53 protein-coding genes are annotated in these 55,997 nt (G+C 70.3%); 16 read left to right on the top strand and 37 right to left on the bottom strand.

Annotated elements, in window-relative coordinates:
- Positions 1–61: 61 nt before the first annotated feature.
- The 12 genes from QFW96_RS17970 to QFW96_RS17915 all read right to left on the bottom strand — a co-directional run bounded on the left by QFW96_RS17970 (position 62) and on the right by QFW96_RS17915 (position 12,154).
- Positions 62–688, bottom strand: a complete 627-nt coding sequence (locus tag QFW96_RS17970) for a TetR/AcrR family transcriptional regulator (protein WP_281456839.1) — start codon at positions 686–688, stop codon at positions 62–64.
- A gap of 46 nt (positions 689–734) precedes the next feature.
- Positions 735–2,033 carry an FAD-dependent oxidoreductase gene (locus tag QFW96_RS17965; protein WP_281456838.1) on the bottom strand — a complete coding sequence of 433 codons (1,299 nt, stop codon included), beginning with the start codon at positions 2,031–2,033 and terminating at the stop codon, positions 735–737.
- A complete protein-coding gene (locus tag QFW96_RS17960) occupies positions 2,026–3,348 on the bottom strand; it encodes an MFS transporter (protein WP_281456837.1) in 1,323 nt (440 codons plus the stop codon). The genes QFW96_RS17965 and QFW96_RS17960 overlap by 8 nt, the downstream gene beginning before the upstream one ends.
- A gap of 69 nt (positions 3,349–3,417) precedes the next feature.
- Entirely contained in the window at positions 3,418–4,560 is a 1,143-nt protein-coding gene (locus tag QFW96_RS17955; protein WP_281456836.1) for an acyl-CoA dehydrogenase family protein, read from the bottom strand.
- Positions 4,557–5,876, bottom strand: a complete 1,320-nt coding sequence (locus QFW96_RS17950) for an acyl-CoA dehydrogenase family protein (RefSeq protein ID WP_281456835.1) — start codon at positions 5,874–5,876, stop codon at positions 4,557–4,559. Before QFW96_RS17950 ends, QFW96_RS17955 begins: the two co-directional genes overlap by 4 nt.
- Positions 5,877–5,889: 13 nt before the next feature.
- The gene (locus QFW96_RS17945; protein WP_281456834.1) at positions 5,890–7,038 is read right to left on the bottom strand and encodes a thiolase family protein; all 1,149 of its coding nucleotides are present in this window, start codon (positions 7,036–7,038) and stop codon (positions 5,890–5,892) included.
- Positions 7,035–7,454, bottom strand: coding sequence for a Zn-ribbon domain-containing OB-fold protein (locus QFW96_RS17940; RefSeq protein WP_281456833.1), 420 nt, complete (start codon positions 7,452–7,454; stop codon positions 7,035–7,037). Before QFW96_RS17940 ends, QFW96_RS17945 begins: the two co-directional genes overlap by 4 nt.
- An 11-nt stretch (positions 7,455–7,465) precedes the next feature.
- Entirely contained in the window at positions 7,466–8,284 is an 819-nt protein-coding gene (locus QFW96_RS17935; protein WP_281456832.1) for an SDR family NAD(P)-dependent oxidoreductase, read from the bottom strand.
- 38 nt (positions 8,285–8,322) lie between these two features.
- The gene (locus tag QFW96_RS17930) at positions 8,323–9,543 is read right to left on the bottom strand and encodes an acyl-CoA dehydrogenase family protein (RefSeq protein ID WP_281456831.1); all 1,221 of its coding nucleotides are present in this window, start codon (positions 9,541–9,543) and stop codon (positions 8,323–8,325) included.
- A complete protein-coding gene (locus tag QFW96_RS17925; RefSeq protein ID WP_281456830.1) occupies positions 9,540–10,307 on the bottom strand; it encodes an SDR family NAD(P)-dependent oxidoreductase in 768 nt (255 codons plus the stop codon). Before QFW96_RS17925 ends, QFW96_RS17930 begins: the two co-directional genes overlap by 4 nt.
- Complete coding sequence (locus QFW96_RS17920; protein WP_281456829.1) at positions 10,304–11,311, bottom strand: phosphotransferase family protein; 1,008 nt, start codon at positions 11,309–11,311, stop codon at positions 10,304–10,306. The genes QFW96_RS17925 and QFW96_RS17920 overlap by 4 nt, the downstream gene beginning before the upstream one ends.
- A gap of 54 nt (positions 11,312–11,365) precedes the next feature.
- Entirely contained in the window at positions 11,366–12,154 is a 789-nt protein-coding gene (locus QFW96_RS17915; RefSeq protein ID WP_281456828.1) for an enoyl-CoA hydratase/isomerase family protein, read from the bottom strand.
- Positions 12,155–12,378: 224 nt separating this feature from the next.
- Between QFW96_RS17915 and QFW96_RS17910 the strand changes: the two genes are divergently transcribed.
- The 3 genes from QFW96_RS17910 (at position 12,379) to QFW96_RS17900 (ending at position 15,962) form a co-directional block, all read left to right on the top strand.
- Positions 12,379–13,419 (top strand): alcohol dehydrogenase catalytic domain-containing protein, encoded by a 1,041-nt coding sequence (locus QFW96_RS17910; protein ID WP_281456827.1) that lies wholly within the window; start codon positions 12,379–12,381, stop codon positions 13,417–13,419.
- A 24-nt stretch (positions 13,420–13,443) separates the two neighbouring features.
- On the top strand, positions 13,444–14,466 hold the full coding sequence (locus tag QFW96_RS17905; RefSeq protein ID WP_281456826.1) for an NADP-dependent oxidoreductase: 1,023 nt from the start codon (positions 13,444–13,446) through the stop codon (positions 14,464–14,466).
- A 155-nt stretch (positions 14,467–14,621) separates the two neighbouring features.
- Positions 14,622–15,962 carry an MFS transporter gene (locus tag QFW96_RS17900; RefSeq protein WP_281456825.1) on the top strand — a complete coding sequence of 447 codons (1,341 nt, stop codon included), beginning with the start codon at positions 14,622–14,624 and terminating at the stop codon, positions 15,960–15,962.
- Here QFW96_RS17900 and QFW96_RS17895 read toward each other — a convergent pair.
- Positions 15,957–17,309 carry a DUF1254 domain-containing protein gene (locus QFW96_RS17895; RefSeq protein WP_281456824.1) on the bottom strand — a complete coding sequence of 451 codons (1,353 nt, stop codon included), beginning with the start codon at positions 17,307–17,309 and terminating at the stop codon, positions 15,957–15,959. The genes QFW96_RS17900 and QFW96_RS17895 overlap by 6 nt on opposite strands.
- A 118-nt stretch (positions 17,310–17,427) precedes the next feature.
- On the opposite strand from QFW96_RS17895, the gene QFW96_RS17890 reads away from it, so the two are divergent.
- On the top strand, positions 17,428–18,729 hold the full coding sequence (locus QFW96_RS17890) for a DUF1214 domain-containing protein (RefSeq protein ID WP_281456823.1): 1,302 nt from the start codon (positions 17,428–17,430) through the stop codon (positions 18,727–18,729).
- 487 nt (positions 18,730–19,216) lie between these two features.
- The gene (locus tag QFW96_RS17885; protein WP_281456822.1) at positions 19,217–19,657 is read left to right on the top strand and encodes a GreA/GreB family elongation factor; all 441 of its coding nucleotides are present in this window, start codon (positions 19,217–19,219) and stop codon (positions 19,655–19,657) included.
- A gap of 27 nt (positions 19,658–19,684) precedes the next feature.
- On the opposite strand, the gene QFW96_RS17880 is transcribed toward QFW96_RS17885, so the two are convergent.
- A complete protein-coding gene (locus QFW96_RS17880) occupies positions 19,685–20,311 on the bottom strand; it encodes a hydrolase (protein ID WP_281456821.1) in 627 nt (208 codons plus the stop codon).
- Between the two features lie 196 nt (positions 20,312–20,507).
- Between QFW96_RS17880 and QFW96_RS17875 the strand changes: the two genes are divergently transcribed.
- Positions 20,508–20,870, top strand: coding sequence for a hypothetical protein (locus tag QFW96_RS17875; protein WP_281456820.1), 363 nt, complete (start codon positions 20,508–20,510; stop codon positions 20,868–20,870).
- Between the two features lie 33 nt (positions 20,871–20,903).
- Here QFW96_RS17875 and QFW96_RS17870 read toward each other — a convergent pair whose 3' ends face one another.
- Positions 20,904–21,692 (bottom strand): IclR family transcriptional regulator, encoded by a 789-nt coding sequence (locus QFW96_RS17870; RefSeq protein ID WP_281456819.1) that lies wholly within the window; start codon positions 21,690–21,692, stop codon positions 20,904–20,906.
- 142 nt (positions 21,693–21,834) lie between these two features.
- Here QFW96_RS17870 and QFW96_RS17865 point away from each other — a divergent pair, with 142 nt between their 5' ends.
- The 4 genes from QFW96_RS17865 to QFW96_RS17850 all read left to right on the top strand — a co-directional run bounded on the left by QFW96_RS17865 (position 21,835) and on the right by QFW96_RS17850 (position 26,577).
- A complete protein-coding gene (locus QFW96_RS17865) occupies positions 21,835–22,368 on the top strand; it encodes a thioesterase family protein (protein ID WP_281456818.1) in 534 nt (177 codons plus the stop codon).
- Between the two features lie 70 nt (positions 22,369–22,438).
- Entirely contained in the window at positions 22,439–23,599 is a 1,161-nt protein-coding gene (locus tag QFW96_RS17860) for an acyl-CoA dehydrogenase family protein (RefSeq protein WP_281456817.1), read from the top strand.
- A gap of 129 nt (positions 23,600–23,728) precedes the next feature.
- A complete protein-coding gene (locus tag QFW96_RS17855; RefSeq protein ID WP_281456816.1) occupies positions 23,729–25,795 on the top strand; it encodes an acetate--CoA ligase family protein in 2,067 nt (688 codons plus the stop codon).
- Positions 25,792–26,577 (top strand): enoyl-CoA hydratase-related protein, encoded by a 786-nt coding sequence (locus QFW96_RS17850; RefSeq protein WP_281456815.1) that lies wholly within the window; start codon positions 25,792–25,794, stop codon positions 26,575–26,577. Before QFW96_RS17855 ends, QFW96_RS17850 begins: the two co-directional genes overlap by 4 nt.
- Before the next feature lie 78 nt (positions 26,578–26,655).
- Here the strand turns inward: QFW96_RS17850 and QFW96_RS17845 are convergent, their stop codons facing one another.
- From QFW96_RS17845 to QFW96_RS17775, 15 genes are all read right to left on the bottom strand, one after another.
- The gene (locus QFW96_RS17845) at positions 26,656–27,408 is read right to left on the bottom strand and encodes an SDR family NAD(P)-dependent oxidoreductase (RefSeq protein WP_281456814.1); all 753 of its coding nucleotides are present in this window, start codon (positions 27,406–27,408) and stop codon (positions 26,656–26,658) included.
- Positions 27,409–27,524: 116 nt separating this feature from the next.
- On the bottom strand, positions 27,525–29,411 hold the full coding sequence (locus QFW96_RS17840; RefSeq protein ID WP_281456813.1) for a GAF domain-containing protein: 1,887 nt from the start codon (positions 29,409–29,411) through the stop codon (positions 27,525–27,527).
- 40 nt (positions 29,412–29,451) lie between these two features.
- Positions 29,452–30,723 carry a bifunctional 3,4-dihydroxy-2-butanone-4-phosphate synthase/GTP cyclohydrolase II gene (locus tag QFW96_RS17835; protein WP_281456812.1) on the bottom strand — a complete coding sequence of 424 codons (1,272 nt, stop codon included), beginning with the start codon at positions 30,721–30,723 and terminating at the stop codon, positions 29,452–29,454.
- Positions 30,720–31,226, bottom strand: coding sequence for a flavin reductase family protein (locus QFW96_RS17830; protein WP_281456811.1), 507 nt, complete (start codon positions 31,224–31,226; stop codon positions 30,720–30,722). The genes QFW96_RS17835 and QFW96_RS17830 overlap by 4 nt, the downstream gene beginning before the upstream one ends.
- 88 nt (positions 31,227–31,314) lie before the next feature.
- Positions 31,315–32,403 carry an LLM class flavin-dependent oxidoreductase gene (locus QFW96_RS17825; protein ID WP_281456810.1) on the bottom strand — a complete coding sequence of 363 codons (1,089 nt, stop codon included), beginning with the start codon at positions 32,401–32,403 and terminating at the stop codon, positions 31,315–31,317.
- A gap of 29 nt (positions 32,404–32,432) precedes the next feature.
- Positions 32,433–32,858, bottom strand: a complete 426-nt coding sequence (locus QFW96_RS17820) for a nuclear transport factor 2 family protein (RefSeq protein WP_281456809.1) — start codon at positions 32,856–32,858, stop codon at positions 32,433–32,435.
- A 107-nt stretch (positions 32,859–32,965) separates the two neighbouring features.
- Complete coding sequence (locus QFW96_RS17815) at positions 32,966–33,685, bottom strand: SDR family NAD(P)-dependent oxidoreductase (RefSeq protein ID WP_281456808.1); 720 nt, start codon at positions 33,683–33,685, stop codon at positions 32,966–32,968.
- Entirely contained in the window at positions 33,682–34,482 is an 801-nt protein-coding gene (locus QFW96_RS17810) for an alpha/beta fold hydrolase (RefSeq protein ID WP_281456807.1), read from the bottom strand. The genes QFW96_RS17815 and QFW96_RS17810 overlap by 4 nt, the downstream gene beginning before the upstream one ends.
- On the bottom strand, positions 34,479–36,077 hold the full coding sequence (locus QFW96_RS17805; RefSeq protein ID WP_281456806.1) for a long-chain fatty acid--CoA ligase: 1,599 nt from the start codon (positions 36,075–36,077) through the stop codon (positions 34,479–34,481). The genes QFW96_RS17810 and QFW96_RS17805 overlap by 4 nt, the downstream gene beginning before the upstream one ends.
- Positions 36,074–37,099, bottom strand: coding sequence for an LLM class flavin-dependent oxidoreductase (locus QFW96_RS17800; protein ID WP_281456805.1), 1,026 nt, complete (start codon positions 37,097–37,099; stop codon positions 36,074–36,076). Before QFW96_RS17800 ends, QFW96_RS17805 begins: the two co-directional genes overlap by 4 nt.
- A gap of 121 nt (positions 37,100–37,220) precedes the next feature.
- Positions 37,221–38,252 carry a phosphotransferase family protein gene (locus tag QFW96_RS17795; RefSeq protein ID WP_281456804.1) on the bottom strand — a complete coding sequence of 344 codons (1,032 nt, stop codon included), beginning with the start codon at positions 38,250–38,252 and terminating at the stop codon, positions 37,221–37,223.
- Positions 38,249–39,577 (bottom strand): acyl-CoA dehydrogenase family protein, encoded by a 1,329-nt coding sequence (locus QFW96_RS17790; protein WP_281456935.1) that lies wholly within the window; start codon positions 39,575–39,577, stop codon positions 38,249–38,251. The genes QFW96_RS17795 and QFW96_RS17790 overlap by 4 nt, the downstream gene beginning before the upstream one ends.
- Positions 39,578–39,718: 141 nt before the next feature.
- A complete protein-coding gene (locus QFW96_RS17785) occupies positions 39,719–40,447 on the bottom strand; it encodes a TSUP family transporter (protein WP_281456803.1) in 729 nt (242 codons plus the stop codon).
- A complete protein-coding gene (locus tag QFW96_RS17780) occupies positions 40,444–41,883 on the bottom strand; it encodes an NAD-dependent succinate-semialdehyde dehydrogenase (protein WP_281456802.1) in 1,440 nt (479 codons plus the stop codon). Before QFW96_RS17780 ends, QFW96_RS17785 begins: the two co-directional genes overlap by 4 nt.
- A gap of 137 nt (positions 41,884–42,020) precedes the next feature.
- A complete protein-coding gene (locus QFW96_RS17775; RefSeq protein WP_281456801.1) occupies positions 42,021–43,478 on the bottom strand; it encodes an MFS transporter in 1,458 nt (485 codons plus the stop codon).
- A gap of 97 nt (positions 43,479–43,575) precedes the next feature.
- Between QFW96_RS17775 and QFW96_RS17770 the strand changes: the two genes are divergently transcribed.
- From QFW96_RS17770 to QFW96_RS17750, 5 genes are read left to right on the top strand one after another with little or no spacing between them, the layout of a single operon-like run.
- Positions 43,576–45,918 (top strand): glycoside hydrolase family 31 protein, encoded by a 2,343-nt coding sequence (locus QFW96_RS17770; RefSeq protein ID WP_281456800.1) that lies wholly within the window; start codon positions 43,576–43,578, stop codon positions 45,916–45,918.
- Positions 45,915–47,648 carry an IlvD/Edd family dehydratase gene (locus QFW96_RS17765; protein ID WP_281456799.1) on the top strand — a complete coding sequence of 578 codons (1,734 nt, stop codon included), beginning with the start codon at positions 45,915–45,917 and terminating at the stop codon, positions 47,646–47,648. Before QFW96_RS17770 ends, QFW96_RS17765 begins: the two co-directional genes overlap by 4 nt.
- A gap of 29 nt (positions 47,649–47,677) precedes the next feature.
- Positions 47,678–48,487, top strand: coding sequence for an SDR family NAD(P)-dependent oxidoreductase (locus tag QFW96_RS17760; protein ID WP_281456798.1), 810 nt, complete (start codon positions 47,678–47,680; stop codon positions 48,485–48,487).
- The gene (locus tag QFW96_RS17755) at positions 48,484–49,107 is read left to right on the top strand and encodes a bifunctional 4-hydroxy-2-oxoglutarate aldolase/2-dehydro-3-deoxy-phosphogluconate aldolase (RefSeq protein ID WP_281456797.1); all 624 of its coding nucleotides are present in this window, start codon (positions 48,484–48,486) and stop codon (positions 49,105–49,107) included. The genes QFW96_RS17760 and QFW96_RS17755 overlap by 4 nt, the downstream gene beginning before the upstream one ends.
- Positions 49,104–49,973 (top strand): SMP-30/gluconolactonase/LRE family protein, encoded by an 870-nt coding sequence (locus tag QFW96_RS17750; RefSeq protein WP_281456796.1) that lies wholly within the window; start codon positions 49,104–49,106, stop codon positions 49,971–49,973. The genes QFW96_RS17755 and QFW96_RS17750 overlap by 4 nt, the downstream gene beginning before the upstream one ends.
- Here QFW96_RS17750 and QFW96_RS17745 read toward each other — a convergent pair.
- The 7 genes from QFW96_RS17745 to QFW96_RS17715 all read right to left on the bottom strand — a co-directional run bounded on the left by QFW96_RS17745 (position 49,944) and on the right by QFW96_RS17715 (position 55,714).
- Complete coding sequence (locus tag QFW96_RS17745) at positions 49,944–50,708, bottom strand: FadR/GntR family transcriptional regulator (protein WP_281456795.1); 765 nt, start codon at positions 50,706–50,708, stop codon at positions 49,944–49,946. The genes QFW96_RS17750 and QFW96_RS17745 overlap by 30 nt on opposite strands.
- Positions 50,709–50,810: 102 nt before the next feature.
- A complete protein-coding gene (locus tag QFW96_RS17740; protein WP_281456794.1) occupies positions 50,811–51,803 on the bottom strand; it encodes a magnesium transporter in 993 nt (330 codons plus the stop codon).
- A gap of 105 nt (positions 51,804–51,908) precedes the next feature.
- Positions 51,909–52,766 (bottom strand): universal stress protein, encoded by an 858-nt coding sequence (locus QFW96_RS17735; protein ID WP_281456793.1) that lies wholly within the window; start codon positions 52,764–52,766, stop codon positions 51,909–51,911.
- Positions 52,767–52,906: 140 nt separating this feature from the next.
- The gene (locus QFW96_RS17730; protein ID WP_281456792.1) at positions 52,907–53,410 is read right to left on the bottom strand and encodes a flavodoxin domain-containing protein; all 504 of its coding nucleotides are present in this window, start codon (positions 53,408–53,410) and stop codon (positions 52,907–52,909) included.
- 159 nt (positions 53,411–53,569) lie between these two features.
- Positions 53,570–53,833 (bottom strand): SHOCT domain-containing protein, encoded by a 264-nt coding sequence (locus QFW96_RS17725; RefSeq protein ID WP_281456791.1) that lies wholly within the window; start codon positions 53,831–53,833, stop codon positions 53,570–53,572.
- 176 nt (positions 53,834–54,009) lie between these two features.
- Positions 54,010–55,011 carry an Acg family FMN-binding oxidoreductase gene (locus tag QFW96_RS17720; RefSeq protein ID WP_281456790.1) on the bottom strand — a complete coding sequence of 334 codons (1,002 nt, stop codon included), beginning with the start codon at positions 55,009–55,011 and terminating at the stop codon, positions 54,010–54,012.
- Positions 55,012–55,105: 94 nt separating this feature from the next.
- On the bottom strand, positions 55,106–55,714 hold the full coding sequence (locus tag QFW96_RS17715; RefSeq protein WP_281456789.1) for an Rv1733c family protein: 609 nt from the start codon (positions 55,712–55,714) through the stop codon (positions 55,106–55,108).
- Positions 55,715–55,754: 40 nt separating this feature from the next.
- Here QFW96_RS17715 and QFW96_RS17710 point away from each other — a divergent pair.
- Positions 55,755–55,997, top strand: a 243-nt coding sequence (locus QFW96_RS17710) for a hypothetical protein (RefSeq protein ID WP_281456788.1), incomplete at its 3' end; no start/stop codon positions are given.

Genomic DNA, 55,997 nt, shown 5'->3' with positions numbered 1-55,997 from the left:
GGCCCGCTGCGTGCGAGAGGAAGACGACCGCGCCGCGCACGCAGCGCGGTCGCGGTCGCGGTCACGGTGTCACGATGCGCACGCAGCAATGGGTCACCAGCTCGCAGATCTCGTCGAGGCTGGACTCACCACCCGGTCGGTACCAGCGCCACACGCCGACGATCGTGCCCAGCAGCGTGCGCGCCAGCAGCTGCGGATCGCGGCGCGCGAACTCGCCGGAGTCCATCCCCTGGCGGAGCAGCTCCGTCCAGTTCCGCTCGATCTTGGTGACCAATTGCCGGCAGGCCAGCCGTTCGGCCTCCTCCCGCTCCGAGCTGCGCTCGCTGACCAGCAACGCGATGTTGGCCTGCAGGATGCGGTTCTGCCGCACTTCCAGATCCGAGATGTCGTACGCACTGCGCACAGCCCGGCGCAGCGCCTCGTGCGCGCTCGGAGCGTCGGCGGTCGCCGTGCGGAACGCCTCGTCCGAGTTGTGCAGACCGATGCGCATCACCGTCAGCAGGCAATGCGCTTTCGACTCGAAGTAGTGGTACAGCGCGGTCTGGCCGATGCCGACGTGCTTGGCGATCTCCGACCACTTGGTGGCCTCGAAACCGACCTCACCGAAATGCTCCACGGCAGCGCCCAGAATTGCCGCCCGCTTCGACCGGGGGCCGTCGTCGGCCTCCCGCAACGTCTCGACGCCCACACCTTTCCCTCCGTCGGTGGGGACCCAGCATAGATGCCAACCGATGTCAGTTCACGAGGGCTCCGGCTGCGGCGCGCCGCGCGAACACGATCGCCGGCGCCAGCCCTCCGGCGTAGGCGCGCTCGTACAGGCCCCCGATGTCGGATCCCGCCGCGAGCAGGCCCGGGATCGGCGTGCCGTCCGCGGCGAGGACGCGCGCCCGCGGGTCAATGCGAACACCGGTGAACGGGAACGTCACCGCGGGCCGCGCCTCCACGACGTAGTACGGCGGTTCGTCCAACGGCCGCGGGTCGAACTCGCGCGCGGGCCGAGCGGACTCGCCCTTGGCGAGCCGACCCAGCTCCTCGGCGATCCCGGGGCCGTCGTAGCCCCACTCGGCGGGCATCTCGGCGAAATCGGACACGCTGTCGGCAACCACGCACCGCGCACCCCGGGACCGGGCGAGCGCGAACTTGTCGAGGCTGTCGCCTCCCTCGACGTAGGCACCGGTGATCCGCTCCCGGTAGCCGCGGGAATCGGTGACCAGCAAGCCCCGCGCCTCCGGTTGTTCCAGCAGCGCCATCGCCGTGAGGTGATCGGCAGCCGTCTCATCCACGAACCGCTCACCCGCCAGGTTGAACAGGGCTGCGTGCTCGCTGTAGTAGAGCGTGATGTCCACGAACAACTCCGGTTCCAGCGAGACACCGGACGGGATCAGGTGCCCGTAGAACCCGGCGCCCTCCGACCCGATCACCGCACCCGCCTCGGCGGCCAACCGCAGTCCGTCCCCACTGCTGAACGGGTTCGACCGCAGCTCGACGTCCCGCGCCTGCTCGTGCAGATACCGGGCGCGCAGCTCGGGGTCGGCCTGGAAGCCGCCTGTGGCCAGCAGCGTCGCCTTCGCCTCCACCGTTCGCACCACGCCGTCGGCCAGCTCTACCTCCGCTCCGCGCACCGTGCCGTCGTCGAGGAGCAGCCGCCGGGCCGAACCCTCGGTGATGATCTCGCCGTTCGCCGCCACCACCTGCCGGCAGCGGTCGACGTACTGCGCCGTGTCGAACCGGTGCCCGCGCCCGTAGCCGATCACCGGCACGCGCTTGCCGCAACTCACGCCCAGCGAACCGATCCACTCCACGGCGTCGTCGAAATCGTCCACCACCGCCCGTTTCAGCCCGGGATCGCCACCGGGGTTCACCCGGTCCATCACGTCGTGGTCGGGCGCGGTCCAGATGTATCCCGCGTACTGGCCCGATCCGCCGAGCGAGGGCCCCTTCTCCACCACCATCGCCGAGCCGCCACCGCGGACCGTCGCGGCCGCCGCCGTCATGCCGGCGATACCGCCGCCGAGCACCAACAGATCAAACATCGCTCACCACACCTTCACTCAGATCGTCATGCGAGGTCTCCCGGATGAACCACACGATCACCAAGCCCACCGCGGCACTGCCGACCATGTAGAACGCCGGGCTCATCGTCATGTGGGTGGCAACCACCAGCCACGTCGCGACGAACGACACCGGGCCCGAACCGATCACTCCCGCGATGTTGAACCCGAGCGAGACACCGCTGTGACGGACGCGGGTGGGGAACCACTCGGAGAACTGCGTGTACACCACGCCCTGCACGGCCGCGAAAGGGACGTTGAGGACCAAACCCGCCGCGAGGGCGAGCGGATAGCTGCCCAGCTCCATCAGCGCGAAGCAAGGCACCGCGAGGACGACGAACCCGCCGAAACCGGACAGGAGCACCGCGCGCCTGCCGTACCGGTCGCTGAGACGTCCGGCCAACGGGATGAGCAGCAGCGGCATCAGCGACACGATCGCGGTCACCCACATCGAACCGGAGAGCTGGTAACCGAGCACCTTCGTCAGGTGCACCACGATGTAGATCGAGGCGAGGCTGCCGGCCGTCAGCTGGGCGAAGCCGATGCCGATCGTCAGCAGCAGAGCACGGCGGTGGTTCCTCATGACCTCCACGACCGGGGACTTCACCGGTTCGGAGGTCGCCAGCATCTCCTTGAACAGCGGGGAATCCTCCACCCGGATCCGGTAGAGCAAGCAGCCGATCAGCAACGGCCCGGCGAGCAGGAACGGGATCCGCCAACCCCACGCCGACATCTGGGCATCGGTCAGCAACACGCTCAGGACTCCGACGACGATCGACGCGGACGACATGCCGACCGCACAGCCGATCGAGGTCGCCGACCCGAAGAGCCCACGCCACTTCGGTGGTGCCGATTCGTTGGCCAGCGCGGTCGCCCCGCCCACCTCCCCGCCGGCCGAGATTCCCTGCGCCACGCGCAGCACGGCCAGCAACAGCGGTGCGGCGACACCGATGCTCGCGAACGGCGGGAGCAGTCCCGCGCCGAACGTCGCCACGCCCATGATGGTCACGGTGATGAGGAGGACGCGTCGTCGGCCCAGCCGGTCACCGAGGCGGCTGAAGACGAAGCCACCGATCGGACGGGCGAAGAACCCGCCTCCGATCAGCGCCAACGTGGACAGCAGACTCGCCGCACCGCTGCTCGACGGGAAGAACGCCGGTGCGATGACCACCGCGAGGTAGCCGTAGATCGCGAAGTCGTAGTACTCCACCGCCGTGCCGGCAGCGGCTGCGATGCTGGCTCGCTTGCCGACGAGCAGCTGCTCCCGAGACGTGGTCTCGCTGGTGGTCGAGGTCATCGTTGATCCTCCCTATCGGCGGCAGACGCGCGGTCCTCCCGCGTTCCATCGGCCGCCGGGTTTCACCGGTCACTCGGTGTCGACGCGCAGACCGGTCAACAGACTCTCCCGGTGGGTACGACGATCACCGAAGAGCACCGCGCTGGTGGCCGCCCGGCGGAAGTGCAGGTGGGCGGGGTGCTCCCAGGTGAAGCCGATGCCTCCGTGCACCTGGATGGCTTCGGCGGCGACGTATTCATAGGCCCGGCTGCAGGCCAGCGCGGCAGTCGCGGCGGCGATCCCGGTCTCCGGTGAGCCCTCCGCCACCGCCGCGGTCGCCCACAGCGATGCCGACCGCGCGGCCTCCAGCTCCACGGCCATGTCGGCGCAGCGATGCTTGATCGCCTGCAGCATCCCGATCGGACGTCCGAACTGGATGCGGTTCTTGGCGTGCTCGACCGCCAGGTCGAGGGACGCCGCCGCACCGCCGGTCTGCTCGCAGGCCAGCGCCGTCACCGCGCGGTCGCGCACGCGCGCGAGCACCCGCTCGCCCGTACCCGGATCGCTGACCAGGTGTGCCGGTGCTCCGTCGAAGGTGACGGTGGCGAGTTGGCGGTTCGGATCCATCGCGCGGTCAGCGGTGCGGCCCACACCCGGTGCGTCCCCTTCGACGACGAACAGGGCCAGCCCGTCGTTCGCGCGGGCCGCGACGAACAGCAGGTCCGTCATGGCGCCTTCGACGACGAGGATCTTGCGGCCGGTGACGCGCCAGGTGCCGCCATCGTGCTCGGCCGAGGCCTCGATGCTCGGTGCGTCCAGGCGGTCAGCGGCTTCCGCCCAGGCCAGCGTGGCGGTGCGCTCACCACCGGCCAACGCGGTCAGCAGTTGCGTCCTGCGGTCCTCGGTCTCCGCGCCCTCGGCGTGGAGCAGCACGCCGACGCCGAGCACGGCGCTCGCGAACCACGGCAGTCGGACCAGGGATCGGCCCAGCTCCTCGGCCACGACCGCAACCGGGCGAAATCCGGCGCCCGCGCCACCGCAGGTCTCCGGCACGTCCAGCCCGACCACGCCGAGCTCGCCGACGAGCCGGCTCCACACCGCCGTATCCCAGGCACGTTCTTCGCGCATCGCGCCGAACACCGCCGTGGTGTCCGCGTGCTCGCGCAGGAAGCCCCGGACGGCACAGCGGAACTCCTCGACCTCCGCGTCGTGCGTCAGCCTTCGACCGGTCACGCCGCACCACCCGCCACCGGTTCGGCCTCGTCCGCTTCTGCGAGCAACTCCGCGTACCGTTCGAGCGCCTGCCGATTGAGTTCGGGTCCGGTGTAGGGAGGGAAGAGCCCGTCGTCCGGTGTGGTGCTGCGGACGAGTGCCTTGGCGAGGTTGGTCTTGTGGACCTCGGTGGCACCGTCGGCGAGTCCCATGTGGAACGACTCCATCACCCACTTGCCGAACGGCAGCTCTTTGGAGATGCCCAGCGAGCCGTGGATCTGGATAGCTCGGGACGAGACCTCCATCAACACCTTCGGCATCGCCGCCTTCACGGCAGCGATGTCGGCCCGCACCGCGCGGTAATCGTTGAACTTGTCGATCTTCCACGCCGTCCGCAGCACCAGGAGCCGGAACTGCTCGATCTGGATCCAGGAATCGGCGATCATCTCCTGCACCAGCTGCTTGTCCGCCAACCGAGCGCCCTTCGTGGTGCGCGACACCGCGCGGCGTTTCATCAGCTCGAACGCGCGCTGGACCAGGCCGACCGTGCGCATCGCATGGTGGATGCGGCCGCCCCCGAGCCGGGTCTGCGCGACGGCGAACCCCTCACCGCGCTGCCCCAGCAGGTTCTCCGCAGGCACGCGGACATCGGTGTACCGCAGGTACTGGTGGGTCCCGACGGCCTCCTCGTGCCCCCACACCGACACGTCCCGCACCCGTTCGATACCCGGCGCGTCCGCGGGCACGACGAACATCGACATCCGCTCGTGCGGCGGGGCGTCCGGCTCGGTCACCGCCATCACGATGAGGAACTCGGCGAACACCGCGTGCGAGGAGAACCACTTCTCCCCGTTGATCACCCAGCTGTCACCGTCGAGCACCGCAGTGGTCCGGAAGCCCGTCGGGTCGGATCCACCGTGCGGCTCGGTCATCGAGAACGAGGACACGATGGAGCCCTCGATCAAGGGCTCCAAGTATGTCCTCTTCAGGAAGTCGCTGCCGTAGTGGGCGAGGATCTCCGCGTTCCCCGAGTCCGGTGCCTGGCAGCCGAACACGACCGGTCCGGAATGCGTGCGCCCGAGCTTCTCGTTCAGCAGCGCCAATCGCAGCTGCCCGTACCCCTTGCCACCCAGCTCGGGACCGAGGTGGCAGGCCCACAGCTCGCGCTCCCGCACCCGCTCCTGCAGCGGTCTGATCAGCGCGTTGCGGCGCGGGTCGCGGGTGTTCCAGGCGTGCTCGACCACCTGGTCCACCGGTTCGACCTCGTCGCGGACGAACTCCTCGACCCAGTCCAGCTCCCGCTGCACATCTGGGTCGGTTTCGAAATCCCAAGCCATGCCCATCGTCCTCTCAACGGGTCAGAACCGTGCACGCGCTGATCCCCGGCGCACCGTAGACGTGCGTGAAACCCACTCGCGGCGGAGACGGCACCTGATGGGCGCCGGCATCACCGCGCAGTTGGAGCGCGTTCTCGTAGATCTGCCGCAGCCCGGAGGCGCCGACCGGCTCACCGTTGGCGATGCACCCGCCATCGGTGTTGATCGGCAGCCGCCCGTCGATCGCCGTACCCCCGGACTTGATCAGGTCCTCTTGCTCACCGTGCTCGCACAGGCCGGTCTCGGCCATGTGCATCAGCTCCGCCCCGGACTCGGTGTCCTGGATCTGGGCAATGTCCACTTCGGACGGTGAGATCCCCGCGGCGTCGAACGCCGCCTGCGATGCCTCCACCGTCGGCGACTCCGCGCGCTCGATGGCGATCCAGGGCGCGTAGACCTCGAACGATCCGTAGCGACGGCTGCGGAACGCCGCACCGCGCAGGAAGATGGGTTTCTCGGTGTACCGGTTCGCCTTGTCGGCGCGGCACAGCACCAAGGCGACCGCGCCCTCCCCTGGCGAGCAGTACATGTACTGGGTCAGCGGGTGCGAGATCATCGGTGCTGCGGCGATTTCAGCCGCGGTGAGCTGGTCGCGCCGCCACGCGTGGGGGTTCAGCGCTCCGTTCCGGAAGGACTTCTCCGCGATCAACGCGAGGACGTCGGGGCTGATGTCGTGGTCGTGCAGGTACCGCTGGATCTTCATGCCGAAGAACTGGGTGGTGACCATCATCCCCGTCTCGCCGTACCACGAGCCGAGGCCGTGCTCGGCCGGATCCACGTTGAACGCGCCCCGGGGGTGCTTGTCGAACCCGATCACGATGCCGAGATCGTGCTGCCCGGAGCGAATCGCGGCGTCGGCCGAGATCAGCGCCGAACCACCGGTCGCACAACCGTTGGCCACGTTGATGAAAGGCAATCCGGTCAGCCCCAGCTCCGAGACCAGCGTGTCGGCGTCTCCGGCCGAGTGCGAACCGCCGAACCCGAACTGCATGTCCGAGAAGGACAGGCCCGCGTCGCGCAACGCATCCCGCGCGGCGTGCACGGCCTGAGCGCGGCCGGAGACTCCCTCGGTCCGCCCGAACCGGTGGATCCCGATCCCCACGATCGCCACACCGTCGGTCATCTCCGCACCTCCTGATCCGGGGCGAACGCGAAGGTGTGCACCGGAACGCCGTCGTCCGCTGTCCGAAATGGCACCAGCTCCAGGTGCATCGGCATCCCGATCTCCAGCGCCTCCGGATCCGACTCCGTCAAGCGGGCTTCCACCACGAGCTGTCCGGGAAGCTCGACGTAACCCAACCCGAACGGTTCGAACTCCTCGGGTCCCGCGTACGGTTCCTTCGGGCGGAAGCCCTGGATCGTGAACGTCCACAGCGTGCCGTTGCGCGCCAGCGGCGTGTCCGCCATGCGATCTCCGGTGCAGCGCGGGCACCCCGTCTGCCGCGGGAACGTCCACGCAGCGCAGTCGGCGCACCGGCTGCCCAGCAGCGCCGGACCGTCGGGCGTGTCGGTGACGAGTCCGTCGTCCACCAGTCTCATCGCGACTCGTGTCATGGCGCGGCCAGCCTCCCCCCGTCGACGGCCAGCAGCGAACCGGTCGTGTAGCTGGACGTCGGTCCGCACAGGTACAGCGCCGCACCGACGATCTCCGAGGGATCGCCCCCGCGCTTCGACGGCCATGTCTCGGCCATCTGCTCGAACGCGTCCATGTCCCACGCCGAACTGATGTCGGTGAAGAACGGCCCGGCGAGGATCGTGTTCACCCGCACCAGCGGGCCGTACTCCTGCGCGAAGCCCGCGGTGAGCGTGTTCAACGCCGCCTTCGCCGCCGCGTACGGCAAGTCGCTCCGAGTCGGCCGGCCCGAGGCCATCGAGGAGATGTTGAGAATCGCTCCGCCGTCACGGGACGCCATCCGCTCACCGGCCAAGGCCATCAGGCGGAACGGTCCCTTGAGGTTCACGCCGACGACCTTGTCGAACAGCTGCTCCGAGACCTCGGTCAGGCTCGGGTAGACCGGGGCGATACCCGCGTTGTTCACCACGATGTCCACCGGGCCGAGGGACTCCTCGACCTCGTCGAGCAAGGCGGGCAGTCGTTCCCACTCGCCGACATGGGCTCCGTGCGCGGTCACCCTGCGCCCCGTGGCGTCGGCGAGTTCACCCGCGAGCTGGTCGCAGGCGTCCTTCTTCCGGGACACCACGGCGACGTCCGCGCCTGCCGCGGCGAAGGCGATCGAGATCTCCCGGCCGAGCCCGCGCGAACCACCGGTCACCAGCGCGGTCCGCCCTCGGAGCGGGCTACGCTGCGGCCGCGCCGCAGCGACCGCCTCCGCCACGGTGCGCGCCGAGCCTGAGCTATCAGCCTGCATGGCCACTCCCGTCTCATGTCTGTCTTCCCGTCCAGCGGCTACCGCGGGATGTCCCGCCACGGCACGTCCTTGTCACCGCGCGGTTCGGTGGGCAGGCCCAGAACGCGTTCGGCGATGATGTTGCGCTGGATCTCATCCGACCCGCCCGCGATCCGGTACCCGGGCGCTCCCAGCACGTGTTCGGTCCACTGGTACACGTCGTCACCGGTGTCGACGACCAGCCGGTTCCCCAGCACGGTGACCGCGACTTCGCTGACCTGCTTGAGCTTCTGCGCCCATGCGAGCTTGCGCAGCGAGCCGATGGAGGTCGGCTCGGCACCGTCCAGCCGCGCCTCGCGGTCCCGGGTCGCCGCCAGTTCGCCGACCTTCTCCCGCACCCACACCTCGGCCAGCCCGCGCCGCACGTCGGGATCGTCGAGCCTGCCGAGCCTGCGCGCGGTCGCCACCAGATGCCGGTAACCGCCGCCGAGTTCGGTGTTCGCACCGGAGTGGCTGCGCTCGAAGCCCAACGTGGCGAGGGTGACCTTCCAGCCCGCACCGACCTCACCGAGGCGCCAGGTGTCCGGGATGCGAACGTCGTCGAGGAACACCTCGCAGAACGACGCCCCTCCCGACATCTGCCGCAGCGGACGCACCTCGACGCCGGGGGTGTCCATCGGCAGCAGGAACGCCGTGAGACCGCGGTGCTTCGGGGCGTCCGGGTCGGTTCGCGCGATGAGCTCGCCCCACCCCGCGAACTGGGCGCCCGAGCTCCACACCTTCTGCCCGTTGACCACCCATTCCGTTCCTCGCTGCTCGGCGCGGGTGGCGAGCCCGGCGAGGTCGGATCCCGCGGACGGCTCGGAGAACAGCTGGCAGGCGAGTTCGTCGCCCCGCAGCAGCGGCCGAACTAGGCGCCGACGCTGTTCCGGGGTGCCGAACAAGTCGATCGTCGGCGCGATCAGATGAGCGCTGACCGACGCCAACTCGTGCTGGCCGGGAGTGTCGAACTCTCGCTCCAGCTCGACGAACGCCTCCTCGTGCGCTGGTGTCAGCCCGGCACCCCCGTCGGATTCGGGCCAGGTCAGTGCGCCGTAGCCGGCGTCGAACCGCAGGCGTTGCCAGGCGCAGACGCGGTCGAGCAGCGCTCGTTCCTCGTCGGCCGGCAGGTTGTGGAACACCGACACCGATGCGCGGGACGCATCGGCGTCCTGGCGTGGTGTCGCGTTCTGCTCCAGCCACGTGCGCGCCTCGGCGACGAATTCATCGATGCTCGTCATCGGGCCGTCCACCCTCCATCGACCGCCAGCACCTGACCGGTGCAGTAGTTCGACGCCGCTGATGCGAGGAAGAGCAGTGCCCCGTCCAGCTCGGAGCCTTCTCCGGCCCGGCGGAGCATGGTGTTGCGCTCGATCCAGCGCACCGACCGGTCGTCGGCGAACAGTTCGTCGTTCATCTCCGTTCGGAACCACCCCGGTGCCAGCGCGTTGACGCGCACACCGCGACCGCCCCAATGCCCGGCGAGCTCCCGGGTGAGACCGATCAGGCCGGCCTTGGCCGAGGCGTAGCTCGCGCCGCCCAGCGGAGCCGCGGAGACCAGTCCGAGGATCGAACTGACGTTGATCACCGACAACGACTTCCCGTCCGCCGCGCGCGCCGCGAGTTGCGCCAGGTGGAACGGGGCGACCAGGTTTGTGCCGAGCACCCCCGCGAACCCGGTCGGAGTCTCGTCCAACGGCTTCGCACCGCTGTCCGTGCCTGCGTTGTTCACCAGCACATCGACGGCCCCGGCATCAGCGGCGATCGCGGCGATCAACTTCTCCCTGGACCGTTCATCGGCGAGGTCGCCGGGCAGGACGCGAAGAGCCGGATTCGTCGCTGCCAGCGCGTTGAGCTTCTCCTCGCGACGGGCCGTGATCCACACGGTCGCGCCGGCCGCGGCCAGCACCATCGCGAACCGCGCGCCCAGCCCCGACGACGCACCGGTGACCAGTGCCGTCTTGCCCCGCAGCCCGAACAGCTCCCCAGGAGTCGGCACTGTCATCGCGCCACCTCTTCGAGGATCGAACGCCCCGAGGCGATCAGCGCACCGATGGTGGCCGGGAGTTGCTCCTGGACCGGGTCGTGGTGCACGCCCTCGCGGTGCCGCTTCAGGTTGTGCCCCATGATCGCGGCCATCTTCATCCGCCCGAGCGCGCGGAACCACGCGTAGTCCGGCGGTTCCGGGTTCCCGTAGGCCGCCAGCAGCTCCGCTTCGGACGGCAGCTCCGCCACGACGCGGCCGACCCCGGGGAACAACGCGCCGTCGGTGAAAACCCCGAACCAACCGAGGTCGACCCGCGGATCACCGATGCTCCAGATCTCCCAGTCGACCAACGCCGTCGGCTCGGCACCCGCGCACAGCAGGTTCCCGAGCCGGAAGTCGCCGTGCACCAGCACCGGGCCCACCGCGTCGGGCACTGCGATCTCCAGCGCGGACAACAACGCCGCCGAACCGGATCGGAGCTCTTCGGGAACGGCCTGCATCGTCCTGGTCCAGCGCACGAGCTCGTCCGCGGGGCGCAGTGGTTCCGGGACCTCGCCACCGGCCGAGCGCAGACCGGCTTCGATCTCCGCGAGCGGCACCGCGTGCAGCTCGCGGAGGATGCGCGCCGCCGCGAACATCCGATCCCGGGCGATCCCCGGAGACAGCGAATGCTCTTCGAGCACCGGTTCCCCGGCCGTCCCGGCAGCGCGTTCCATGGCGAACCAGGCCGGCTCCGCCTCGCTTCGAGCGGTGACTGCGGGAAGCGGCACCCCGGGTCCGGCGCCGGCGTCGGCCAGCGCCGAGAGCACGTGCGACTGCCGCAGGACGTCGTTGCGACCCACCGCACGCCGCCCCGGCGGTACCGCCTTGATGACGTGGTCCTTCCCAGCGGAGTCGGTAACCGCGTAGGTCAATCCGCTGCGGCCACCTTCCAGCGTCCGCAACGGACCTGACCCGCCGAGCTCGGCGCGAACCCGCGCACCGAGCTCGGGATCGGCGTCCACGACGGTCGGCTTCGTCATCTCAAGCTCCTCTGCCAGCACCACTGCTCGATCACCACGCGACGGAGCACCCGTTCAGCGACCGGTCCACTTCGGGTCGCGCTTCTCCAGGAACGCCGAGACACCTTCGGCCGCGTCCTGAGAGTTGAGCGTGACCCCCACGGCGAGGTGCTCCAGCACCATCAGCGAGGCGATGTCGGCGTCCAGGCCCCGGTCCACCGCCATCTTGGTGAGCTTCATCTGGAACGGGCTCTTGTCGGTGAGGTGGCTGATGAACTTCTCGACGGTCTCGTCCAGCTCAGCGGCCGGAGCGCTGGCGTTGACGAGGTCGAAGTCGTCGGCCTCCTTGCCGCTGAGCAGCTTTCCGGTGAGCATGAGCTCCTTGGTCTTGCGGATGCCCAGCATGCGCGGCAGGCGGTAGATCGGACCGGCACCGCCGAACAGGGCGCGGCGGATGTGGAAGTCACCGATCTTCGCGTCGTCCTCGGCGATCGCGAAGTCGCAGGAGATCATGACCTCGAACCCGCCCGCGGTGGCGTAGCCCTCGATGACGGCCACCGACGGCGTCGACATGTTGTAGAGCCGGTCGCAGACCTTGGCCGACACCACGGCGACGTCCATCGCGGTGCTCGAGCCGATGAAGTCGGATTGCAGGCTGTCCAGGTCGAAGCCGGACGAGAAGGTGTTCTCACGGCCGCGGACGACCAGGACGCGCAGCTCGGGGTCGTTGTCGATCTCGGTGATGATCTCGTCGAGCCGGTTGAGCATCGGCACCGTGATGCAGTTGCGCTTGTGCGGTCGGTTCAACCAAACGCGCGCGACGTTGCCGTCCTTCTCGAACTGGATGTCGTCCTCAACTGCCATGTTTCCTCCTTGAACTGACTTCAATTCAATACTGGGCCGTCAGCTCGCGCGTGTCAAGCGCCGTCGAACGCCGGAGCCCCAGCCGCCGACCGAGTTGATCGACGGTTAGCGCGTCGACCAGCCGTCGGAAGTAGCGCATTCACATCGTTGTGGCAGAGGCCTGGAGTCGCTCATACTGAACTAAGTTCATTTTAGGAACCAGTCCCCAGCCGAGGAGGGGCAGCGTGCGCGCGTACCGGATGTTCACCGACGGCAGCAGCGGACTGACCGAGGTCCCCTCCCCAGTGCCGACGGCCGGTCAGGTTCGACTGGAGGTTCTGGCCGCTGGCCTCTGCCAGTCTGATCTGCACGTCATCGACACGACTGGCGTCGGCCCTGCCACGACCTGGCCGACGCCGTACACGCTCGGCCACGAAACCTGCGGTCGAGTAGCCGAACTCGGGCCGGGCACGACCGGCGTCCACGTCGGCGACCAGGTGATCGTCCACAGCCCGTGGGGGTGCGGTCAGTGCGCGCGGTGCACGGCGGGAAGGCCGAACTACTGCGACCGCCCCGATCCGGGCGCAGCGGGTATCGGCCTGGGCGTCAACGGCGGGCTCGCCGATGAGATGGTCGTCGAAGCCGGGCGCCTCGTCCCCGCCGACGGTCTCGATCCGGCTCTCGCGGCTACGCTGGCCGACGCGGGACTCACGTCGTACCACGCGATCAGCGGGTGCCGGGACGCGCTCGCGGAACCGGACGCGATCGCGCTCGTGATCGGTGTCGGCGGCCTGGGCCACCTCGCGATCAGCGTTCTCACCGCCACCTCGCACGCCCGCGTCATCGCCGTGGACGTCCGCGGCGACGCCCGCGACCTCGCACTCGCCTGCGGCGCCGCGATCGCCTGCGCCCCGGACGAGGTGCACGGCGCGCTGCACCCGCGGCACGCGGACGTCGTGCTGGACTTCGTCGGCAGCGACGCGACGATGGCGTTGGCCGCGCGATCGCTGCGCCGGAGCGGCGAGATCGTCGTCATCGGCAGCGCAGGCGGCACTCTGCCCGTCGCGAAAGGCGCCGCACTGCCACCGGGAGCGCGGGTGCGCCTCCCGTTCTGGGGCTCCCGGGACGAACTCACCGAGGTCGTCGCGCTCGCGCGCGAGCACGACCTCCGCGCCGAGACCACGACCTATCCGCTCGACGACGCGGACGAGGCGCTCGACGACCTCCGGCACGGCCGGGTCCTCGGCCGCGCAGTGGTCCTCCCCCAGCACAGCCCGAAGCCCTGAAACCCACGACCTCCAGGAGACCTCATGGAAAGCGTCCAAGTGCAGGTGCGCGAACTGCCGGCCGGCGAGGTCGGCCGACGCCACTTCGAGCTCACGACCGTCGAATTGCCCGACCCCGGGCCGGGGCAGGTGCTGGTGCGCAACACCTGGACATCGGTGGATCCCGGGCTGCGGCTGCGCCTGCGCGCCGATGCGCCGCAGGGCTACTTCCCCGCCTTCCCGCCCGGGTCGGCGATGGACGGCGTCTTCGCCGTCGGGGTCGTCGAGGAGTCGCAGGCCGACGGCTTCCCCGTCGGCAGCACGGTGTGGCACTCCTACGGCTGGCGCAGCCATGCGGTGGTCGATTCCGGGGAGGTCGCGATGAACGGCATCGCGAGCCTGCGCCGTCTCGACGTCGACGCCGTTCCGGCCCATGCGTACTTGGGCCCGCTCGGGGCGATGGGCCTGACCGCCTACGCCGGCCTGCACGTGATCGACGCGTTGGACGACACCGGCACGATCTGGGTGTCGGCCGGCGCCGGCGCCGTCGGCAACCTGGTGTGCCAGATCGCGAAGCTCAGCGGACTGCGGGTCGTGGCCAGCGCCGGAAGCGACGAGAAGGTGGCCTGGCTGCTCGACGAGGTCGGCGTGGATGCGGCCTTCAACTGGCGTTCGCGTCCGTTGTCGGAGTCACTGCAGCAGGCCGCACCCGAGGGGCTGGGGCTCTGCTTCGACTCCGTCGGCGGCACTCACCTCGAAGCCGCGCTCCACGCGTTGAACGACAACGGCCGGATCGCGCTGTGCGGGTCGATCTCCGAGTACGAGGGAGCGGCGGCGGGACCGCGCAACCTGTTCCTCGCCACTTCGAAGAACCTCACCCTGCGCGGATTCCGCGGCAGCGCGCACGTTCCGCTGCTCGATGAGATGCAGCAACGGCTCGGATGCTGGCTGGCCGAGGGGCGCCTCGTCCACCGGGAGAGCATCTACGAAGGTCTCGAGTCCGCACCCACCGCATTGGCCGACATGCTGGCCGGTCGCACAACAGGCAAGACCCTCGTCCGGCTCTGAGAACACGCGGGCGTTCACATCCGAACGCTCCCTTCGGCTTTCAGCGTCGCCCTTCTCAGCGCGAAGCTGTTGAACTGATGTCAATTCATGTCTACGGTGTCGGCACTGCCGGCCGAACGACTGCGACGGTCGTTGCCGAGCGCAAAGGAGCGCCGATGTCGACACAAGCAATGCGTGATCGCGAACGCCTGGCCCGCCGCGCCAGCGTGGCAGCATCAGCCGGAACCGCCATCGAGTACTACGACTTCGCCATCTACGGCTACCTCGCCGTCGTCCTGGCACCGCTGTTCTTTCCTGCGGGCGACAGCCTCGTCGGACTGCTTGGGACGTTGGGGGTGGTCGCCACCGGCTCCCTGGCCAGACCCCTCGGCGGGTTGATCTTCGGCCGCATCGGTGACCGGCGCGGCCGGAAAGCCGTGCTCATGGCCACCGTCGCGGTGATGGGAGCCGCCACGATCCTGACCGGAATCCTCCCGACCTACGCCTCGATCGGCATCGGGGCACCCATCCTCCTGACCCTCCTCCGCATCGTTCAGGGACTCGCCGCGGGGGGCGAAATCGGCGGGGCCGCTTCGCTGTCCACCGAGTCGGCACCCTCACGGAGGCGCGGCCTGTTCGGTTCCGCGACCTCGATCGGAATCTCACTCGGCATCGCCAGCGCCGCGGGGACCGTCGCGATCCTGAGCGCACTCACGTCCGCGCAACAGATGAGCAGCTGGGGCTGGCGGGTCCCGTTCCTCATCGCCGCTCCCCTGCTGGTCGGGGCGGTCGTCTACCGCATGCGAGTCGAAGACTCCCCGCTGTTCGTGCAGATGGCGAAGAACTCGACGCCGCCCAAAGCGCCTGTCACGGAGGTGCTTCGGACTCACAAGGCCTCAGTCCTCCGAGTCATCGGCATCGCCTACTCGACCATGACCACCGGCGGGCTCGCTTCGGTCTACCTGCTCGTCCACCTCTCGGCGGTGCTGCGCTACCCGCTGACGGGGTCGCTCTGGCTGATCGTGCTGATCGTGCTCATGCCACTGGCCGTCATCCCCTGGGCCGGTGCCCTGAGCGACCGTCTCGGTCGCCGCCGCGTCCTCGCCAGCGCGATGCTGGGGTTCGTCCTGCTCGCGGTCCCGTGCTTCTGGGTGATGCAGCAAGGTTCGCTCGTCCTGGCCATCGTCGCCGCGCTGGTCCTCAACATCCCGTTCAGCATCCAGCAGGGCGTGGTTTACACGCAGTACAGCGAGCTGTTCCCGACCAGGGTGCGCTACACCGGGATCTCGCTCGGCTTCAACGTGGGCGGCGTCATCGGGACCGGACTCGTGTCACTGATCGCGACCGGACTGGTCAAGGTCACCGGGCTCACGCTCTCTCCGGCGTTCTACGCGGTGTTCGCCGCGCTGGTGGGCCTGGTCGTCGTCGCGACGATGCACGAAACCTCGCGCGACGACATGGCCCGGGAGGGGAGCCCGGCTGCCGACGAGCCGGACTCCCCGCCGGTTCGGTCATAGTCCGTCGTCGCCCGCGCCCGCCTCTCGACGCACCGGAGCGGGCAGCCAGGATCCCGCGATGACCTCCCGGCCGGGCGAGTAGATGCGCAGGATCAGGTAGAACTCGCTCTCCGGGCACGGAAGCCAGTTCGCGGCACCCGGATCGGCGTGGCTGAGAACCAGTCGCGCCGATCCCCCATTACCGGCGAGCGCTGCGCTGCCCAGGGAGTGGCGGTGCGCGGGGTTGGCGTAGAGCCGACCCGTCTCGGCGTGGTAGAGGGTCACGCTCCAGAACGCCGTTTGCGGTGGCTGCACGGCGAATTCGAGAAAGTACGGACCATCGCGCCCGGCCAGCCTCCGCCCGGCGGAGTCCACGTGCGTGTTGAACGACGTGTTCTCCTCCGCGACGTTGGCGCCGAGGCCTACGTGATTCATCACCGCCCGAGCAAGGAAGTTGTGCCCGTGCGCCCCCTTGTCGAGCACGCGCGTCCACCCGGTTCCGGTCGCAACGCCCAGCTGAGGGCGCGAGGAGCGCAGCAGTGCCTGCGCGGTGGCGAAGGAGCGCTCCAACGCGCCCGCCGTTGCCGCGTCGAGCGCGGCCGGATCCCAGGGACTCGGCCCGAGCAACCCCAGGCCCCGGAACTGCCGCACGTGGGCCCACTCGTCACAGGGGAACGCGTTGAGGCGCAGCACCGCGTCGAACGCGCGGTAGAAGGCGCGCCAGTCGTCCTCCACCTCTGCGGCGCCCATCACGGGGCCGAGGTCGCCACCGGGCGCGCCACCAGCCACGGTGACGTGGTCCTGCAGCTCGTGGACCACGCCGAGGTCGCCGTCCAGCACCTGGATTCGGAGCAACAACCAGATGATGGCGGTCGCGACCCGCACGACAGTGACGTCATCGGGCACTTCTCCCGACCAGTCGGGCGGGACCAACCAGTAGCGGGCCGCAGCCGCGCCGAAGGTCCGGGCGCTGATGTTGATGGAGTTGCTGTAGGCGTCGACGACCTGGACGGTGAAGTAGCGTTCCCCGAAATCCGGGAGCCGGAGCTCGACCGGCTCCTCGCCCACGCGCACCCACGCGTTGGAGTAGAGGGTGTCCACATTGGGCGCTCGAAACGCGTGGAAATCCGGGCCGGCCGGGACCCGCTCGTGCATGAACGAGGCCATCCGACCCGGCGCACCGGGCCGCAGCACCTGCTCCGACATCTGCGCGTACTGCAGCACTGCGGGCGTGGCGTAGATCGCGGCTTGCACGCCCAGCGACTCAACCCAGGACGAGCGGCTCCACTCCTCGGCCGGGAGGATGTCGTCACTCGCCGATCTCCCGAACTGGGGCAGATCGTTGGTGTCATAGCCGAGCGGTCCCATGTCCCCACCCATCCTCGCGTGCGCGTCATGTTCTCGGTATCGCTCCCGCACCCAGTGGGATCGAGGACGCGATTCGACTATCGTAATTGAACCGAGTTCAGATCAGTAGGGAGGCGATGTGTCCGACGATCGAACGACCGGCCTCGACGAGGACGCGCGGGCGGTCCAGGTGTGGGCCTACCCGCTCGTCTTCGCCCAGCGGGTACGTCTCAACTTCACCCAGCCGCTGGACCCGACCGCGGCACGACCGCTCAACTCCGCGGGTGCCCCGCTGAACACCCTCGGACATCAGCGTCGGCTCTCCGATCCGACGCTGACCGTCGGTGTCGCCCCCAACGTCGACACCCTCTACTCCGTCGCCTGGCTGGACGTCCAGCACAACAGCTTCACCTTGCGGTTCCCGGACTTCGGCACCCGATACGCGAGCTTCCAGGTCGCCCTACCTGACACCAGCACCCCGATCACGATCAGCGCACCGGCACAGGGCCAACGGCTGCCCGCGGTCTCGATCACGCGCGGACCGGCCCGGTGCGAGGTCACCGACGACGAAGTTCGACTGCACACCCCGTGGCGCTATGCCATGGTCGTCGGGCGGATCTTGGTCGAGCCGGAGGAATCGGGCGACGATCTCGCCACCGTTCATCGGCTGCAGGACTCCATCGAGCTGCAACGTCTGCCCGTCGACGACGTTCACCCGAATGCCGCCGACGACCTGGAACTCGCCCGCCTGTCCCGCGAGGACGAGACCACCGATCCCGACGCCTTCACGCGGGCGCTCCAGCAGGTCCTGGTCGACGCCGCACCTGCAGTAGTCGACGTCCCCCTCCGACGGGCGCTGACCCGAGTGCTGGACAACTCCTCTCCGCTGGAGGTCGCCGACGGTCTGCGACGCGGGCTCCAGGACATCGCCGACCACGTGCGCCGACTCGGCCGACCAGCCAACGGCTGGGCGATCAACGACACCGGAACCGACTTCGGCACCGACCACCTGCTGCGGGCCGCCGTAGCCCACTCGCAGATCTTCATCAACCCCGCCTCCGAAGCGCTGTACCCGGTCTGCGAAGTCGACTCCAACGGAGATCTCCTCGACGGCGGCGCATCGGACTACCGGCTGACGTTCGAAACCGGATCGCTGCCCCCGGTCGACGCGTTCTGGTCCCTGACCGCCTACCACGCGAAGGGCCTGCTGGTGGACAACGAGATCGGCCGATATGCCATCGGCGACCGCACTCCCGGGCTGGCCTACGGCAGGGACGGGTCGCTGACAATCAAGATCAGCACCGCGCGACCGGAGGCGACAGCGAACTGGCTCCCGGTGCCGGCAGGCCCGTTCCGGCTGATGCTCAGGCTCTACCGACCGACGACCACGAAATGGGACCCACCACCGGTGGTCCCGACACCCCTGCGATCAATGCCGTGATCACGTGTCTCGGTCGTCCGTCACGGTCAAGCAGCAACGTTGCGGCAGCGGGTGGTGGAGGATTCGCACACGTGTGAGGTGTTGAATTGTTCGTTTTCCACAGCGCCGTCCGCGTCGGGTTCTGCCACGATCGGCGTTGAACGGTGAGGTCACTTCACGGGAGGGCTGGTCATGGGCGTTGGCATCGCAGACACCGGCCGTGCTCCGACGGTGCTCGCCCCGCCCCCGGACCACCGCGGAACCTGGCTCAGACCGGTGCGTCCCCGGCGGCGAGAGCGCGCGAGCTGAACTTCACCTCCAGCGGTGCCCCGCCCAGCGAACGGGCCGGACGTCCAGGTGCCGCTTCGCGAGAGTCCGCGCTTTCCAGCCCGACCCGAACCTCGGACGAGAAATCCGGGCACCGTCGTGCCGAACGCGGACAACGCACTGCACCCGCCCCACCCGCTGCCCCGGTGACCGAGCCCGATCTATCGACAAGAGGAAGCCCATGACCACCACTCAAGGCCGTTGGATGACGCAGCAGGTCCACGACCGGCTGCGGGCGGAGCTCGCCGAGCTGCTCAACCGCCGTTCTGCTGCCGAGATCGACACCGAGTCCGACCCGCTGGTGGACGAGGGGCACCGACGTGCCCGCATCCGCGAGATCAGGGACCTGCTCAGCAACGCCGTGGTCGGCGAGCCGCCACCGGACGACGGGGTCGCCGAACCCGGGATGCTGCTGACCGTCCGGTTCGACGACGGCGAGACCGAGACCTTCTTGCTCGGCACGCGCGACGGAGCCGACGCCGACGGGCTCGCCGTCTACTCCCCCGAGTCTCCCCTAGGAGCCGCGCTGACCGGGGCCCGGCAGGGCGAGGAGCGGACCTACGACGTGCCCGGCGGAACCGTGCGGGTCACGCTCCTGAGGGCGGTGCCGCACCGCCCGTGAACCCGGCCCGGCAGGGCGGGCCGGTCGTCAGCCCTTCGCGCTGAGGTCGTCGAGCTTCGGGAAGTACCAGCGCATGATGCCCCGGAGCTCGTCGGCGTCCGGCCTGCCCCAGTCGCGCTGCAGCTCGGCGACCAGGGAGATGGCGGTGACCGGCTGGGCTCCCGCGCTGGTCATGCGGACCATGGCCTGCTCGTGCGCGGTGCTGCTGATGCCGCCGATCGCGTCGGCCACCGGGTACACCTCGTAGCCCTCGCGGAGCAGGTCCAGCGTCGGGAACGCCACGCACACCTCGGTCCACAGACCGGTCATGATGATCTTCTTCCGGCCGGTCGCCTCCACAGCGGCGCGGAAGTCCTCGTCCTCCCAGGAGTTCAGCGTCGTTCGGTCGATCTCCTTCGTCGCGGGCAGCGCATCGCGCAACTCGGCGATGGTGCCCGTGTTGACGCCGAGCTCGACACCGACGGTGCTCAGGACCACCGGCAGGTCGTAGGCCTGCGCGGCCCGCGCCACGGCGGTGATGTTGAGCATCAGCTCGTCATGCCCGATCGAACGGACGGTGCCGACCTGCTCGGGCTGGTAGTCGATGAGCACCAGCACCGCGTTGTCGGGTGTCAGCAAGTGGTCGTCAGCTCGCTTGGTGGTTTCGCCTGCCATGTCGATGACCTCCTGAAATCGATGCGATCTGCCCGCCGAGCCGCTCTGCTCCAGGATCGGCGTCGCGCGCCAGGTCTGCAGGAGACGCCGGATCCGGCCGATCCGCACGTCCCGCGCGCGAGTGGGCCGCGGGAGTTTGAGTTAGCCGCCCACCGGGTAGCAACGAGCTCGACCAGATCGGCGAAGGCAGGAAGTCATGGCTGACCACCCCCTCGAAGACATGTACGCGGCCAGGGAATCGCTCGACAGCGCCATGCGGAACTGCGCCGCGGCCGACCTGGTCTCCTTGGACTGGCCGCCGTTCGGCGCAGCACTGCTCGGGGTGTTGGGGTCCTTGCACAACCTGGCCCAGGAGCTGACCAACAAGCTCGATCAGGTCGATCGCGACCGCCTCTACCGCGAAGCGCTCCGGGACCACCCGCACGAAGCCCTGGACCGCGCGATCAGAGACCTCGAACGCATGAACGGCGTCCTCGCCTCCGCCATGCGCCACGCCGAGGAGTACTGGGAGGAGGCCCAGCACATCCACGAGGACACCCAGCCCCGCAGGCGGGAGTGAACCTCCCACCGACCACCACGAGGCGTCCGCGTTTCACGCCATCGCGGCAGCGATCTCCGAAGCGGCGTCGCGGGCCAGGGCACCGAGTTCGGCGAAGCGGGACTCCGGCACGCGGTCACGCGGACCCCAGATGCTGACGATGGCGAAGGGGCGGCGGCTGGTGTCCAACACCGGCGCCGCGACGCCGTACACCTGGGATTCCAGCTCGCCGACGCTGACGCTGTAACCCTGCTCCCGGATTTCGGCGAGTTCGGAGCGCAGCGCGTCCTGGTCGGTGCGGGTGGTGGCCGTGTACTCCGGCAGCGGGGAGGCGAGCATCGCTTCGACCTCGTCCTCCGGCAGCCAGGCCAGGAACGCCTTGCCGGCCGACGTCGCGTGGATCGGGACCTGCCGGCCGAGCCAGCGAGCGCTGAGCACCACGGGCGGCACCACTTCGTCCACGTAGGTCAGCCCGAGCCGCTGCACGACGGCGAGGTTCGCCGTCTCGCCGGTCTTCCGGCTCAGGCGCTCCAGAACGTCGTGGGCGCGCCGCACCAGCACGTCCACACCCGCAGTGGCCGCCATCCGGCTGATCGCGAAGCCGATCGCGTAGCGGTTGGTGACCGGGTCGCGCTCGATCAGCCCGTGGTGTTCCAGCGTGGCGAGCAGCCGCCACGCGGTCGCGCGGTTGAGCCCGCAGTCCGCAGCGAGTTCGGCGGCAGGCCTCCCCTCCGGGGAGCTCGCCGCCACCGCGTTGAGCAGCGCCACCGCGCGGTCGACCGACTGCACGCGGCCGGCCGAGGACTTGTGTTCGTCCTGGTCATGGGCTGCCTCCACACTCATGCCCCCACCCTAGGGGATCGATTTCGCGGCGCTGCGCGTGGCGCCGTCCGCTCAGCCGGCTCGGTCCAAGCGTCTTGACGCCTCTGCAACCCGTCTCGTAGCGTCGCACATTACGAACTAGCGCCGCACATTGCGAGACATTATGGATCGAGTGGTTACTCCTTACGAAGGCAGCGGACGTCGCCCGTGGGACGACGCTGCGGAAGTACCGGCACCGCTACGGCTGCACCGCACGCCCGTCAGCTCGCGATGGGTTGACTACAACGGCCACATGAGCGAGTCCTGCTACCTGCTGGTGTTCGGCGACAACTCGGACGCGTTCTTCCGCTACCTCGGCATCGACGAGCAGTACCGGGAAGGCGGGCACTCGCTCTACACAGTGGAGACCCACATCCACAACCGCCGCGAAGCCGTCGAAGGCGAGCCGTTGACGCTCAGCCTGCAGGTGCTCGATCACGACACCAGGCGAGTGCACCTCTTCCACGAGATGCGCCACGGGCAGACCGACGTGCTGCTCGCCACGGCCGAGCATCTGCTGGTGCACGTCGACATCGACCGCGGCAGGTCCAGCGATCTGCCGCACCACCTGCAACACCGGCTGGCCGCCATCCACCGGTCGCACGCCGCCCTTCCGGTCCCGGACGTCGTCGGCCGCCCCATGGGCATCCGGCGCTGACCGGCGTGCTCCGACCTCCGGGAAAACACCCGCTCGCTGCACACGAGCAACAGCATTCGAGGAGCGCACCGTGGATTTCGCCCTGACCGACGAACAGCGGATCATCGTCGACACCGTGCGGAAGTTCGTGGCCACCGAACTGGAACCGCACGAAGAGGCAGTCGAGCGCCTGGACGAAGTCCCGCCCGACATCGCCGAACGCATCCGGCGCAAAGCCCTCGAAGCCGGCCTCTACGCCGCCAACATGCCCGCCGAACTGGGTGGTGGCGGCTTGGACGCCACCGCGATCACGCTGGTGGAACGGGAACTCGGTCGCACCAGCTTCGCGCTGCAGATGCTCGTCGCCCGCCCGAGCAACATCCTGCAGGCCTGCGAAGGCGAACAGCGCGACCGCTACCTCATGCCCGCGATCCGCGGCGAGCGCCACGACTGCCTGGCCATGACCGAACCCGGCGCGGGCTCGGACGTGCGGTCCATGACCACCCGTGCCGTGCGCGACGGCAGCGACTACGTGCTCAACGGGACCAAGCACTTCATCAGCCACGCCGACACCTCCGACTTCGTCGTGCTGTTCGCCGCCACCGGCACCGAGCAGACACCGCGCGGCCCGAAGAACCTCATCACCGCGTTCCTGGTGGACCTCGACGCACCCGGGCTGACCGTTCGCCAGGGGTCGGCGTGCGTCTCGCACCGCGGCTACCACCAGTGCGAGCTCATCTTCGACGACTGCCGGATCCCGGCCGGGCAGCGGCTCGGCGAGGAAGGCAGGGGATTCGATCTGATGGGCCAGTGGTTGGGAGCCAGCCGGCTGAGCGTCGCGGCCACCAGCGTCGGCCGCGGGCGGCGAGTGCTGGAGATGGCCACCCGGTGGGCGGCGGAACGACAGCAGTTCGGCCAGCCCATCGGCAAGTTCCAGGGCGTCGGGTTCCAGTTGGCCGACATGGCAACCGAACTCGACGCAGCCGAACTCCTGACCCTGCGCGCCGCCGCCAAGTTGGACAGCGGCGACATGTCCGACCAGGACGCGGCGATGGCCAAGCTGTTCGCATCCGAGGCGCTGGGACGAATCACCGACCGCGCGCTGCAGATCTTCGGCGGCATGGGCCTGATGGCGGAACTGCCCGTCGAACGGTTCTGGCGCGACGCTCGCGTGGAGCGGATCTGGGACGGCACCAGCGAAATCCAGCGCCACATCATCTCGCGCTCGCTGCTCCGCCCGCTGGGCGCCTGAGCCTCACGAGTTCGGGAGCGACCGTTCCGGCTCTCACCCGGACAACCCATCATCCGCGAGCCCCGAGGGTGCGTCATGAGCGTTGATCCACTTCCCCCTTCCACATCACGACAAGACAACCTCCGCCGGATGCTGGCGCCCCGGCACATCGCTGTGTTCGGGGGCGACACCGCGGCCGAAGCGATCAGGCAATGCCGCCGGGTCGGCTTCGGCGGACCCATCTGGCCGGTGCACCCGACCCGGAGCACCATCGAGGGCTTGCCGTGCTACCGCACCACCGCTGATCTCCCCGACGCACCTGACGCCGCGTTCGTCGCGGTACCGAGAGAGGCGACCGTCGACGTGGTCGCCGATCTCGCAGCACGTGGCACCGGCGGAGTGGTCTGCCACGCCTCCGGTTTCGCCGAGCACGGCACCGACGGCGCGGCCCTGCAGCAGTCCCTTGTGGACGCTGCGGCCGACATGGCGCTGGTCGGCCCGAACTGCATCGGCACCCTCAACTACCTCGACGGCGCCGCGCTGTGGCCGGACCAGCACGGCGGCCGGCAGGTCGAGCGCGGAGTCGCGGTCATCACCCAGAGCGGCAACATCGGCCAGAACCTCACCATGCAACGCCGCTCGCTCCCCCTCGCGCAACTGATCACCCTCGGCAACGGCGCTGTGACCGGCGTCGCCGACCTCGTCGAGGCGATGCTGGCCGACTCCCGCATCACCGCGATCGGCCTGCACTTGGAGGGCATCGACGACGTCGCAGGTCTGTCCAGGGTCGGGCTCCGAGCGCTGCGCGCAGGAGTACCGGTGGTGGTGCTGAAATCGGGCACCTCCGAACTCGGAGCGCGCGCCAACCTCAGCCACACCAGCTCGCTCGCGGGCTCCGACGTCCTCTGCGACGCGCTGTTCCGGCGACTGGGCATGGCCCGCGCGCACAACGTCGAAACCTTCGTGGAGACCCTGAAGTTCCTGCACGTGCACGGCGCACTGCCCGGCAACCGCATCACCTCCGCCAGCTGCTCCGGCGGCGAAGCGGCGCTGGTGGCGGATCTGGCAGAACGGCACGGACTCGAACTGCCTCCGCTCCCGGCCCGCACCGAGACGAGTCTGCGGCAACTGCTCGGCGACCGGGTCGCCGTGGCCAATCCGCTCGACTACCACACCTACATCTGGGGCGATCTCCCCGCGCAGACCGCGTGCTTCACCGAAGTGCTCGACACCGGTCTCGACTGCCACCTGCTGGTGGTCGACTTCCCCCGCGACGACCGCTGCGTCGACGGCCCCTGGACGACGACCGCGGACGCGCTGCTGGCCGCCCACCGCGCCGTGTCCGGAACGGCGTGCGTGGTCAGCTCGCTCCCCGAGGGACTCCCGGAGCCGGTGGGCGAACGACTGCTCGACGCGGGCATCGCACCGATGCAGGGCATCCGCGACTGCCTCGCGGCCATCGCCGCCGCCGTGCACATCGGTGAGGCGCAGCGGAGAGCAGAAGCACTGTCCCCGTTGCCGACCCCGACGACGGCCACCGAAGCGCACCACCAGCTCGACGAGCGGACCGGCAAGACCGAGCTAGCGGTCGCCGGACTCACCGTCCCCGAGGGCGTGCTGACCGCCGCCCACGCCGCACCGGATGCCGCCGCCGGACTCGGATTCCCGGTGGTGGTCAAGGCCGTATCAACCGATCTGGCGCACAAGAGCGAAGTCGGCGGCGTGCGCGTGGGCCTGACCAGCCGCGAACAAGTGCGCGACGCCGTGGCGGAGATGGCCGCGCTGACCGATGAGTTCCTGGTCGAGCACATGGTCCAGGGAGCGGTCGCCGAGCTCCTGGTGGGAGTGCGCCGCGACCCCCGGTTCGGCCTCGCTCTGACGCTCGGTGCGGGCGGCGTCCTCGTGGAACTGGTGCGGGACACCGCGACCCTGCTGCTGCCCGCGACGCGCGGGCAGATCGAAGAAGCTCTGCGCGGACTCCGGATCTGGCCGCTGCTGGCGGGTTTCCGGGGACCCGGCGCCGACGTGCCCGCCGTGCTGGACGCGATCACCGCCGTCGCCGAGCACGCGCGCAGCGACGACCGGCTCGTGGAACTGGACGTGAACCCGCTGCTGGCGCTTCCGAACGCGGCCGTGGCGGTGGACGTCCTGGTCCGGAAGACGGCCGCGAGCGACGAAGCTTCCACACGACGACGAACGGGGACTCGAATCCGATGACTGAACGAGTGCGCACCGACATCCACGGCGGTGTCCTGACGGTGACGTTGGACCGCCCCAAGGCCAACGCGATCGACGTGGCCACCAGCCAGGCGCTGCACGCGGCGTTCGACCTCCTGCGGCGCGAGGACTCGCTGCGCGTCGCAGTGCTGACCGGGGCCGGCGACCGGTTCTTCTCCGCAGGCTGGGACCTCAAGGCCGCGGCCCAGGGCGAGGACATCGACGCCGACCACGGCCCCACCGGCTTCGCCGGGCTCACCGAGTTCTTCACCCTCGACAAGCCGGTGATCGCCGCGGTCAACGGGCTGGCGCTCGGCGGCGGGTTCGAGCTCGCCCTCGCGGCCGACCTCGTCGTGGCAGCCGAGCACGCGGAGTTCGCGCTCCCCGAGGTCAACCTGGGGATGGTCGCGGACTCCGGCGGCGTGCTCCGGTTGCCGAAGCGCCTGCCAGCAGCGATCGCATCCGACCTGCTGCTCACCGGCCGCCGCATGACGGCATCCGAAGCACAGCGCTGGGGCCTGATCAACCGGGTGGTCCCGGCCGCGGACCTGGTGGACCGGGCGACCGAGATGGCCGATCGGATCTGCGCGGCCGCACCGCTGGCGACCGCCGCGGTCAAGGAGATCATCCGCCGAACCGAGTCGCTGGACGTCGAATCCGGCTACCACCTGCTGCGCAGCGGCGACCTGCCGAACTACCGAGCAATGCTCGACTCGGCGGACGCCGAGGAAGGTCCCCGCGCCTTCGCCGAGAAGCGCCCTCCTCGCTGGGAAGGCCGATGACCTGGTGCGAATCGCCCGAACACGGGAAATCCTGGAGTTCACGTCCCCTCGGACGCGGAAGAACCGCTGGAAGCGGGGTCAGAAGTTGCCCTTGCTGGACCAACCGCCGTCCACGGGGTAGGTCAGCCCGGTGAGGAACGAGCCCTCGCGGAAGAAGTAGGCGGCCATCGAGGCGATCTCGGCGGGGTCGCCGAGCCGTCGGATCATGTGCGCGTCGGCGTTGGCCCGGCGCATCTCCTCGGTGATGTCCGCGAGGATCGGGGTGTCGATGGTGCCGGGGGCGATCGCGTTGATCAGGATGTTGTGCTTGGCGTACTCGTACGCGGCCTGCCTCGTCAGGCCGGCGACGCCCGCCTTCGCCGCGGTGTAGGACGCGAGGTTCGGCAACCCGCGAAGCGCGGCGAGCGAGGAGATGTTCACGATCCGGCCGCCACCGGTGTCGATCATCCCGGGGATGACCGCGCGCATGCCCAGCCACGGGCCCTTGAGGTCGGTGTCGATGACCTGCTGCCAGGCCTCCTCGGTCAAGCCCACGACGGTGTCCTCGCTGAGCAGGTTCACCACGCCGGCCACGTTCGCGAGGTGGTCGATGCGGCCGTGCTTCTCGCGCACAGCGCTCGTGGCCTTCGACCACGCGTCGGCGGAGCGCACGTCGAGCCACACCGATTCGCCGGATCCGCCCGCGTTCCCGATCTCCTCCACGGTTCCGTCCGTCGGCTGGATGTCGGCGCACACCACGTGCGCGCCGTCTTCGGCGAGCCGCAACGCGGTGGCCCGGCCGATGCCCTGCGTGGCGCCGGTGACGAGTGCGATGCTGCCGGAAAGGGACATGCTGGCCTCCGGGTGTGCTGCGGATGCGGTGTCGTTCCCCAGTCAACGACCGGAAACCGCAGCGGCAGAAGGGCGACTTCCCGGCGTCGTTGTGCACGTCCACAATCGACGGGTGTCTAGCAGCCCGCGAGGTCCAGGATCTGGAAGGCCATCCGCGCGCACAGCAGCGAGTCCAAAGTGGTCGGATCCTGCCGGATGTGCTCGCGGATCTTGCCGAGCCGGTAGCGGACGGTGTTCTCGTGCACGTTCAGCGCGCTCGCCGTGGCCTGCGCCTTGCCCTCGGCGGCCACGAACGCGCGCCACGTCGCCAGCAGCGTGCCGTCGTCGTGCTGTTCGAGCGGCCGGATGAGCTCGTGCGCGAAGTGGACGGCTTCCTTCACCCGTCCGCTGGCCACCACCACCCGGAACAGGCCCAGCTCGTCGGCGGTCAGCACCCCGCCGCACCAGCCGAACGAGCGCGCCAGGTCGTCGATCTCGCGCAGCTCGCGGTGCGCGATCGGGAAGTCCTCGGCCTTGCGACACGTCCCGGAGATCACCGCGGTGCGGATGTTCAGCCGCGGCGACAGCGCGGAGAGCACCCCTGATGCCGCGTCGCGCAGCGCTCCCGGCTCGGTGACGCCCTCGTCCTCGCGGCGCAGGCCGACCAGCACGATGATGACGCCGGGCAAGCTCACCGCGAGCGGTTCCGCGCTGCCCAGCTCCTTGGCCAGCTGCCCGACCACCAGTCGTCGTGCGGCCGAGCCGCTCACCTGCGGTGCGGTGCTGTCCAGGGAGAAGCGCACCAGCACGTGCGGCTCGGACAGGTCGATGCCGAACTGGGGCCCTCGGCGACCCAGCTGTTCCGCGTTCCGGGTGTTGCGCAGCAGGTCGGACAAGTAGTCCTCGCGGGCCTGCCCCTCGGCCTCGGCCTGCCGCCGCTCGGAGAGGATCTGCAGCGACAGCACCGTGGCGCCGTGCTCGGCGAGCTTGGTGTCCAGGCGCTGCAGGCTGCGCCCCACCTCGACGATGCTGAGGTACCCGCTCGGGGTCCCCTCGATGATGAGCCGGCACATCAGGTGCCTGCGACCGAGGCCGATGGCGAGGGTTTGCGGGACCACGGCCGAGGGGCGGTTGGCGGACAGCGCCTGCAGGGTGTCGTGCACCGAGGGCATGGCCCGGATGTTGGCGGCGAGCACCGGGGGCTGCGTCATCTTCAGACCCGCGGGTGCCGCCCAGGCCAGCACCTCGAAGTCCTCGCCGTAGAGGACCACCGGCTTCGCGGACAGGTCGCTGAGCAGTCGGACGACGGTCTGGATGTCGGCGCCGTCGAGCACCGCGTTGGTCAGCTTCTGGTGCACGTCGGCGAGGTAGGCCAGGCTGTTCTTCTGCTGCACGACCTCGGCGGTCTGCTTCTTGAGCCGGGCGTTGAGCATCGCTTGCCGGATGAACAGCGCGCCCAGTCCGGCGAACAGCTCGGCGAGCGCGATGTCCTCGTCGGTGTAGGTGTGCTCCTGCTCCTCGTTGTCGACGAAGATCAGGCCGATCACCTCGTCGTCGAACACCAGCGGCACGCCGAGCATGGCGCGCACCCGCCAGTACTCCATGGTGCGCCGGTGCGGCCGCGAGTCCCCCGGCACGTCGCTGATCAGCACGGGTGCGGCCGTGGTGATCACTTCGCGGCTGAAGTGATCACCGGGAATGCCGGCCTCCTGGGCCTGGACGGCGGCGCTGATGTCGCCCTCGACCTCGCTGTAGCCCGCCGCACCGCGGAAGCGGTCGTCGTTGCCGCGCAGGTACACCGAGCAGCGGGTGACGCCGAGCAGGTGGCACAGCTGCTTGCCGACCAGGCACAGCAGGTCCTCCTGGTTCGCCGAGGTGATCGCCTCGTTGGTGATCTCGCCGAAGGCGATGATCACATCGCGTTCGCGGTGCGCGACGTCCACCCACGACGAGGTGCATCCGGGCTGCTCTCCGGGCCTCGGCGCGGGCGGGTCGGGCAGCGCGCCGACCGTCTGCTCGTGCATGGGCTCGCCTCACCGTTGGTTGGGCACACTGTGCCCCAGGTCACCCCGCCGGGTCCATACCTCGCTCGGGCGGAGCCTGCGGTCGGCTCGTGGGCAGCGCGTGACCGAGCCGGTCGCGCTTCGTGCGCAGGTACCGGACGTTGTGCGGAGTCGGCACCGTCGGCAGGTGCACGCGGGAGACGATGTCGAGCGCGTAGCCGTCGAGGCCGCCGTACTTGGCCGGGTTGTTCGTGATCAGCCGCAGCCGGCGGATGCCGAGGTCACCGAGGATCTGCGCACCGGTCCCGTAGCTGCGCGAATCCACCGGCAGCCCTTGGGCGGTGTTCGCGTCGACGGTGTCCAAGCCCTGCTCCTGCAACGCGTAGGCGCGGATCTTGTGCGCCAGCCCGATCCCGCGCCCCTCGTGGCCGCGGAGGTAGACCACCGCTCCGCAGCCCTCCTCGGCGATGGCGCGCAGCGCCTGCTCCAGCTGCGCTCCGCAGTCGCAGCGCAGCGAACCGAGGATGTCCCCGGTCAGGCATTCGCTGTGCACCCGCACGAGGACGCCCGCCGCCGATCGGCCCGCGTCGGCGACATCGCCCATCACCAGCGCCAGGTGCTCGGTGCCGTCCAGGGTGCTGCGGTAGGCCACCGCCCGGAAGTCCCCGAACTCGGTGGGCATCGTGGAGGTGGCGATCGGTTCCACCAGGCGCTCGGTGGCCCGGCGGTAGCGCACCAGGTCGGCGATGTGCAGCACGGGCAGGTCGTGCTCGGCGGCGAACGCGCGCAGCTCGGCACCGCGCCGCATGCCTCCGTCGTCGGACACCACTTCGCTGATCACCCCGACGTCCCCGGCACCGGCCATGCCGACCAGGTCCACGGCCGCCTCGGTGTGCCCGGCGCGCACCAGCACGCCGCCCTCCTTGGCGCGCAGCGGGAACACGTGACCGGGGCGGCGCAGGTCGGCGGGCCGGGTCACCGGGTCGGCGAGCGCGCGGACCGTCGCGGTGCGATCCGGAGCGGACACTCCCGTTCCGGTGCTGCTGTGGTCGACGCTGACGGTGAAGGCGGTGCCGTGCGAGTCGGTGTTGTCGGTGACCATCTGCCGCAGCTGCAGGCCGTCCGCCCGCTCGGGCGTCATCGGGGCGCACACGATGCCGGTGGTGTGCCGCACCAGGAAGGCCATCTGGGCGGGGGTGATGCCCGACGCGGCGGCGACGAGGTCGCCCTCGTCCTCCCGGTCGGCATCGTCGATCACCAGGATCATCCGGCCCCGCGCGAGCGCGGCCACCGCGTGCTGGACCGCCTCGCTCGGCGGCGGACCGGCAGTCATGGCTGCCCCCGGAACGCGGTGTGCGTCCCGAACCGCCGCTGGTGGTAGGTCAGCGGCGCGGTGCCCCGAGCATCGGCGTCCAGGATCGCGCCGATCGCGATGACGTGATCACCGCCGTCGACCAGACCGCTCACCTCGCACGCCAGCCACCCGGACGCCCCGTCCAGCCGGGGAAGCCCGCCCGCCGGACACCACCGGACGCCGTGGAACTTCGCGGACCCCTTGCGCGCGAACTGCTTGGCGAGTGCGGACTGCCCGTCGGCGAGCACGTTGACGCCGAACCGGTCGCTGCGGCGCACCAACGCGAGCAGCTCGGACGCCCGGTCCAGCGCCACCAGCACCATCGGCGGGTTCAGGGACAGCGAGGCGAACGCGCTCACGGTCGTGCCGTGCGGCCGGTCGCCGTCCATCGCGGTCACCACCGACACCGGGGTGCACACCCCGGCCATCACCTCTCGGAACGCCGTCGCCCGCTGCTCCGGCGTGGTCATCACCGAATCCACGATCACTGCACCCCTTCCCGTCAGCCGTGGTGCGCGGAGCCGCGACCCGAGACGTCCGCGCCGCGGATCCCGGATCGCGGCGAGCGGTTCAGACCGTCGCTGAAGTGCGGGCCTTCATCTTGTGCAGTTCGGGAACGACCTTCTCGCCGAACAGCTTCAGGCTCGCTTCGGCCTTCTCGAACGGCAGGCCGCCGAAGCAGAACGCGGCGTTGGCCATCAGGTCGCCGCCGAGGTCGCGGCGGTGCGCGTACTTCTCCACGATCTGCTCGGGAGTGCCGTAGGCGTTGGCCTCCACGTAGGCCTCCGCGGCCGCTTCCATGCCGGCTTCCCGGATCATGTCCGCGCCGACCTGGTACGCCTCGTAGCCCTTGGTCTCGCGCCAGTGCGAGCCGGCGAAGTCGTAGTGCTTGATGACCGACATGAAGTAGCGCGAGATGTGCTCGTGCGCCACGCGCTTGGCCTCCTCCGGGTCCTCGTGGCAGTACACGAAGTCCTGGATCAGGGGCGGGCCGGGCTCGGAACCGTGGTTCTCCCGGTGCAGGTCGCGCCACCGGTTGATGGCCTCGGCGTGCTGCTCGAACGGGTACTGCATGAAGGTCATCAGCTGCACGCCGAGCTTCGCGATCGCCGGGATGGAATCCGGCGACATGGCGACGCCGAACAACCTGCCGTCCCAGGACCGCCCGTTCGGTCCGGGGCGGACGGTGACGCGGGGCTGGTCGTAGAACGGTCCGCTGTTCTCCACGTGACCGGTGCGCAGCCCGTTCATGATCATCGGAGCGGCTTCGTCGAAGCGCCCGCGCGCCTCGTTCATGTCCACCCGGAAGCCCTCGTACTCCATCTTCGCCAGGCCCCGGCCCATGCCGAACAGCACGCGGCCGTCCGACACGTGGTCGAGCATGGTGATCTTCTCGACGACCCGCAGCGGGTCGTTCCACGGCAGGATCACCGCTCCCGTGCCCAGCTTGATCCGGGACGTCTTGCCCGCGAGGTAGGACAGCACTTGCACGTTGTCCGGGCACATCGAGTAGTCGTCGAAGTGGTGCTCGGCGGACCACACGGAATCGAACCCGTACTGCTCGGCCAACACCCCGAAGTTCAGCTCGCGGGTGAAGACCTCCTCATCGCTCATGTCTTCGTACCAGTTCTGGAACACGAGCAGGGTGCCGACGTCCATCTCAATCTCCTTTGATCGATCGGTGCGTGTCAGGCCGCGAGGAAGATCGCGCGGGTGTGCTCGGTGTCGAGGAATTCCTTGACGCTCTGGATCAGGCCGTCCCGAACCTCGAACGCGAAGTGGTAGAGGTTGTTGTAGACGCGGCCGTTGGTGAGCTCCGAATAGGACTCGGTCTCCACGGCCACCCGATCGCCCTCGGCGGTCCAGGCGTGCGGGGTCAGCCGGATCGCTCCGGTCACCGTCAGAGTGGACAGCCCGGCGAGCATCTCGCCGAACTCCTCCTTGTTCTTGGTTCCCGAAATCCCCTCGATCGTGCCGCCCACCCACCAGGTGGCGGAGTCCGAGAGGTACGACAGGATCTTCTCGACGTCGCCGGTCGAGAAGACCTCCATGAACTCGGCGACGAGTTCCTTGTTCTTCTGCGCGAGCGTTCTCTCAGCGGCCTCAGCACTCATGGACTGCTCCCTCGTCGAACCGGCGATTCCCGATCGACGCTAATCACGGATTCGCCTGCGTGGACCGGCTCGTGAACGGGGTCGTTGGAGCTCCGCACAAACGGCGCTCATCGCATGTGCCCCCCGAACGAGGCGAGGAGCCCGCCGTCGACGGGCACGGTCGCACCGGTCATGTACGTCGACCTGGCGACCGCCACGATGACCTCGGCGATCTCCTGGGCGGTGCCGGTCCGGCCCGCCGGAATCGTCCCGATCACCCGGGCGCGCGCCCGCTCGCTGAGCCCCGCGGTCATGTCGGTGTCCACAAACCCGGGGACGACCAGGTTGACCCGAACACCGCGCGGTGCCAGCTCCACCGCGAGCACCTGCGTCAGGCCGCTGAGCCCGGCCTTGGCCGAGCCGTAGGCCACGTCGCCGGGAAATCCCCGCCAGCCCACCACCGCACCGACGTTCACGATCGACGCCCCGGCGGACAGCACCGGAACCGCGGCGCGGCACACCTCGAAAGCACCGGTGAGGTTCGTGCTCACGACCTCGTCCCAGGCCTCCCGGTCCAGGCTCTCCACCCGGCCGCCCCGGTGCACGCCCGCGCTGTTGACGATCACGTCGACGGAACCGAAGGCCTCCTGCACGGTCCGCAGCCCGTCGCGGACCGAGGCGCCGTCCGCGACGTCGGCCTTGACCTCCAGGACGCGGTCGGGATGCGCGGCCGGTTCGGCGGACGACGACCGGGCCAGCGAGGCGACGCGATCGCCGGAGGCGGCGACGTGGTCGACGACCGCCCGGCCGATGCCCCGCGACCCGCCGGTGACCAGCCACGTGCTCATCGGTTCAGGAACCCGATCAGCTCGGCGAGGTAGCGCTCGCGGTCCTCCAGGAACGGCGCGTGCCCGCACCCCTCGAAGTCCACCAGCGTCGCGTCCGGGTACAGCGAGACCGCGGCCTGCGCACCGGAGAACGGCACGAACCCGTCCTCCGTGCCGTGCAGCAGCAGCGTCGGCACGTCCAGCGAGCCGATCGTCTTGCGCTGGTCCGCGTCCGCGAGGTCGCGCAGCGACTGGTCACCGAGCGGGCCCATCTCCAGGAACATGCCCCACAACCAGTTCACCACCTGCTCCCCCACCGGCTTCGCGCACACCGCTTCGGCAACGCTGCGGAAGGTGGTGGCCCGGTCGGCGGCCAGCCCGTCCAGCACGGCCTGCACGTCGTCGTGGGTGCCGCCGTGCGGCCAGTCGGAGCTCGCGGTGTAGCGCGGAGTCGCGCCGCCGGTGAGCACCAGACCACCGACGTCGCTTCCGAGCCGGGCGACCGCGTCCACGGCCACCGCGCCGCCCAGCGACCAGCCGTTGATCACCGGCTCGCGCAGCCCGAGGTGTTCGCACAACCGCGCCACGTCGGAGCCGAGCGCGGCGATCGAGACGTCCTCGAAGTCGTTGTCGGACCGGCCGCAGGTGCGCTGGTCGAGGATCACCACCTCGTTGCCGTTGGCCCGCAACGCCGGTGCGACGGTGTCCCAGCACCGGCCGGTGGCGCCCCAGCCGTGGACCAGCACGACCGGCCGCCCGTCGCCGCGGTGGTGTTCGAAGTAGATCCTGCGGGCTTCTTCCACTTCCAGATGTGTCATGACCGCGCCTTCCCGTGTGCGTTGTCCGCGGACGGTCCGGGGACCGATCGCCTGAGCCGCTTCTTGTCGACCTTGCCCACGCTGGTCCTGGGCAGGTCGTCGGTGATCACCACGCGTTCGGGGAGCCACCAGCGCGGCACCCGTTCGCGCAAGCCGTCGAGCAGCTCCTCCGGGGTGATCTCCCGGTGGGGCACCACCACCGCCAGCGGGCGCTCCTGCCACCGCTCGTGCGGGACCGCCACCACGGCGACGTCGGCGACCGCGGGGTGTTCCAGGATCGCCTGCTCCAGCGCCGTGGAGCTGATCCACTCGCCGCCGCTCTTGATCAGGTCCTTGGCCCGGTCGACGATCTCCAGGTAGCCGTCGGGGTCGATGGTGGCGACGTCGCCGGTGCGCAACCAGCCGTCGGCGAAGCTCTCCGGGTGCGGGTCCCGGTAGTACGAGTCGACCACCCACGGACCGCGCAGCAGCAGCTCGCCGCGCGCCACCCCGTCGTGCGGCAGATCGTTGCCCTCGTCGTCGACGAGCCGCCAGCGCAGCCCGGGCAGCAGCCTGCCCTGCTTGCGCACGTACTCGTGGCGCAGCGCCGGGTCGTGGTCGGCTGCCGGTGGCGGCCGGGAGAACGTGCCCATCGGCGATATCTCGGTCATGCCCCAGCCCTGGAAGACCGGCACGCCCAGGTCGTCCTCGATCGCCCTGATCAACTCCACCCCGGGTGCCGTACCGCCGAGCACCAGGGCGCGCAGGCTGGTCAGGTCGGCGCCCGCGCGGGTCGCGTGCCGAACCAGGTCGACCGCGACGGTCGGCACCATCCCGGTGTAGGTGACCCGCTGCTCCTCGATGATCGTCGCGATCTGCGCGGGAGTCGGGTGCGGGCCGGGCAGCACCTGGTTCGCACCGGACATCAGCGCGGCGAACGGCACGCCCCACGCGTTCGCGTGGAACATCGGCACGACGTGCGCCACGGTGTCCCGCTCGCAGATCGCGTGCCCGTCCGCCAGGCAGGCGGCGAAGGTGTGCAGGTAGAGCGAGCGGTGCGAGTAGCCGACGCCCTTCGGCGGCCCGGTGGTGCCGGAGGTGTAGCAGAGCGCGGCCAGGTCGTGCTCCTGCACGGCCGGTGGCTCCGCGAGCTCAGGACCGTCGGCGACCAGCTGCTCGAAGTTCAGCACCCCGGGCTCGGGTCGTCCGTCGGTGCACACCACGAGCATCTGCGGGTTCCGCTGGCGAGCCGGCCCGAGCAGGGGCAGCAGCGCGGAATCCGCGACGACGACCCGGTCTTGGGCGTGGTCGACGATGTGGCCGATCTCGTCCGGTTCCAGCCGCAGGTTCACGGTGTGCAGCACCGCCCCGGCGAGCGGCACCGCGAGGTACAGCTCCAGGTGGCGGTGGTGGTTCCAGGCCAGCGTCGCGACGCGGTCCCCGGGCCGCACCCCCAGCCGCACCAGGGCCCCGGCCAACCGCACCACGCGCTCGTAGTAGTCGCGGTAGGTGTACCGGTGCACCTCGGCGCCGTCGGCGTACTGCACGATCTGCTTCCCGCCGAACAGATCGCGGGCCCGGTGCAGGAACTCCGTGATCAGCAGCGGGTTGCTCATGCGCCCACCTCCGCGGACAGCCGCTGGCGCACCCGCGGCAGCACCTCGGTGGCCAGCAGCTCGATGCGCGCGGAACCGGACTCCACCGGCTCGCCGGGCAGCTGCGCCCAGAAGTGCATGTCCTTGATCTGCGGCCGTTCCCGCAGCAGGGCGGTGATCTCCTCGACCGCGGTGGCCGGGTCCCACAGCTGGAACGCACCGGCCGCGACGATCTGGTCGGCGTCGGCGAACTGCGGCACCTGGTCCGGAGGGCCGAACGCGCCCCAGGAGATGTAGTTGTTCAGCTGGTACAGCGCGTGCTGACCGATTCGCGCCCACTCGCGCTCCGGGTCCTCCGCGATGATCGTCCACTGGCCGGCGTAGATGCGGCCCTCGTCCCGGGACTTCCCGCACCGCTCCAGCGCGTCCAGGTAGGTCGGCTGGTGCGGGTTCTGGGTGCTCAGGAACCCGTCCGCGATCCGCGCGGCCCGCTCGATCGCCGGGTCCGCAAGCGCGCCGACCAGCAGCTGCGGGGCCTGCTCTGGGACCGGGGTGATCGGGCGGCCGGGGAACTGGAACCGCTTGCCCTCGAAGGGTTCCCGCGAACCGGACCACGCTCGGCGGATCAGCTCGACGCACTCCTCCAGCATGCTGGGCCGGTTCTTCAGGCTGCGCCCGAACGCGGCGAACTCCGGCTCCCAGTAACCCATGCCGAGGCCGAGGTCGAACCGCCCTCCGGTGAGCAGCGAGACCGTGGCGGCGTCCTCGGCGAGCCGGACCGGGTTGTGCAGCGGCGCCACGATCAGGTTCGTCCCGATCCGCATGGTGCTGGTGCGCTCCCCGATCGCCGCCGCGAGGGTGAACGGCGACGGCGTGTACCCGTCCTCGCAGAAGTGGTGCTCGGTCAGCCAGACCGAGCCGAGCCCGAGACCCTCCGCCCACTCGATCTGGTCCAGCACCTCGCGGTACAGCGCGCTGAACGGCCGGTGCCACTGCGGCGGGTTGCGGAAGTCGTACCAGAGTCCGAAATTGCGTTCGTTCACGTCGTCCCCTTCGCCCGGGTCCTGCTTCGCCGGAACGCACTGCCGGACACCATGTTGGCGACCCGGTGGGCCTGCTCAAAGGACGGAGCACCCGGCTGTTTGTGGTTCTCCCCAAACGGGCTCAGCGGCGGAGCCCGGCGATCGCGCAGGCCTCCGCGAGCAGCGCGGGGACGTCGTGCTCCAGCGCCGCGGCGTACTCGGTGCGCAGCTCGCCGTCCAGGTACTGGGTGTGCGCGGCCTCGGTGATCGCGGCCAGCTTGAACAGCGCCAGGCAGCGGTAGTAGTCGATGTGCCGCACGGACGTGCCGGTGACCTGCGCGTACCGGTCCAGCAGGTGTTCGCCGGTCGGAGCGCCGGGTGCCCTGGATACCGCTTGCACCCCGGGCATCCCGGGGTGCGCGAGCTCGCGCTCACCCCAGAACGCCACCAGCAGGCCCAGGTCCATGAGCGGGTCCCCGATCGTGGCGGTCTCCCAATCGATCACCGCCAGCGCGCGCGGCTCGGCAGCGGAGAACAGGCAGTTGTCCAGGTGGAAGTCGCCGTGCATCAGCGCGGGGCGACCCGCTTCCGGCCGGTGCTCCTCCAACCACGCGGCCAGCCGGGGCATCGCGGGCAGCGGACGCCGCTCGATCTTCTGCCACTGCCGGTACCAGCGCTGCACCTGCCGCTCCAGGAACCCCTCGGGACGGCCGAAGCCCTCCAGACCGGCGGCCCGCCAATCCAGGAGGTGGATCGCGGCGAGCGCGTCCACGATCTCGTCGGCCACCGCGGTCAGCGAGTTCGGGTCCGCGCCGTAGGCGGCGGGGAGCTCGTCGGTGATCGCCACCGCTCCCGGGATGTGCTCCATCAGCAGGAACGGTGCCGAGGGAACTCCGGGGTCCTCGCACAGCGCGAAGGCCCTCGGGACCGGTACGGCGGTGTCCTGCAAGGCGGCGAGCAGCCGGTGCTCCCGCGCGACGCTGTGCGCGGAGGCCGACAACGCGTGCCGCGGTGGCCTGCGCAGCACGAACTCGGTGTCGGTGTTGCGCAGCAGGCAGGTCTCGTTGGAGTTGCCCCCGGTCAGCCGACGGAGCTCCCAGGGACCGGGCCGATCGAGGTGGTCGGACAGCCAGTGCGCCAGCGCCGGTTCGACGGTGCGGCTCTCGGTGCTCATCGCAGCACCGCAGCCACGTCGAGCTGCTCCCGGAACCGTTCGAGCGCGCTCGCCCGCCGGGTCGGGACGTGCTCGCTGGGCGTCGGTGTCGGGCTGTACTCCCGCAGCAGTCGGCGAGCCACCGACACGCGGTGGACCTCATCCGGGCCGTCGTAGATCCGCGCGGCACGCGCCCACCGGTACATCTGCTCGAGCGGCATGTCGGTGGAGAACCCGAGCGAGCCGTGCACCTGGACGGCCTTGTCGATCACGTCGTGCAGCACGGCGGCCCCGTGGTACTTGATCATCGCGATCTCGGTGCGCGCCGCGGAGGCGCCGACCTGGTCGATCTTCCACGCGGCGTGGAGCGTGAGCAGGCGCGCGGACTCGATTGCCGCCGCGCAGTCGGCCACCCAGTTCTGGACGGTCTGCTTGTCGGCCAGCGGCCCGCCGTGCACGTCGATGCTCACGGCCCGCTCGCAGAGCATGTCGAAGGCTCGGCGGCACACCCCGATCCACCGCATGCAGTGGTGGATCCGGCCGGGTCCGAGCCGCTTCTGCGCCAGCGTGAACGCCTCCCCGCGATCACCGAGCAGGTTCTCCGCGGGGACCCGGACGTCGCGGTAGGACACCTCGCAGTGCGACCACACCGGGTGCTTGTGGTCCGGATCGTTCATCAGGCCGATCTCGCGAGTCTCGATGCCCTCGGCGTCGGTGGGCACGATCAGCATCGACATGCGCGCCCGCGCGGGAGCATCCGGCTCGGTCACCGCCATCACGATGTGGAAGTCCGCCCGGGACGCGTTGCCCACGAACCACTTCCCGCCGTTGAGGACCCACTGGCCGTCGACCAGCCGCGCGGTGGTGGTGAACTGCCGGGGATCCGAGCCGGTGCCCTGCTCGGTCATCGAGAACGCGCTGAGCACCTCACCGTCCAGCAGCGGGCGCATCCAGCGCGCCTTCTGCTCGGGGGTTCCGGCCAGCGCGAGTAGCTCGATGTTGCCGGAGTCCGGCGCCTGGCACCCGAACGCGAACGGCGCGAGCTCGCTGGTCCCCAGGATCTCGTGCAGCAGACCGAGCCGCAGCTGCCCGTACCCCTGACCGCCCAGCTCCGGTCCCAGGTGCGCGGCCCACAGCCCCTGCTCCTTGACCCGCTGCTGCAGCGGCGCGGCGAGCCGGCGGAACTCGGCGTGGTCGAGGTCGAGCACCTCCAGCGGGTAGATCTCGTCGCGGACGAACTCGCGCGCCCAGTCCAGCTTCGCGGCAAACTCCGGTTCGGTGGAGAAGTCCCAGCTCATCGGCACCCCGTCGGTCGACTCGCCCGCACCGGAGTCCGGGCCCGGCATCAGCGACACCAACGCTAGGAAGCCAGGGCGAACGCACACCAGCACACCGACCCGCGCCGTTTGTCGAACCCCACAACCGACCTGCTCCGTGTTGCCGGACCACCCCGGGATCGCTCCCGGAGCTCACCCTGCCGACCGCGCTCACAGCATCGTCGCGATGCCCCTGACCACTGCGGCGGCGCCGCCGATCAAGGCGACGCCGATGATCAACCGGCGTCCCGTCTTCGGCGCGATCCGCTCGTCCAGCCGCTCCCCCGCGATCGCGCCGATCACCAGCGCCGCGCCGCAGCACAGCCAGCCGAGCGGGGACACCTCCGGAATTCCCTTCGACACCAGGGAACCGAGGTTCACCATGAGCAGGTACGCCTGCGCGGTCGGGATGAGCACGCGTCGAGCCCACTGCTCGGAGAGCGCGTACACCGACACCATCGGCCCTCCGACCCCGGCGGTCACGCTCATGAAGCCCGAAATCGCTCCGGCGATCACCGCACCCGGCACACCCCGCAATAGCCTCTGCCGCCCGGCCAGCACCGTGGCGACCACCGCGACGATCACCATCGACCCGATCAGCACGAGCAACGGCCCGGTCGGCGCGACCGCTGCCACGAACGCGCCGAGCGGAATCGCCGCCATCGCGGGCAGCGCCAGCAGCAGCACGGCACGCCAGTGGGTGTCCCGCCAGGTCCGGGCCAGCACGGCCCCGCACAGCACCATCGACAGGGCGTTCGACATGCTCACCCCGACGTGCGGGCCGGCGGCCGCGACCATCAGCGGCCCCCCGACCAACCCGAAGCCGAGACCCGTAGTGCGCTGCGTGAGGGCTCCGATCAGCACCGGGATGGCCAGGAGGACCGCCGTTGCCGCGCTCACAGCGTCAGCGCTGCGTACTGGACCTCGGTGAACTCCTCGAGTCCGACGTCGGCGCCCTCCCTACCGAGGCCCGACTGCTTGACGCCGCCCATCGGCGCGAAGGCGACGCTGGGCAGCGGCTCGTTGACGCCGAGGATGCCCACGTCCAGCTGCTCGCCGATCCGCCACCCGCGGCCGAGGTCACCGGAGTAGACATAACCCGCGAGTCCCATCTCGGTGGCGTTCGCGGTGGTCAGCGCCTCCTCGACGGTGGAGAACCGGAAGATTCCCGCCACCGGTCCGAACACCTCCTCCGCCGCCAGGCCGACGTCCTGCGGCACTTCCGTGAGCACGCACGGCGCGACGTAGCTACCGGCCTCCGGGAGTCGCTGCTCGCCGCCGTGGACCTGGGCACCCGCTGCCACCGCTTCGTCCACCAAGCCGCGAACGGCCGCTGCCCGCTCGTCGTCGATCACGGGGCCGAGGTCGGGGCACGGGTCGGCCGTGCCGTCGCCGACCGTCATCGCCTTGATCCTGGCCGCGAACGCGGCCACGAACTCGTCGTGCACGCCGTCCTGGACCAAGAAGCGGTTCGCCGCGATGCAGGACTGGCCGGTGTTGCGGAAGCGGGCCAGCATCGCGCCCTCGACGGCGGCGTCCACATCGGCGTCGTCGAGGACGAGGAAGGGCGCGTTCCCACCGAGTTCCAGCAAGGGCCGTACGATCCGGTTCGACGCCTGCCGCATGATGAGCCGTCCGACCTCCGTGGAGCCGGTGAACGAGACGACGCGCACCGCGCGGTGTGCGAGCAGCGCCTCCGTGATCTCCGCGGCGGGTCCGTGCACGAGGTTGACCGCACCCGGGGGCAGCCCGGCGTCGGTGAGGCACCGGATCATCTCGGTGACCGCGAGGGGCGCCTTCTCCGACACGCGCGCCACCACCGTGCAGCCCGCGGCGAGCGCGGGCGCGAGCTTCCGGGCCTGGATCGAGCACGGGAAGTTCCAGGGCGTCAGGCTCGCCACCACCCCGGCCGGTTTGCGGCGCACCAGGTGCCGCCGCACCGCCCTCTCCTCCTGGACCACGGCCCCGTGCGGCCGCCTCGCCTGCTCGGCGAACCAGCGGAAGTACTCCACCGAGAACGCGATCTCGCCGCGCGCCTCGGGAAGTCGCTTGCCCGCCTCGCGGGCGAGCAGGTCGGCGAGGAAGTCAGCGCGCTCCTCGATGAGGTCCGCCGCGGCCGAGAGCAGACGGCACCGCTCCCGGACTCCGGTGCCGGCCCAGCCGGCGAAGGCGGTGGCCGCCGCCTCGGCCGCCGCGGTGGCGTCCGCGGCCGCCTGCTCGGCGTCCGTCCAGTCCAGACGGCCGACGAGGCTGCCATCGGCCGGGTTGCGGACAGCAAGGGCGGACTCGCGCGAGGTCCATCGGCCGTCGATCAGGACCGTGGGCTGGGTAGGCATTCGTTCTTCTCCTGTGATGGGTGCTGCGGGAGGACCTTCGCGGCCGGACGTCCTCCGGTTCGGCCCGGGACGGGTTCCGTCAGGGCAGGCGGTTCGGGGAGGTGGGAGCCCTCCGCCACGCGGGGGCTCCCACCGGCTCAGCTCGTTCTCGGCGAGGAGTTCGCACCGATCTCGTCGAGGTCGTGCTCGTCCCCGTCGCCGTGTTCTTCGACGTCCTTGCCCACGGGGTCCCAGCGGATGACCATCAGCGCGACGATCGCGACGAGCGGGGCGAGCACGATCGCTCCGATCGTGAAGCGCATGCCCTGCGCCTCGAGCAGGACCGGGAAGGCGAAGGCTCCGATCATGCCGCCGACCCGGGTGATCGCCTGCGTGTACCCGCCGCCGATCCCTCGGATGGCGGTCGGGTAGGACAGCGTTCCCATCGCGGTGCCGACGTAGCCCGCGCCGAAGTTGTGCGCGGCCGAGAACAGCGCGATCAGGACCACCGCGATCGAGGCGGCGAGAACGTTGAAGGCGCCGCTGATGATCGCCAAACATCCTGCGGTGATGGAGAACCCGATCAGACCGAGTCGTCGAAGCCCCAGTCGCTGGGTGCCGGCCACGCAGCCGAGCGCACCGATCGCGCCGATGACGTTGACCAGTCCGGAGAGAACCAGCACCAGCACGATGTCATCCGGGAACAAGGACTTGAAGATCTTCGGCATGTACAGCGAGATCGCGTAGTACTGCGCTGCCTGGCAGACCACGAGAATGCTGACCAGGATGGTCCGCGCGGTGTAGGGCGGCCGGAACAGCGCGAGCAGGCTGCCGGCGCGGGACCGCTCCTCCTGCGGAGCCGCGACGCGGCGCTCCTCCTCCACGGTGACCTCGAGGTCGTAGTTCTTGCGGAGGATTTCCGCGGCCTTCTCCAGACCTTCGTACTTCGCCGCCCACATCGGGGATTCGGCGGTGTAGATGAACCGGAGGATCAGCACGATGAGCGCGGGGATGGCGCCCAGGCCGATCGACCACCGCCACAGCTCCTCGCCGACGCCGATGAAGTGGAACGGGATGATCACGAAGAAGGCGACCGCAGCCGCAGCCGTGGACATCACCTGGGCCATCGTGACGTTGCGGCCCTTGTTGGAGATCGCGCTGTACTCGGCGACGAACGCCAGCGCGACGGGCACGTCGAGCCCGACGCCGACGCCCATCAGGAATCGCCAGAGGCAGAACAGTTCCGGGGTGGGCGCCGTCGCCGCCAGCACCGTGGCACCGACCAGCAGGAACAGCGTGATCAGCAGCATCTTGGTGCGGCCGACCCGGTCGGTGAGGTAGCCACCGAAGAGCCCGCCGAACATCGCGCCGAGCAGGATGATCATCGAGATGACCGGCAGCGAGTGCAGGCTCAGCCCCGAGTTCGTGAGGTTGAACTCCGAGGTGATCTGCACGGTGCCGAGACCGAAGCTGCTCAAGTCCCAGCCGTCCACGAAGATGCTGCCGAGCGCGACGATCTTGACCAGACCGGGGTTCTTGGGACGGATCCGGCCTGTGTCGATCAGGCGCAGGACGTCGTCCGGTTTCCGGAGCACGACGGCGGCGTTGCCTGTCATGGGGTTTCCTTTGCATGGGGGAAGTGGTAAGACCTCTTGCCAGAAGTTAAGCTAGGCGGGACACCGCGTCAAGGTCGCGGTCGACATGGGAGAAGAGATGTCAGCGTTGACGGAGCGGTACATGTTGCGCGAGGTCGAGGAGGTGAGAACGCACCCCGACACGACCGCCGGATCCGGCGTGACCGCGCGAGTGCGCGCCGTTCTCCACCGACCGGGAGCCGACGGTTTCGGTTTCCTCACCGGCGAAACGCTCGCCGAGCAGGGCATCGAGACGACCATGCCGAACCTCCCCGAGCTCGACACCCCTCCCCTGCGCACCCGAGACGTCGCGGTGGACGTCCGCTGGGCCGGCCCCGAGGCCGTGCGCATCACGATCGGGGCGGCCGACGCACCGCGTTCGGCGCCGACCGGAACCGAACACGGCATCCTCGTCGCCCCCGAGTACGCCGAGACCAGCACGACGGTCGAGGAGGACGAGCACACCATCATCGTGACCGGTGGCCGACTGCGCGTCACGCTCGGTCGGCGCCCCTTCTCGCTGGAAGTCCGAGACACCACCACGGGCGCCACGCTGATCAGCACCGCCGGGAAGCTCCGCCAGGTCGCCGGGCTGCCCATCGCCCCCGCCGCGACCGTCGGTGACACGACCGCCGTCAACCTCGAACTCGGCCCCGACGAGGAGATCCTCGGCTTCGGCGAGCAGTTCGGCCGCTCGGTCAAGAACGGGCAGCGACTGCGCCTGCGCGTCGAGGACGCGCTCGGCACCGGGACCGGCATGGCCTACAAGCCGGCCCCCGTCTGGTACTCCACGGCCGGCTACCTCGCGCTGGTCAACACCGGGGCCGTCGTCCACGCCGACGTCGGCCACTCCCGCAACGGCGTGTTCGGCATCGAGGCCGAATGCGGCGAGCTGGACCTCTACCTGATCGCGGGCCCCGAGCCCAAGCAGGCGCTGACGACCTACACACGGCTGACCGGGCGTGGCGCGGTCCCGCCGGTGTGGGCGTTCGGGTACTGGCTCGGCCGCTGCAGGTACCACTCCGCCGCTCAGATGGAGGAAGTCGGCCGCACGCTGCGGGAGCTGAGCATCCCGTGCGACATCCTGCACCTGGACCCCGACTGGCTCGTCGTGGACCGGCTCAACTGCGACTTCATCTGGAACACCGACCGCTTCGGCGATCGGGCGGAGTTCGTCGCCGCGCTGGAGCGCCTCGGCCTGCGGCTCTCGGTCTGGGAACTGCCCTACCTCGATCCGGCATCGCCCCGCTACGCCGAGGCCGCCGAACGCGGCTACCTGGTGACCGACGCCGACGGGGAGATCGCGACGATCGCGGGCACGCCCGTCCCCGACGGACGACCTCGGGCGCTGGTGGACTTCACCTCGCCCGAGGCCCGCCGCTGGTGGCAGGACCTGCACGGGCCGTTCCTCGACGACGGCGTCGCCGTGTTCAAGACCGACTTCGGCGAGGGCCTGCCCGACGACGTCCGGCTCGCCGACGGAACCGGAGCCGAGCACGCGCACAACCTGTACCCGCTGCGCTACAACGGTGCGGTGAGCGAGGCCATCGCCGAGCGGACCGGTCGCGCACCCCTGGTGTGGGGTCGCTCCGGCTGGGCCGGATCGCACCGCTACCCCGCGCAGTGGGGCGGAGACGCGGAGTCCACGGTGTCGGGCATGCGCGCGACGCTGCGCGGCGGCCTGTCGCACGCCATGAGCATGCCCGGCATGTGGGGGCACGACATCGGGGGTTTCTTCGGCCCCGAGCTCACGCCCGAGCTCTACGTGCGCTGGACTCAGTTCGGCGCGCTCTCCCCCCTCATGCGCGCTCACGGACTTCGTCCGCGCGAGCCGTGGGAGTTCGGCGAGCACGCCTCGGGCATCGCGCGCGAGTGGATCCGGCTGCGCTACTCGCTGCTGCCCTACCTGTGGCAGGCCGCGCACGAATCCGCCGCGCACGGCTGGCCGATGCTGCGCCCGCTGGCCCTGGAGTTCCCCGACGACGACCTCGCCACGACGTGCGACGACGCGTTCCTGCTCGGCTCGGACCTGCTCGTCGTCCCGGTCTTCGACGACGGCGGCGAGCCGGTGCGGCGTCGCTTCTACGTCCCGCGCGGCGGGTGGACGGACCTCGTGACCGGCGATCGGTACGAAGGCCCGGCGATGCACGAGGAAACCGTTCCGCTGGAACGCATCCCGGTTCTGGTCCGCGACGGGGCGCTGCTCCCGAGGTTGGCGGTGGACGAGCACGTCCACAACACCGACGACCTGCTCGACGCCCCGTGGGAACTGCACGCCTACGGCGACGTGCCCACGCCCGCCACGTTGCTCGACTTCCACTCCCGCCCGTTCACCGTCGAGGTGAACGGCGACCACCTCGCCACCGGCTCGTCGATGCAGTTGAGCCTGGTCCGCCACACCCCGCAGGAGGCACGGTCATGACATCGCCCGAACCCGCACGACGCAGCACCTCCTGGTTCGGCGCCGAAGGCAAGATGGGCTTCGTCCACCGGTCCAAGCTGTACAACTCGGGCCGTTCACCGGAGATGTTCGACGGCAGGCCCGTCATCGGGATCTGCAACAGCTGGTCGGAGCTCACGCCCTGCAACCGGCACTTGCGCGACGTGGCCGAGGCCGTCAAGCGCGGCGTGCTGCTGGCCGGTGGCTTCCCGCTGGAGTTCCCGACGATGTCGCTGGGCGAAACGCTGATGCGTCCGTCGGCGATGCTCTACCGCAACCTGATGGCGATGGAGGTCGAGGAGAACCTCCGCTCGTACCCGCTGGACGGCGTGGTGCTGCTCGCGGGCTGCGACAAGACCGTTCCCGCTCAGCTCATGGGCGCGCTCAGCGCCGACCTCCCGGCGATCATGCTGACCGGCGGGCCGATGCTCAACGGCAAGTTCCGGGGCGCCGACGCAGGTTCCGGCACGCACGTGTGGCAGTTCGCCGAGGAGGTCCGGGCGGGACGGATGAGCCGCGCCGAGTTCGGACAGGCCGAGGCGTGCCTGTCCCGCAGCGCCGGGCACTGCACGACCATGGGCACGGCCTCCACGATGGCCTGCCTCGTGGAGGTCATGGGCCTGTCGCTACCAGGCAGCGCGGCGGTGCCCGCCGTGGACGCGGGCCGCTCCGCGCTCGCCGAGCAGTCGGGCCACCGGATCGTGTCCATGGTGGAGGAGGACCTGCGACCCTCGACGGTCCTGGACCGGCGGTCGTTCGAGAACGCGGCGCGGCTCAACGCCGCGATCGGCGGCTCCACCAACGCCATCGTGCACCTGAGCGCGCTGGCCGGGCGCGCCGAGGTCGACTTCCCGCTGGAGGAGTTCGACCGGCAGGCCCGCGACATCCCGCTGCTGGTCGACCTGCTGCCGTCCGGTCGTTTCCTCATGGAGGAGTTCAGCTACGCGGGCGGCGTGCCGGCTGTGGTGACCGAGCTGGCCGACCAGCTCCACGGCGACGCCCGCACGATCACCGGCCGGAGCCTCGCCGAGAACTGCGCCGGAGCTCAGAACTGGAACGCGGAGGTGATCCGCACGCGGGCGGAACCGGTGCAGCCCGCGGGGTCGGCGACGGCGGTGCTCACCGGCAACCTCGCCCCGAACGGTGCGGTGATCAAGCTGTCGGCGGCCTCTCCGGAGCTGATCGACCACACCGGTACCGCGCTGGTCTTCGACACCGTCGAGGAGTACTACGCGCGCTGCGACGACCCGGATCTCCCGGTGGACGCCGACACGGTGCTCGTCGTGCGCGGCGCCGGGCCGCGCGGCTACCCGGGCATGCCCGAGATCGGCAACCTGTCGATCCCCAAGAAGCTCCTGAACGCAGGTGTGCGGGACCTGGTGCGGATCACCGATGGCCGGATGAGCGGCACCTCCTACGGAACGATCGTCCTGCACGTCGCTCCGGAGTCCGCCGCGGGCGGCCCGCTGGCGCTGCTGCGCACCGGCGACCGCGTGCACCTGGACGTGGCGGCGCGCAGGCTCGACATGCTCGTCGACGACGCCGAGCTGGCCCGCCGCGCGGCCGAGACCACCACCGAGGAGCGGTCCGCCGATCGGGAAGGCGGCTGGAGCGGGTTGTACCGGGAGCACGTCGGCCAGGCCGACACCGGGGCCGACCTGGACTTCCTGCGCGGACGACGCGGGCACGCGATCCCCCGGCGGCACCTGTGACAGCGACGACGAGAACTGGAGACGAAGGCATGAACGACCTCAGCGGACGCCGAGCGCTCGTGACCGGGGCAGCGACCGGGATCGGCCGGGTCGTGGCGCGCGACCTGGCCCGTCGCGGCGCGACGGTCCTCGGCGTCGACCGCGACGTGGCCGTGGCGGACCTCGCCGACGGGTCCGGAGACCCGGTCGCCGCACGGCTGGAAGGGGTCACCTGCGACCTCGCCGACGCGACCCAGCTCGAAGCGCTGGCCGAACGCGCCGAGGCGGCACCCGGTTTCGACGTGCTGGTCAACTGCGCGGCGGCCTACTCCCCGAAGGGAGGTTTCCTCGACGCGTCCCTCTCCGACTGGACCCGCGTGCTCGCGGTGAACGTCACCGCCACGGGCGTGCTGAGCACCGCCGTCGCGCGAGGACTGCACGCGGCGGGCAGGGCCGGTGGCTCGATCGTGAACTTCTGCAGCCTCCAGGAGTCCATGCCGCTGCCCGGCTACGGTCCCTACGTCGCCAGCAAGGGCGGGGTGCGCGCGGCGACGAAGGCGCTGGCCGTGGAACTGGCCCCGTGGGACGTGCGGGTCAACGCGGTGGCGCCGGGGGTCGTCAACACACCGTCCACTTTGGCCACCTTGGACGGCAAGAGCTGGGGTGACGACGGCGCCCCGCCCACGCTGCTGGGCCGCGCAGGCACCCCCGACGAGGTCGCCGACGCGGTGGCCTTCCTCGCCTCGGACGCATCGTCGTTCATCACCGGCACGATCATCCCCGTCGACGGTGGCCGGCACCTCAGCCGCCGTCACGATCCGACGGGTGATCTCGACGTCACCGCGGGGAGGAACCGATGACCGACATCGAACTCAGCCCGCTCACCGTGGTCTACCGCAGCCTGGCTCCGCGGCAGGCGCTCCGGCTGAGCGCGGCGCTGCACGAAGCCGGGTTGCGCTCGTTCGAGGTCACCATGACCGGTGACCGTCCGATGGAGACGATCGAACTGCTGTGCCGGGAGCTCCCGGAGGATGCGCTGATCGGAGTCGGCACGGTGAGCACTCCCGAGCAGGTCGCGGCTTCGGCCGCGGCCGGGGCGCGTTTCGCGGTGTCACCGCACTTCGACGCCGAGGTCGTCGACCGCACGATCAGCGAAGGGCTGCTCTCGGTGCCGGGGGCGCTCACCCCGACCGAGATCATGACGGCGCGGAACGCGGGCGCGGACGTGGTCAAGGTGTTCCCCATCAACGCGGTCGGTGCCGACTACCTCCGTCAGCTGCGCGGCCCGATGCCGGACCTGGAGGTGATGGCCAGCGGAGGCGTGACGCCGACGCTGGCCGCCGAGGTCGTGGCGGCGGGGGCGAAGTGCGTCGCTGTTGGCCACCACCTGCTGGGCGCGCGGCCCGACGGCGGCTTCGACCCGGCGGAGTTGCGGGACCGCACCGCCGAGTTCCTGCACGCCGCGGGAGGGACCGCATGAGCTCGGTCGCCGTCGAGCCGGTCGGCGACGTCCGCGCGCGCTTCGGCGAAGGAGCGTTCTGGGACGCGAGCACCGAAACCCTGCTGTGGGTGGACATCACGGGCGGTGCGGTGCACCGGACCTCGTCCCCCGACGGCGCCACCGAGCGGTGCGTGCTGGGCGGAGAGGTCGCCGCGGCGTTCCCGACCACGCGCGGGACCGTCGTCGCAGCGCGGGACAACGCGCTGCTGGAAGTCGTCGGCACGGAGATCGTCGGGGAGATCGCGGGGGTGCCGCGACATCCCAGGATGCGGTTGAACGACGGCGGCCCCGACCCCCGGGGCAGGCTGCTGATCGGCACGCTGCACGCCGACAAGGATCCGGGCACCGCGTCCCTCTACCGCCTCGACGACCGGCTGGTTCCGGTGGTCACCGGGGTGACCGTGTCCAACGGTCTGGGCTGGAGCCCGGACGGTCGGCTGCTCTACTACGCCGATACGCCGACGCTGCGCGTGGACGTCTTCGACTACGACACCGAGGCGGGCCTCCCTCGTGCTCGTCGAACCTTCGCCGACGTCTCGGACTCCCCCGGCAGACCGGACGGGTTGACCGTCGACGCCCAGGGCGGCGTCTGGGTGGCCATGATCAGGGGCGGCGAGCTCCGCCGGTACGCACCTGACGGGCAGCTCGATCGCGTTGTGCCGCTGCCGGTTTCGCACCCGACCAGCGTCGCGTTCGGTGGCGCCGACCTGGGCGATCTGTTCGTGACGAGCGCTCTGGACCCGTTGTCGGCGGCCGAACGCGAGCAGCAGCCGCTGGCGGGTCGGCTGCTGCGGCTCGATCCCGGCGTCCGGGGCTCACCCGCCCCCTCGGTGCGCTTGCCCTGACACCTCCTCCGCCGGGAGCCCGTCGCGCAGGTGCTTGAGCGCGGCGCGGCGGGCCCCGTCGATGTGCGCTTTGGCCGCACGTCGAGCCGCGACGGGATCACCCGCGATCACGGCTTCGTGGATGCGCGCGTGATCGCGGCGGGACCTCTCCAGCCGGCCCGGCAACCGCAACGTGGACTGCATCCCGCGCGCGAGGATGTCTTGCAGGACCGTCTCGGTGCGGGTCAGGAAGCGGTTCCCCGCGGCCTCGACGATCCGGAGGTGGAAGGCGGAGTCGAGCCCGCGGAGCTCGGCCCAGTCGATCTCGGCTGCGCGGGCGCAGCGGTCGAGGGCGTGGAACGCCTCCGTCACCTTCGCCAGCAGCTCGCGGTCCTGGTTGCGCGCGGCCCACGCCGTGGCGGGAACTTCGAGCACCTCGCGCATGTCGAACAACTCGGTGAGGGTGAGTTCCTCTGCGAACTTCGCGTCGCGCAGCGCGTGGGACTCGCTGGGATCCGCGACGAACACGCCGCTGCCGTGCTTGATGTCGACGTGCCCGCTCTGCCGCAAGGACCGCAGCGCCTCCCGCAGCGATGGCCGGCTCGTACCGAGGCGACTCGCGAGCTCGCGTTCCGAGGGCAACCGATCCCCTGGCTTCAGCTCCTGGGACTTGATCGCCTGGAGGATCCGTTCCGCGATCAGATCGGACACCGATCCCTGACGCAACGGCACCCAGGGGTCGTCCGCGACGCTCATGTGCAGCTCCCCGCCCTGAAGACGTAGTGGTATGACCACTTTACCAGCTCAACGTTCATGGCCAACGAGCCGGGAGGTTCGCCGTGATGATGCGAGCCTCCTTCAGGTGGCGAGCGCGGTCGCCACCCCGAAGTAGATGCTCACCGACAGCAGGTCCTGCACCACGGTGGCCAGCGGCCCCGAGCCGAACGCGGGATCCTCGTGCAGCCGGTGGAACAGCCACGGCAGCACCATCGCGACGAGCGTGGAGACCGACGCCGCGGCCAACAAGGCCACCGACACCGCCAGCGCCACGTCGGAGTTGCCCCAGATCACCGCCACCAGTGGAAACGCCAAGACCGCCAGCAGCAAACCGAGCAGGACACCCGTGATGAACTCGCGGAGCGCCACCCGAGCGATGCTCACACCGACGGACAGGCCGCGGATGATCAGCGCCTCCGTCTGGGTCCCGATGGCGTCGGCCAGGTAGACCACTCCGGGGACGAAGAACGCGATCAGCACCTGGCGCTCCATCTGGCGCTCGAAGGCGCTCACGATCAGCGCGGCGAACAACGCACCGGCCAACCCGAGCAGCAGCCAGGGCAACCGGTGCCACAGCCGATGCCCCACGCCCTCGGTGGAGGCGCTGCGCGCCGACTCCGACGAAGCCAGGAACCCACCGAGCCGCGCCATGTCCTGCTCGTGCTCGTCCAGCAGGACCGACAGCAACCGGTGCGGGGGGATCACCCCGACGAACCGTCCGCCCGGACCGACGACCGCCAGGCCCGGCTCGCCGTGGCGCACCGCCTCCCACGCCACCCGCTCTTGATCCGTTCCCGGAGCCACCACCGGCGGACGCTCATCCATCACCTCGGCGACGTGCGAGCCCTCCGGGGCCGCCAGCAGCCGCTCCACGGTCAGCAGACCCAGCAACCGACCGGCATCGCAGACGGCTACGACGGCCGCGCTGTCGAACTCCCGCACGCGCAAGCCCGCGAACACCTCGTCGACGGAGTCGCCGGGAGCGGCGATCGGCACCTTGCTCGACGCGTGCTGCACCGCGATTCCCAACGAGTCCCGGCCCGCGGTCGGTGCCTCGGGTTCCAGGTCGGCCATCGCTCACCCCCGGTGCGACCAGCACAGCATGAAGCCGACGTCGCAGCACTTCACCATGACCGGCCGCAGCGGGGCGAGCACCGCCCCGCACCCCTCGCCGTGCGCTCACGGCTCATCAGCGCGCACCACCAGGACGGGGCACGGGGCGCAGTGCAGGAGCGCACGGCTGGTGGACCCGATCAGCATTCCGGTGATGCCGCCGCGTCCGCGGCTGCCCACCACGAGCAACTGCGCCTGCGCACCGTGCTCGACCAGGAAGCGGACCGGTCGATCGCGGGCGACGACGCGTTCCACCGCGACGTCGGGGTACTTCTCCTGCCATCCCGCGAGCCGCTCTGCGAGCACTCGCTCCTGGTCGTCCCTGATCAGGTCCCAGTCAGCGCTTCCTGCTGCGAACCACCCGTCGGTGGCCACATCGCTCCACACGTGCACGGCGACCAGCGGCGCCGCCCGCACCGATGCCTCCTCGTAAGCCGCCGCGAGCGCGGGTTCGCCCACCTTCGACCCGTCGACGCCCACGATGATCGGCCCCGTGCGCGGGCGCTCGTGACCGGCCGCTTCGGGGACGACCACGACCGGGCATCGCGACCGCATGGCCACCAGTTCCGCCGTGGAGCCCAGCACGAGCCGCACCCCGGTGAACTCGTTGAGACCTCGCGCGCCCACGACGAGCCGCTGCGACCGCTGGGATTCCTCGAGCAGCACCTCACCGGGCGAACCGTGGCGCAGCTCCTGCTCGATCTCCACACCGTCGGCAGCGGCGCGCGCGGCGGTCACCGCGCGCGCCAGCCAACCCGGCCGTTCGGCCACGATCGCCCCCGAGCCCGCTTCGGCGAGCTGCGGAGCCCGAGGAACCGCGCACACCAACCGCAGCGGGCGGCGGTGCACGCGGGCGTCCACCGCTGCCCAGCGGGCGGCCTCCAGCGCGGGCTCCGAGCCGTCGATCCCCACGACCTCCCGCATACCGCCACCTCGCTCCTCACGGCGTCCACGCCGACCGTACGGCGGCGTGCCGACTCCGCAACCGGATGCGGGTGAACGCGGCCGCTCCGGTCGGGAACGTCCGCGCGGCGGCAGGGCGGGCCACCGCGACCCGACTCGGGTCAGTCCGCGTGCGCGGTAGCGATCTTGAGGGCCCAGGCCGCGATCTCATCCCAGTCCCGCAGGTCCCTGAACGCCGGATCGATCGACTTCGCCATGTTCCGGCGGAGGAATCCGCCGCCCTGCTCGGAAACCGAGCCGCCGAACACCACGTGCTCGTGCGCGCCGATGTGCTCGCCGCGTCGGGTGATGCGCTCCGGCTTGGTCCACTTCTCGCTCTCCCCGTTCTGCGCCTGCTCACCGACCGGTCCACTGCTGAACAACCAGACGTCGCGCCCGACAAGTTCTGGGCGGTTCAGCAGCCGACGCGCTTCGCGCAACCACCGTCCCATGTAGACGGCACTGCCCAGGACGACGAGGTCGTAGTCCTCGACACCGCGGACGTTCCGAGCCCGGCGCACGTTCACGTCGAAGCCGGAGCGCGACAGGACAGCCCCGATCTCCGCCGCGATCTCCCCGGTGGCACCGGACCTGGAGCCGTACGCGACGAGTGCTCGCTTGCCCATGGTCGTCCCCTCAATCAGCGCGGAAGGGCACCGCCGAGTGTGCGACGTCGAGCAGACGATCCGCACGTCGTCACCACGAGCGCCGTCGAAAACCACCACCGAGATCGGAAAGCGCGGGACGTCGTTCGAACGGATCGAAGACCTCGCGCCTCGCCGGTACTACCGGCGTCGCGCTCGCTCGCCCAGCACCTGAAGGCGTCGTTGATATTCGTCCTCGTCGATCTCGCCGCGCGCGAACCGATCGGCCAGCAAGCGCTGCGCACTGCCGGTCGGCTCCTGCGATCCCCCGCCGTGCGCGTCCGTCCGGGAGAGGTACCGGACCAGGGCGATGATGCCCAGAACGATCACCACCCAGAACAGCACGGTGTTCGCGGTCATGAACGCGAACCCCCACACGCCCATGCCGCCATCGCCGAACATCATGGCAATCCCCCTCCGCAGTGCGCATCAGGACGATCCTGCGACATCTGACCGCGCCCCGAGGGCTTCCCCTCCAGCGAGCGCTCCCGCTCCGCCATCGTCAGGGGGTACCCGCTACTGCGTCGAGGGCCGTTGGGCCCTGGCTGACGAAACCCGAGCGCCACAACGCCGGTGCCGACCTATCGCGGGTCGTCGTCGAAGATCTCCTCCAGCGGACGCCGCGCGCTGCGCGGAACGGGCGCGACCGGGTGACCGAAGCGCATCAGCACCTGGACCGAGTCGGGCCCGCCGCCACCTCGTGCGAGTCCTCGCCGGATCTCGCCGAGTTGCAGGCACTGGGTCATCACGGAGGCGCCCAAGCCGCGGTGAGTGGCCTCCAGCCACGCGTTCTCCAAGGCGGCACCGGCATCGAGGTGGGCACGGAGGCCGTCCTCGGGCGTGCTCAGCAGCAGCACGGATTCCGACTCGACGCGTGCCGCCAGCCAAGCCTCGTCCGGCGCCCGGGTGGCGCCGCTGACCAACCCGACCGCACCGAGGCCCTGCTCCCCGAGCGCCTCCGCCGGGACTCCGCTGGGCTTCGAATCGGCTTGTTGAACGATCCAGCTCGCCAGTTCCCGCTGATAGGTCTGGTCGGCGTGCTGGACGCGGGCTGCGTAGGTCAGCAAGCGCGCCAGATGGAGCGCTTCGGCGTCGCCGGTGATCCACCGAGCCCGTACGGGCGGGAGCTCCTCTGCCGCGCTGCGCAGCGCTCGCTCGTCAGGACCGGAGACCGGGCGCGGCTCGAAGGGCCGGCGGTGGCTGGCGCGGTCCGCTATCGCCTCGTACCGCTGGATTTCGGCCGGGCCGGGCTCCAGTCGCCTGCTCGCCGCCACGGATGCCAGGTGCTCGGGGTCGTCCCGGAACGCGATGTCCGCCCGCCAACCCAGCTTGCGGACCGCGAGGACGAGGTTGGTCAGCGCAGCTCCGCACGAGATCGTGCGGTCGCGCCCCTCGGGGTCGTGCTGGGAGGGTGCGGTGTCTTCCCGTTGGTGCAGGTCGACCACTCGGTCGTGCATCGACAGCGACCACGGTTGCGTGTTGTGCACCGACGGCGCGCGGTTGACCGCGCGGGCGATGCTCGCGGCTTCTTCGGGCGACCACGGCCGGTCGTCGCCCGGGGCGAGGTGCTCGATGTCGTTCATGCGGCTCGCTCGACCTTTCGCGTTGCCTCGGCAGCCTGCTCCCCGGGTACCCGTCGAGGAGCGTCCACTCCGGCCGCGCACCGGGTGGATGTGGTCATCCGCGACCGGGGCGAGACCATTGCGGCTCGACCTGCGCCCACTCCCACTCCCAACGGCGCCGAGCCCACGCGTCGGCGACCGAGCGAACGGCCTTCATGAGCGCGGCGCAGCCGAGGACCCCCACACCGAGCACGCCCACCGCAGCGCCCGCCGCGGAAACGCGGATGGTCGTCTCCGCGGGCGGCGCCGGCACCACGTGGCCTGCGGCATCGACCCACAGCGGGAACCGACTGCCCAGGTGGCTGCCGGTGGGGAGCTCAGCGCGCTCGGCGCGCGGGAGACCGTCGTGACCGGTCCACCCCACATCGGCGCGCATGCTCGCGCCTCCCCCGGGTTCGGAGCCGACCAACTCGGGGTCGGTGAGCACCACGGCGTCCACCACGTGCCGGCTGCTCGCCATCACGGCCGCCTCACGTCTTTGCGCAGCGTATTCGGCCTTGCCCGCGGACAACGCCAGCACGGGCACGACGGTCAGGGCCGCGACGAGCAGTCCGAACAACGCCACGCCCACGAGCCGGTCCACCCGACGTCGCACCGGGTTCCGGCGCACCCCGAGCGCGTGGACGAGCCAACTGATGCCCGCGGACCGGTAACGCTCCCTCATTCACCTGCCCCCATCGCGAACCTGCCACCCGGGGCCCACGGTGGACGTCGTCGCGCCCGACCACCACGGCATTTCTTCCCCTTTCGCCCGCGTGATCGCGAAACATGCTGGCAATCATGAACTTTTGACCGTGCCGTCAGAGCGGGAAAGCTCCACCATCACAGCTGGGCCGCTGTGCGAGCAAACGCGGGCGACTCGAAACCGGTGCCGGCGCGAACTGATGTTCGTCGACAACGCGGGCCAGGGCATCGGATACGTCTGGGAGGCTGCGATGAACCAACGG

The sequence above is a fragment of the Saccharopolyspora ipomoeae genome, assembly GCF_029952525.1.
GTDB classification, from domain to species: Bacteria; Actinomycetota; Actinomycetes; order Mycobacteriales; family Pseudonocardiaceae; genus Saccharopolyspora; species Saccharopolyspora ipomoeae.
The sequence above is the reverse complement of the archived record's forward strand: the minus strand, read 5'-3'. Positions and strand labels throughout refer to the sequence as shown.

What these genes read in the sequence shown, in the direction of transcription:
- QFW96_RS17750 (WP_281456796.1), top strand. Translation starts at nt 49,104, where the DNA reads ATGAGCTCGGTCGCCGTCGAGCCGGTCGGCGACGTCCGCGCGCGCTTC.
- QFW96_RS17770 (WP_281456800.1), top strand. Translation starts at nt 43,576, where the DNA reads ATGTCAGCGTTGACGGAGCGGTACATGTTGCGCGAGGTCGAGGAGGTG.
- QFW96_RS17900 (WP_281456825.1), top strand. Translation starts at nt 14,622, where the DNA reads ATGTCGACACAAGCAATGCGTGATCGCGAACGCCTGGCCCGCCGCGCC.
- QFW96_RS17730 (WP_281456792.1), bottom strand. Translation starts at nt 53,410, where the DNA reads ATGGGCAAGCGAGCACTCGTCGCGTACGGCTCCAGGTCCGGTGCCACC.
- QFW96_RS17840 (WP_281456813.1), bottom strand. Translation starts at nt 29,411, where the DNA reads ATGCACGAGCAGACGGTCGGCGCGCTGCCCGACCCGCCCGCGCCGAGG.
- QFW96_RS17845 (WP_281456814.1), bottom strand. Translation starts at nt 27,408, where the DNA reads ATGTCCCTTTCCGGCAGCATCGCACTCGTCACCGGCGCCACGCAGGGC.
- QFW96_RS17895 (WP_281456824.1), bottom strand. Translation starts at nt 17,309, where the DNA reads ATGGGACCGCTCGGCTATGACACCAACGATCTGCCCCAGTTCGGGAGA.
- QFW96_RS17880 (WP_281456821.1), bottom strand. Translation starts at nt 20,311, where the DNA reads ATGGCAGGCGAAACCACCAAGCGAGCTGACGACCACTTGCTGACACCC.
- QFW96_RS17715 (WP_281456789.1), bottom strand. Translation starts at nt 55,714, where the DNA reads ATGAGGGAGCGTTACCGGTCCGCGGGCATCAGTTGGCTCGTCCACGCG.
- QFW96_RS17960 (WP_281456837.1), bottom strand. Translation starts at nt 3,348, where the DNA reads ATGACCTCGACCACCAGCGAGACCACGTCTCGGGAGCAGCTGCTCGTC.
- QFW96_RS17765 (WP_281456799.1), top strand. Translation starts at nt 45,915, where the DNA reads ATGACATCGCCCGAACCCGCACGACGCAGCACCTCCTGGTTCGGCGCC.
- QFW96_RS17855 (WP_281456816.1), top strand. Translation starts at nt 23,729, where the DNA reads ATGCTGGCGCCCCGGCACATCGCTGTGTTCGGGGGCGACACCGCGGCC.
- QFW96_RS17875 (WP_281456820.1), top strand. Translation starts at nt 20,508, where the DNA reads ATGGCTGACCACCCCCTCGAAGACATGTACGCGGCCAGGGAATCGCTC.
- QFW96_RS17790 (WP_281456935.1), bottom strand. Translation starts at nt 39,577, where the DNA reads ATGCCGGGCCCGGACTCCGGTGCGGGCGAGTCGACCGACGGGGTGCCG.
- QFW96_RS17815 (WP_281456808.1), bottom strand. Translation starts at nt 33,685, where the DNA reads ATGAGCACGTGGCTGGTCACCGGCGGGTCGCGGGGCATCGGCCGGGCG.
- QFW96_RS17835 (WP_281456812.1), bottom strand. Translation starts at nt 30,723, where the DNA reads ATGACTGCCGGTCCGCCGCCGAGCGAGGCGGTCCAGCACGCGGTGGCC.
- QFW96_RS17915 (WP_281456828.1), bottom strand. Translation starts at nt 12,154, where the DNA reads ATGGCAGTTGAGGACGACATCCAGTTCGAGAAGGACGGCAACGTCGCG.
- QFW96_RS17885 (WP_281456822.1), top strand. Translation starts at nt 19,217, where the DNA reads ATGACCACCACTCAAGGCCGTTGGATGACGCAGCAGGTCCACGACCGG.
- QFW96_RS17945 (WP_281456834.1), bottom strand. Translation starts at nt 7,038, where the DNA reads ATGACCGACGGTGTGGCGATCGTGGGGATCGGGATCCACCGGTTCGGG.
- QFW96_RS17965 (WP_281456838.1), bottom strand. Translation starts at nt 2,033, where the DNA reads ATGTTTGATCTGTTGGTGCTCGGCGGCGGTATCGCCGGCATGACGGCG.
- QFW96_RS17745 (WP_281456795.1), bottom strand. Translation starts at nt 50,708, where the DNA reads ATGAGCGTCGCGGACGACCCCTGGGTGCCGTTGCGTCAGGGATCGGTG.
- QFW96_RS17735 (WP_281456793.1), bottom strand. Translation starts at nt 52,766, where the DNA reads ATGCGGGAGGTCGTGGGGATCGACGGCTCGGAGCCCGCGCTGGAGGCC.
- QFW96_RS17920 (WP_281456829.1), bottom strand. Translation starts at nt 11,311, where the DNA reads ATGACGAAGCCGACCGTCGTGGACGCCGATCCCGAGCTCGGTGCGCGG.
- QFW96_RS17725 (WP_281456791.1), bottom strand. Translation starts at nt 53,833, where the DNA reads ATGATGTTCGGCGATGGCGGCATGGGCGTGTGGGGGTTCGCGTTCATG.
- QFW96_RS17810 (WP_281456807.1), bottom strand. Translation starts at nt 34,482, where the DNA reads ATGACACATCTGGAAGTGGAAGAAGCCCGCAGGATCTACTTCGAACAC.
- QFW96_RS17930 (WP_281456831.1), bottom strand. Translation starts at nt 9,543, where the DNA reads ATGACGAGCATCGATGAATTCGTCGCCGAGGCGCGCACGTGGCTGGAG.
- QFW96_RS17760 (WP_281456798.1), top strand. Translation starts at nt 47,678, where the DNA reads ATGAACGACCTCAGCGGACGCCGAGCGCTCGTGACCGGGGCAGCGACC.
- QFW96_RS17720 (WP_281456790.1), bottom strand. Translation starts at nt 55,011, where the DNA reads ATGAACGACATCGAGCACCTCGCCCCGGGCGACGACCGGCCGTGGTCG.
- QFW96_RS17820 (WP_281456809.1), bottom strand. Translation starts at nt 32,858, where the DNA reads ATGAGTGCTGAGGCCGCTGAGAGAACGCTCGCGCAGAAGAACAAGGAA.
- QFW96_RS17780 (WP_281456802.1), bottom strand. Translation starts at nt 41,883, where the DNA reads ATGCCTACCCAGCCCACGGTCCTGATCGACGGCCGATGGACCTCGCGC.
- QFW96_RS17925 (WP_281456830.1), bottom strand. Translation starts at nt 10,307, where the DNA reads ATGACAGTGCCGACTCCTGGGGAGCTGTTCGGGCTGCGGGGCAAGACG.
- QFW96_RS17905 (WP_281456826.1), top strand. Translation starts at nt 13,444, where the DNA reads ATGGAAAGCGTCCAAGTGCAGGTGCGCGAACTGCCGGCCGGCGAGGTC.
- QFW96_RS17950 (WP_281456835.1), bottom strand. Translation starts at nt 5,876, where the DNA reads ATGGCTTGGGATTTCGAAACCGACCCAGATGTGCAGCGGGAGCTGGAC.
- QFW96_RS17805 (WP_281456806.1), bottom strand. Translation starts at nt 36,077, where the DNA reads ATGAGCAACCCGCTGCTGATCACGGAGTTCCTGCACCGGGCCCGCGAT.
- QFW96_RS17865 (WP_281456818.1), top strand. Translation starts at nt 21,835, where the DNA reads ATGGATCGAGTGGTTACTCCTTACGAAGGCAGCGGACGTCGCCCGTGG.
- QFW96_RS17740 (WP_281456794.1), bottom strand. Translation starts at nt 51,803, where the DNA reads ATGGCCGACCTGGAACCCGAGGCACCGACCGCGGGCCGGGACTCGTTG.
- QFW96_RS17940 (WP_281456833.1), bottom strand. Translation starts at nt 7,454, where the DNA reads ATGAGACTGGTGGACGACGGACTCGTCACCGACACGCCCGACGGTCCG.
- QFW96_RS17775 (WP_281456801.1), bottom strand. Translation starts at nt 43,478, where the DNA reads ATGACAGGCAACGCCGCCGTCGTGCTCCGGAAACCGGACGACGTCCTG.
- QFW96_RS17850 (WP_281456815.1), top strand. Translation starts at nt 25,792, where the DNA reads ATGACTGAACGAGTGCGCACCGACATCCACGGCGGTGTCCTGACGGTG.
- QFW96_RS17795 (WP_281456804.1), bottom strand. Translation starts at nt 38,252, where the DNA reads ATGAGCACCGAGAGCCGCACCGTCGAACCGGCGCTGGCGCACTGGCTG.
- QFW96_RS17870 (WP_281456819.1), bottom strand. Translation starts at nt 21,692, where the DNA reads ATGAGTGTGGAGGCAGCCCATGACCAGGACGAACACAAGTCCTCGGCC.
- QFW96_RS17825 (WP_281456810.1), bottom strand. Translation starts at nt 32,403, where the DNA reads ATGGACGTCGGCACCCTGCTCGTGTTCCAGAACTGGTACGAAGACATG.
- QFW96_RS17755 (WP_281456797.1), top strand. Translation starts at nt 48,484, where the DNA reads ATGACCGACATCGAACTCAGCCCGCTCACCGTGGTCTACCGCAGCCTG.
- QFW96_RS17935 (WP_281456832.1), bottom strand. Translation starts at nt 8,284, where the DNA reads ATGCAGGCTGATAGCTCAGGCTCGGCGCGCACCGTGGCGGAGGCGGTC.